Annotated in this window: 54 protein-coding genes (2 of these 54 cut by a window edge); 13 read left to right on the forward strand and 41 right to left on the reverse strand. The window is 67.1% G+C overall.

Features of this window, described 5'->3' with window-relative positions; translation table 11 throughout:
* The 4 genes from HWX87_RS17740 to HWX87_RS17755 form a co-directional block, all read right to left on the reverse strand.
* Positions 1-197, reverse strand: the beginning of a protein-coding gene (locus HWX87_RS17740) for a DUF1795 domain-containing protein (protein ID WP_176048328.1). It extends 628 nt beyond the left edge of the window; the window shows 197 of its 825 coding nt (coding positions 1-197); the start codon lies at positions 195-197; its stop codon lies beyond the left edge, outside the window.
* 47 nt (positions 198-244) lie between these two features.
* Positions 245-811, reverse strand: a complete 567-nt coding sequence (locus tag HWX87_RS17745) for a hypothetical protein (RefSeq protein WP_176048329.1) — start codon at positions 809-811, stop codon at positions 245-247.
* Entirely contained in the window at positions 786-3827 is a 3042-nt protein-coding gene (gene tssI / locus HWX87_RS17750; RefSeq protein ID WP_176048330.1) for a type VI secretion system tip protein TssI/VgrG, read from the reverse strand. Before tssI ends, HWX87_RS17745 begins: the two co-directional genes overlap by 26 nt.
* 507 nt (positions 3828-4334) lie before the next feature.
* Positions 4335-4652, reverse strand: coding sequence for a hypothetical protein (locus HWX87_RS17755; protein ID WP_176048331.1), 318 nt, complete (start codon positions 4650-4652; stop codon positions 4335-4337).
* On the opposite strand from HWX87_RS17755, the gene HWX87_RS17760 reads away from it, so the two are divergent.
* Positions 4636-5877 (forward strand): FAD-binding oxidoreductase, encoded by a 1242-nt coding sequence (locus tag HWX87_RS17760; protein WP_176048332.1) that lies wholly within the window; start codon positions 4636-4638, stop codon positions 5875-5877. The genes HWX87_RS17755 and HWX87_RS17760 overlap by 17 nt on opposite strands.
* Positions 5878-5900: 23 nt before the next feature.
* On the opposite strand, the gene HWX87_RS17765 is transcribed toward HWX87_RS17760, so the two are convergent.
* From HWX87_RS17765 to HWX87_RS17805, 9 genes are all read right to left on the reverse strand, one after another.
* Positions 5901-6668, reverse strand: a complete 768-nt coding sequence (locus HWX87_RS17765; protein ID WP_176048333.1) for a FadR/GntR family transcriptional regulator — start codon at positions 6666-6668, stop codon at positions 5901-5903.
* A gap of 68 nt (positions 6669-6736) precedes the next feature.
* Entirely contained in the window at positions 6737-7627 is an 891-nt protein-coding gene (locus tag HWX87_RS17770; protein WP_176048334.1) for an amidohydrolase family protein, read from the reverse strand.
* Between the two features lie 67 nt (positions 7628-7694).
* A complete protein-coding gene (locus tag HWX87_RS17775; protein WP_176048335.1) occupies positions 7695-8636 on the reverse strand; it encodes an ABC transporter substrate-binding protein in 942 nt (313 codons plus the stop codon).
* Positions 8637-8713: 77 nt separating this feature from the next.
* Positions 8714-9751: an ABC transporter permease gene (locus tag HWX87_RS17780; protein WP_176048336.1), complete on the reverse strand. Its 1038-nt coding sequence runs from the start codon at positions 9749-9751 to the stop codon at positions 8714-8716.
* 27 nt (positions 9752-9778) lie between these two features.
* Complete coding sequence (locus HWX87_RS17785; RefSeq protein ID WP_176048337.1) at positions 9779-11317, reverse strand: sugar ABC transporter ATP-binding protein; 1539 nt, start codon at positions 11315-11317, stop codon at positions 9779-9781.
* Between the two features lie 12 nt (positions 11318-11329).
* Positions 11330-12106, reverse strand: coding sequence for an SDR family oxidoreductase (locus HWX87_RS17790; RefSeq protein ID WP_176048338.1), 777 nt, complete (start codon positions 12104-12106; stop codon positions 11330-11332).
* Positions 12107-12149: 43 nt separating this feature from the next.
* Positions 12150-13427, reverse strand: coding sequence for an L-fuconate dehydratase (locus HWX87_RS17795; RefSeq protein WP_176048339.1), 1278 nt, complete (start codon positions 13425-13427; stop codon positions 12150-12152).
* Between the two features lie 23 nt (positions 13428-13450).
* Positions 13451-14293: an ureidoglycolate lyase gene (locus HWX87_RS17800; protein WP_176048340.1), complete on the reverse strand. Its 843-nt coding sequence runs from the start codon at positions 14291-14293 to the stop codon at positions 13451-13453.
* A 57-nt stretch (positions 14294-14350) separates the two neighbouring features.
* A complete protein-coding gene (locus HWX87_RS17805) occupies positions 14351-15115 on the reverse strand; it encodes an SDR family oxidoreductase (RefSeq protein WP_176048341.1) in 765 nt (254 codons plus the stop codon).
* A gap of 666 nt (positions 15116-15781) precedes the next feature.
* Between HWX87_RS17805 and HWX87_RS17810 the strand changes: the two genes are divergently transcribed.
* The 3 genes from HWX87_RS17810 to HWX87_RS17820 all read left to right on the forward strand — a co-directional run bounded on the left by HWX87_RS17810 (position 15782) and on the right by HWX87_RS17820 (position 17741).
* Complete coding sequence (locus tag HWX87_RS17810; protein WP_006484717.1) at positions 15782-16072, forward strand: DUF3331 domain-containing protein; 291 nt, start codon at positions 15782-15784, stop codon at positions 16070-16072.
* A gap of 167 nt (positions 16073-16239) precedes the next feature.
* A complete protein-coding gene (locus HWX87_RS17815; RefSeq protein ID WP_176048342.1) occupies positions 16240-17226 on the forward strand; it encodes an oxidoreductase in 987 nt (328 codons plus the stop codon).
* Positions 17227-17441: 215 nt separating this feature from the next.
* Positions 17442-17741, forward strand: coding sequence for a DUF4148 domain-containing protein (locus HWX87_RS17820; RefSeq protein WP_176048343.1), 300 nt, complete (start codon positions 17442-17444; stop codon positions 17739-17741).
* A gap of 193 nt (positions 17742-17934) precedes the next feature.
* On the opposite strand, the gene HWX87_RS17825 is transcribed toward HWX87_RS17820, so the two are convergent.
* From HWX87_RS17825 to HWX87_RS17850, 6 genes are all read right to left on the reverse strand, one after another.
* Positions 17935-19134, reverse strand: coding sequence for a TauD/TfdA family dioxygenase (locus HWX87_RS17825; RefSeq protein ID WP_176048344.1), 1200 nt, complete (start codon positions 19132-19134; stop codon positions 17935-17937).
* Between the two features lie 22 nt (positions 19135-19156).
* The gene (locus HWX87_RS17830) at positions 19157-20113 is read right to left on the reverse strand and encodes an alpha/beta hydrolase (RefSeq protein WP_176048345.1); all 957 of its coding nucleotides are present in this window, start codon (positions 20111-20113) and stop codon (positions 19157-19159) included.
* A gap of 52 nt (positions 20114-20165) precedes the next feature.
* Positions 20166-20654, reverse strand: a complete 489-nt coding sequence (locus HWX87_RS17835) for a thioesterase family protein (RefSeq protein WP_176048346.1) — start codon at positions 20652-20654, stop codon at positions 20166-20168.
* 10 nt (positions 20655-20664) lie between these two features.
* On the reverse strand, positions 20665-21630 hold the full coding sequence (locus HWX87_RS17840; protein WP_021161453.1) for an L-carnitine dehydrogenase: 966 nt from the start codon (positions 21628-21630) through the stop codon (positions 20665-20667).
* Between the two features lie 86 nt (positions 21631-21716).
* Positions 21717-22646, reverse strand: coding sequence for a 3-keto-5-aminohexanoate cleavage protein (locus HWX87_RS17845; protein WP_089448200.1), 930 nt, complete (start codon positions 22644-22646; stop codon positions 21717-21719).
* A gap of 61 nt (positions 22647-22707) precedes the next feature.
* Positions 22708-23661, reverse strand: a complete 954-nt coding sequence (locus HWX87_RS17850) for a choline ABC transporter substrate-binding protein (protein WP_176048347.1) — start codon at positions 23659-23661, stop codon at positions 22708-22710.
* A gap of 337 nt (positions 23662-23998) precedes the next feature.
* On the opposite strand from HWX87_RS17850, the gene HWX87_RS17855 reads away from it, so the two are divergent.
* A complete protein-coding gene (locus HWX87_RS17855; RefSeq protein ID WP_176048238.1) occupies positions 23999-24166 on the forward strand; it encodes a hypothetical protein in 168 nt (55 codons plus the stop codon).
* A 36-nt stretch (positions 24167-24202) separates the two neighbouring features.
* On the opposite strand, the gene HWX87_RS17860 is transcribed toward HWX87_RS17855, so the two are convergent.
* The gene (locus HWX87_RS17860; protein WP_176048348.1) at positions 24203-25084 is read right to left on the reverse strand and encodes a LysR substrate-binding domain-containing protein; all 882 of its coding nucleotides are present in this window, start codon (positions 25082-25084) and stop codon (positions 24203-24205) included.
* Positions 25085-25205: 121 nt separating this feature from the next.
* Here HWX87_RS17860 and HWX87_RS17865 point away from each other — a divergent pair, with 121 nt between their 5' ends.
* Positions 25206-25649, forward strand: coding sequence for a DMT family transporter (locus HWX87_RS17865; protein WP_176048349.1), 444 nt, complete (start codon positions 25206-25208; stop codon positions 25647-25649).
* Positions 25650-25713: 64 nt separating this feature from the next.
* Here the strand turns inward: HWX87_RS17865 and HWX87_RS17870 are convergent, their stop codons facing one another.
* The 7 genes from HWX87_RS17870 to HWX87_RS17900 form a co-directional block, all read right to left on the reverse strand.
* On the reverse strand, positions 25714-27219 hold the full coding sequence (locus tag HWX87_RS17870; RefSeq protein WP_176048350.1) for an aldehyde dehydrogenase family protein: 1506 nt from the start codon (positions 27217-27219) through the stop codon (positions 25714-25716).
* Between the two features lie 33 nt (positions 27220-27252).
* Positions 27253-27720: a cytochrome c gene (locus HWX87_RS17875; RefSeq protein ID WP_176048535.1), complete on the reverse strand. Its 468-nt coding sequence runs from the start codon at positions 27718-27720 to the stop codon at positions 27253-27255.
* A gap of 71 nt (positions 27721-27791) precedes the next feature.
* The gene (locus HWX87_RS17880) at positions 27792-28292 is read right to left on the reverse strand and encodes a cytochrome c (RefSeq protein WP_176048351.1); all 501 of its coding nucleotides are present in this window, start codon (positions 28290-28292) and stop codon (positions 27792-27794) included.
* Complete coding sequence (locus HWX87_RS17885; RefSeq protein WP_176048352.1) at positions 28289-28825, reverse strand: methylamine dehydrogenase light chain; 537 nt, start codon at positions 28823-28825, stop codon at positions 28289-28291. Before HWX87_RS17885 ends, HWX87_RS17880 begins: the two co-directional genes overlap by 4 nt.
* A gap of 39 nt (positions 28826-28864) precedes the next feature.
* Positions 28865-29491, reverse strand: coding sequence for a methylamine dehydrogenase accessory protein MauD (mauD, locus tag HWX87_RS17890; RefSeq protein ID WP_176048353.1), 627 nt, complete (start codon positions 29489-29491; stop codon positions 28865-28867).
* Complete coding sequence (locus HWX87_RS17895; RefSeq protein ID WP_176048354.1) at positions 29488-30042, reverse strand: MauE/DoxX family redox-associated membrane protein; 555 nt, start codon at positions 30040-30042, stop codon at positions 29488-29490. Before HWX87_RS17895 ends, mauD begins: the two co-directional genes overlap by 4 nt.
* 7 nt (positions 30043-30049) lie before the next feature.
* Complete coding sequence (locus tag HWX87_RS17900) at positions 30050-31207, reverse strand: amine dehydrogenase large subunit (protein ID WP_176048355.1); 1158 nt, start codon at positions 31205-31207, stop codon at positions 30050-30052.
* A gap of 244 nt (positions 31208-31451) precedes the next feature.
* Between HWX87_RS17900 and HWX87_RS17905 the strand changes: the two genes are divergently transcribed.
* The 5 genes from HWX87_RS17905 (at position 31452) to HWX87_RS17925 (ending at position 37546) form a co-directional block, all read left to right on the forward strand.
* Positions 31452-32414 (forward strand): helix-turn-helix domain-containing protein, encoded by a 963-nt coding sequence (locus HWX87_RS17905; protein WP_176048356.1) that lies wholly within the window; start codon positions 31452-31454, stop codon positions 32412-32414.
* A 120-nt stretch (positions 32415-32534) separates the two neighbouring features.
* On the forward strand, positions 32535-33479 hold the full coding sequence (locus HWX87_RS17910) for a GlxA family transcriptional regulator (protein WP_176048357.1): 945 nt from the start codon (positions 32535-32537) through the stop codon (positions 33477-33479).
* Between the two features lie 483 nt (positions 33480-33962).
* Positions 33963-35675, forward strand: coding sequence for a M36 family metallopeptidase (locus tag HWX87_RS17915; protein ID WP_176048358.1), 1713 nt, complete (start codon positions 33963-33965; stop codon positions 35673-35675).
* A gap of 79 nt (positions 35676-35754) precedes the next feature.
* Positions 35755-37008, forward strand: a complete 1254-nt coding sequence (locus tag HWX87_RS17920; protein WP_176048359.1) for a M20/M25/M40 family metallo-hydrolase — start codon at positions 35755-35757, stop codon at positions 37006-37008.
* A 175-nt stretch (positions 37009-37183) separates the two neighbouring features.
* The gene (locus HWX87_RS17925; protein ID WP_176048360.1) at positions 37184-37546 is read left to right on the forward strand and encodes a YbjQ family protein; all 363 of its coding nucleotides are present in this window, start codon (positions 37184-37186) and stop codon (positions 37544-37546) included.
* A 13-nt stretch (positions 37547-37559) separates the two neighbouring features.
* Here HWX87_RS17925 and HWX87_RS17930 read toward each other — a convergent pair whose 3' ends face one another.
* From HWX87_RS17930 to betC, 4 genes are all read right to left on the reverse strand, one after another.
* The gene (locus tag HWX87_RS17930) at positions 37560-38810 is read right to left on the reverse strand and encodes an MFS transporter (RefSeq protein ID WP_176048361.1); all 1251 of its coding nucleotides are present in this window, start codon (positions 38808-38810) and stop codon (positions 37560-37562) included.
* 242 nt (positions 38811-39052) lie between these two features.
* Positions 39053-40192, reverse strand: a complete 1140-nt coding sequence (locus HWX87_RS17935; protein WP_176048362.1) for a porin — start codon at positions 40190-40192, stop codon at positions 39053-39055.
* A 258-nt stretch (positions 40193-40450) separates the two neighbouring features.
* A complete protein-coding gene (gene choX, locus HWX87_RS17940) occupies positions 40451-41416 on the reverse strand; it encodes a choline ABC transporter substrate-binding protein (RefSeq protein WP_176048363.1) in 966 nt (321 codons plus the stop codon).
* Between the two features lie 45 nt (positions 41417-41461).
* Entirely contained in the window at positions 41462-43012 is a 1551-nt protein-coding gene (betC, locus tag HWX87_RS17945) for a choline-sulfatase (RefSeq protein WP_176048364.1), read from the reverse strand.
* A gap of 239 nt (positions 43013-43251) precedes the next feature.
* Here betC and HWX87_RS17950 point away from each other — a divergent pair, with 239 nt between their 5' ends.
* Both HWX87_RS17950 and purU read left to right on the forward strand, forming a co-directional pair.
* Positions 43252-44157: a LysR family transcriptional regulator gene (locus HWX87_RS17950; RefSeq protein ID WP_176048365.1), complete on the forward strand. Its 906-nt coding sequence runs from the start codon at positions 43252-43254 to the stop codon at positions 44155-44157.
* A 260-nt stretch (positions 44158-44417) separates the two neighbouring features.
* Positions 44418-45302, forward strand: coding sequence for a formyltetrahydrofolate deformylase (gene purU / locus HWX87_RS17955; protein ID WP_176048366.1), 885 nt, complete (start codon positions 44418-44420; stop codon positions 45300-45302).
* A gap of 21 nt (positions 45303-45323) precedes the next feature.
* Here the strand turns inward: purU and HWX87_RS17960 are convergent, their stop codons facing one another.
* The 10 genes from HWX87_RS17960 to HWX87_RS18005 all read right to left on the reverse strand — a co-directional run.
* Complete coding sequence (locus HWX87_RS17960; RefSeq protein ID WP_176048367.1) at positions 45324-46316, reverse strand: DMT family transporter; 993 nt, start codon at positions 46314-46316, stop codon at positions 45324-45326.
* 167 nt (positions 46317-46483) lie between these two features.
* A complete protein-coding gene (locus HWX87_RS17965) occupies positions 46484-47095 on the reverse strand; it encodes a TetR/AcrR family transcriptional regulator (protein WP_176048368.1) in 612 nt (203 codons plus the stop codon).
* 226 nt (positions 47096-47321) lie between these two features.
* Complete coding sequence (locus HWX87_RS17970) at positions 47322-48977, reverse strand: APC family permease (RefSeq protein WP_176048369.1); 1656 nt, start codon at positions 48975-48977, stop codon at positions 47322-47324.
* 227 nt (positions 48978-49204) lie between these two features.
* On the reverse strand, positions 49205-50068 hold the full coding sequence (locus HWX87_RS17975) for a glycine betaine ABC transporter substrate-binding protein (RefSeq protein WP_176048370.1): 864 nt from the start codon (positions 50066-50068) through the stop codon (positions 49205-49207).
* Positions 50069-50202: 134 nt separating this feature from the next.
* Entirely contained in the window at positions 50203-51351 is a 1149-nt protein-coding gene (locus HWX87_RS17980; protein ID WP_176048371.1) for a hybrid-cluster NAD(P)-dependent oxidoreductase, read from the reverse strand.
* Positions 51352-51380: 29 nt separating this feature from the next.
* Positions 51381-52622 carry an aromatic ring-hydroxylating dioxygenase subunit alpha gene (locus HWX87_RS17985; protein WP_176048372.1) on the reverse strand — a complete coding sequence of 414 codons (1242 nt, stop codon included), beginning with the start codon at positions 52620-52622 and terminating at the stop codon, positions 51381-51383.
* A 52-nt stretch (positions 52623-52674) separates the two neighbouring features.
* Complete coding sequence (locus HWX87_RS17990) at positions 52675-53460, reverse strand: electron transfer flavoprotein subunit beta/FixA family protein (protein WP_176048373.1); 786 nt, start codon at positions 53458-53460, stop codon at positions 52675-52677.
* A complete protein-coding gene (locus tag HWX87_RS17995) occupies positions 53457-54626 on the reverse strand; it encodes an electron transfer flavoprotein subunit alpha/FixB family protein (RefSeq protein WP_176048374.1) in 1170 nt (389 codons plus the stop codon). Before HWX87_RS17995 ends, HWX87_RS17990 begins: the two co-directional genes overlap by 4 nt.
* A gap of 4 nt (positions 54627-54630) precedes the next feature.
* Positions 54631-56556: a (Fe-S)-binding protein gene (locus HWX87_RS18000; RefSeq protein ID WP_176048375.1), complete on the reverse strand. Its 1926-nt coding sequence runs from the start codon at positions 56554-56556 to the stop codon at positions 54631-54633.
* Positions 56557-56559: 3 nt separating this feature from the next.
* A protein-coding gene (locus HWX87_RS18005; protein WP_176048376.1) for an NADH:flavin oxidoreductase crosses the window boundary here: on the reverse strand, positions 56560-57085 show its final stretch. The gene runs 1538 nt beyond the window's last position; only the last 526 of its 2064 coding nucleotides appear in the window; its start codon lies off the right edge, out of view; the stop codon is at positions 56560-56562.

Below are 57085 nucleotides of genomic sequence, written 5' to 3' on the forward strand. Positions count from 1 at the left end.
AACTGGCGCTTGAACGCGGCCTGCTGCGTATCCGCGTAGGCACCGACATCGTCGAGCGGCGTGTCGTAGTCGCGCGTCACCACGAATGCGACGTCCTTGCGGCCCGACGCGTCGGGCAAGTGAAACACGTTCATGGTCTGGTCGCGCCAGCCGTCGGGCAACGCCATGCGCCCTTCATGCAATCGGTAAACCGCCATTCCGTTCTTCCTTTCGTTGTCCCGTACGCATGCGTCCGGGTGGCGCGTTATTTCGCCTTCTCGCCGAAGCCGACGCTCGACAGGCATTCGGGGTTGCGCTCCGCGAACCCGAACACGAGCTCGCCCCGCGCGGTCTCGGTCCGGAACGTCGTCTCCTCGTTCGGCGAGCGGCCCGACGGCGCACCGGCGATCCGCATCCCGGCGAAACGCGCCTTCACGTCCTCGCGGCCCACGCAACGGCCGGACAGCGTCAACGTGAGCGCGCCGCGCGCGTCCCCTTCATTGCTCGTGCGCAGCACGACGCGCTCGATCTGCGTGCCGTCGTCGAGCGCGATCGGGCCGCTCTCGCCGTTGCTCCAGAACGTGAAGTATTCGTTGCTCGATTCGCTGCGCGCGAACTTCGTGTGCAGCAAATGCTCGACGGATTCGCGCCGGATCGGTTGATGCGCGCCGATCTGATCGATCACCTGCCAGAGACTGAGTTGAACGGTTGTGTGCATCTTCTTCGATCCTTCCGAACAGGCCGGAGTCACGCCCAGCGACAATGCGAGCAGCAGCGGCGCGACGATCGCCGCGGCGCGGCCGCGCCTAGTGGGACGGGTAGTTACGGTCATACCAGCTTCCGTAGTACGTTTGATAATTGACATACTGTCCATTGACCGGCACCGACGCGTGTTCGCCGGTGCCGTAGACATGGCCGATGGCCGCGCGCGCCGCCGTCGCGTCGCCGTTCCGCACGAACTGGTTGTACGCGGCATTGTAGGCCGGCGCGTTGGCCGGATCGCCGGCGATCTGGATGTCGGGGCCGCCGTGCGCGACGATCTCGCGCTGCACCTTGATGTTGTTCATCGTGGCCGCGCCTTCGTCCGCCAGCTCGCTGTTGACGTAATTCGCCTTGCTCGAATAATCCGGCGTGCCCTGGTACAGCGCGTGCCCGGTTTCGTGCGCGAGCCCCTGGACGACGGCCTGCGGATTCCCGCGGTCGTTGCCGTCGATCACGATCGTGGGTGGGTGGCCGCTCTTGTTCGTGGACGACCCCTGATTCGCCGGACCGTACTGGATATTCCAGCCGTCCTTCTGCAGCTTCGCGATGTCGCGTTCGAGCGTCGGCGATTTCGCGGCGAGCTGGTCGACGCCAGCGCCCAGCCCGGTCGCCACGGCCTTTTTTTTCGGCGCCCCTTTCGCGTGCTGTTTCGCGTGCGCCGGCGCAGCGGCCGCGGCACCGCCGCCCCCTCCGCCACCGCCGCCCCCGCCACCTGCTGCAGGCGCCGCGAGATCCTGCGCGGGCGCGGCCGGATCCGTCACCGGCACGAGCGGCGGCGCGGCCGGCCCGGTCGTGCCGTCGGGGTTCAGATCGACGCTTTGCGAACCCAGCACGACGACGCGCGTGCCGTCGAGCACGATCTCCCCGTTGGCCGACAGCGTGATCTTGGCCTTGCCGCACTCGAGCACGATCGACTGCGAGCCCTTCACATGCACGTGCTCCGTATCGGATTCGATCTGCACCGGGCCCTTCGCCTTGAGCGCCATGTGCTGTTCCTGCGCATGCAGGATCACCGCCGTCTTCGCCGTGTGCTGGATATGCTCGTCCTGCGACTGCACGGAAATCGCCTTGCGCACGATGCTCGCATGCTGGCCCTGCGTCACCACGTTCGTCTGGTTCGGGCCGTTCACGACCGTCACGTGATTGTTCTGGACGGTCGTGGCCATATCCTTCTGGCTGTGGATATTGACCAGTTCCTCGCCCTTCTTGTCGTGGATCACCACCTCGCAGAATCCGCCGCCGCCCGGCGTGGAGTTGCTGTGAAAACCCATCTGGTGTGCGCCGTCGGGCAGCCCATACGGCGGCGTCTGTTCCGCGTTGAACATCCGGCCGACGATGATCGGCCGGTCGGGATCGCCGTTCAGGAAGTCGACGATGACTTCCTGGTTGATGCGCGGAATCGCGACGGTTCCCCAGCCGCGCCCTGCCCACGGCTGCGACACCCGGATCCAGCAGGAACTCTCCTGGTCGTTCTTGCCGTAGCGGTCCCACGGAAACTGCACCTTGATCCGGCCCATCCCGTCGGTATGGATTTCCTGCCCCTTCGGGCCGACCACGATCGCGCTCTGCGGCCCCGGCATCACCGGTTTGTCGTGGCGGCGCACCGGACGATAGGGAATCTTGCTGCGGATCAGCGTCAGCGAGTTCCTGAAACTGCCGGGCTGCGTCGACGCATCGTCGAAATTGTTCTTCGCGTCGATTTCGAGCCCGACGACCAGGAATTCGTTGTCGTCCTGCTTGGCCGGATCGAACCAGAAATGCCCGTCGATCCTGAACTTGCGGCCGACCGTGAGCCCGCGGCAACCGGATTCGCCGCGGAACACCTTGGCCTGCCACTCGAACACTTCGAGGCGGCGCTTGGCTTCCGCCTCGCCCGCGCTGGTGTCCTTGTACGCGAACGCCGAACTGCCGTCGTACACCTCGAGCTTCGGCGCATTGCCCTGATCGGCGAGTGTCGGCAGCTCGACATACGGCCGGCTCTTCGGGTGCTTGTAGTCGAAGGTATGCAGCGCGACCACGCCTGGCTGGGTTTCGCGGCTCGCCGACAGCGCGGTCAGGCGGTCCGCCTGCTGCACGCCGCTCGCCGCGTTGTAGGTCACGACCGGATCGTGCGCCTGATCGGGACACGACGCCGAATCGTCGGCGATCACGAGCGTGTGACCGTCCTGCCTGTATTCGAAGTAATAGAACAACCCGTGCCGCTCGAGCAGCCGGCTGACGAAATTCAGGTCGCTTTCCTGAAACTGGACGACGTAATCCTCCGGCTTCAGCTCCTGCTTGACGTGCGTCTGGTAATCGACCAGCGCACCGTAGTCGGCGAAGACCTTGCGCAGCACGTCAAGTACGGTGACCTGCTGATAGATCCGGCTGTTGACCCGTTTGCCGAGATACCAGAGCCACGGCACCAGCTCGCCGCGATAGTGCGCGATGCCGCCGTCGTTGCGCTCGAAGCCGAAGCGCACCAGATAACCGTGGATCTGCCGCTCCGAGCCGTCCTGGAGCGTGATGTTCACGGTGACCGCCTGGTTCAGCACGTCCTTGAGATCGATCGACGGGTTTTGCGCAATCAGGTCGAGCGTGTAGCCGGGCATCTCCGACAGCGCTTCGCCGCCCCGGATCGCCGCGATCGACAGTGCCCGGTTGCCGGTCAGCGACGACTGGAGGCGCAGCAGGCGCGTCGTCTCGCTGAACGGCAAAGCCGGCTCCTGCGCGCCGGGCTTGGCCGCGGTCTGGCCGGGCATGAAAAATTGCGGCGCGGAGGCAAGATCGGAAAGCGGCTGTCCGACGAGCGGGTGATCGTCGGCGACCGGCGCGGCGGCGGCCGACATGGCCGGCGCGGCGGCCGCCCGCATGCCGGACAGGGCCCCGGAAGCAAGCTGCCCGGCGAGCGGGTTCAGCATGCCTGCTGCCGGTGCGGCCATCGACGCGGCGATCTGCGCGGGGTTGCCGCCAGCCGCCAGCGCCTGCATCACGGCCGACGCGGTCGGCGCGATCTTGCCGGCGACGGGGCTCGCCGCCGACGCCATCTGCATCGCGCCCGAGGTCAGCGCCCCGCCCAGCGGCGACGATCCCGCCGATTCGGCCATTCCGGCGATTCCTGGCAACTCTTTCATGGGCCCTCTCGCTTTCTTTTCTGGTGACCGCCACGCATGCGACGCGGCTTTACTACATATCGATGTCCGAAATATTAATTTCGAAACGTGTCATCGTCGGAACAGGCTTCGCCGCTTTTTTTGTGATGTCTGGAATCGCATTCGCCGACAGGCGGGCAACCGGGAGAATCGGTATTTCCCGCTGCCCTGATTTCTCATTTAGAGCGGATATTATCTGTTTGTCGCGACAGGCGGCGCCATCATAACGGCATGTTTCAGGCGAGTCCAGACCCGTCAAATAGCATGTTCATTCGAAAATCCCCGGCTGGCACTCCGTGCGGCCCGATCCCCGCCTGCCGCGATGCAATGGCGAGTAATTTGTACATTGCTGCCGCGCAATACGGGATAAATTACCGAAATCGTGAATGACGATGCATCGGGTATTTAAAAAACCGTCGGCGGCGAATTGCGCCGTCGCCGCGCTTCACGCATTTACCGTAATTACTGAATTATCGAAACCGCGCCTGCCTGACACGCACGGTGTTTCACCGGCGCCTCTCTCACACACGCGATTCGCACTCGTAGCGGAAACGCGCCGATGCGATTTTCGCGCGTGAATATGTCGTCTTCCGGTACGACGCTCATGAAACCGATGCGTATCCGGCCGGCAACGTGCGATGCGGCACGCTGCGGACATCCGTCCGGCGCACGCGCGGCCCCCGGGGTATCCTTGGGTTCCGGCAGCACATCCACCACAACGAAAACGGCCCGTCCGCCCAACCACCACATCTCGCCACTCTTCATGGATTTCGACGTCATCGTTCTCGGCGCCGGCATCGTCGGCGTCTCGGCCGCGCTGCATCTGCAGGATCGCGGGCGCAAGGTCGCCCTCGTCGATCGCGGCGCACCCGGCGAAGGCACGAGCTTCGGCAACGCGGGGCTGATCGAGCGCTCGTCGGTCGAGCCGTATCCGTTCCCTCGCAGCCCGTTCACGCTGATGCGCTATGCGCTGAACCGCTCGACCGATCTTTACTGGCACAGCGCGTCGCTGCCCGCGTTCGCGCCGTGGCTCGCGCGGTTCTGGTGGGAATCGGCGCCGCTGCGCCATGCGGCCGCGTCGCGCGACATGCTGCCGCTGATCGAGCGGTGCCTCGTCGAGCACGACGCGCTGATCGCGCGGGCCGGCGCCGGCGAGCTGATCCGTGCGAACGGCTGGCTCGAAGCGTTCCGCACGCCCGCCGCATTCGAACGCGGCGTGGCCGAGGCCGGCCTCACCGCGCGCCGCCACGGGCTCGGCATCACGCCGCTCGACGCGGCCGCCCTGCTCGCGCGCGAGCCGAGCCTCGCGCCGGGCTTCTGCGGCGCGCTGCACTGGCTCGATCCGAAAAGCGTCGTCGATCCGGCCGCGCTCGTCAAAGCGTATGCGCAGTTGTTCGTGCAAGGCGGCGGCACGCTCCTGACAGGCGACGCCGCGAGCCTCGACGCGCTGTCGCCCGGCTGGCAGGTTCACACGCAGGACGGCCCGGCCGCCGCGCCGGCCGTCGTCGTCGCGCTCGGCCCGTGGTCCGACACCGTCTTCGGCAAGTTCGGCTACAAGATCCCGCTTCGCGAGAAGCGCGGCTATCACATGCACTACGCGCCGTCCGCACACGGCGTGCCGTCGGCGCCGATCGTCGACCGGGAATACGGTTACGTGATCGCGCCGATGCGGCGCGGGCTGCGGCTGACGACGGGGGTCGAGATCGCGCGGCGCCGTGTGCCGCCAACCGGCGTACAGCTCGAACGGGCGGAACGCGTCGCACGGCCCGTGTTCGGGTTCGGCGAACGGCTCGACCCGCATCCGTGGCTCGGCTTCCGGCCGTGCACGCCGGACATGCGACCGGTGATCGGCCCCGCGCCCGCCCATCGCGGGCTGTGGTTCGCGTTCGGGCACAACCACCACGGACTCACGCTCGGCCCCGTGACCGGCCGGCTGCTGGCCGAGATGATGACGGGCGAAGCGCCGTTCACCGATCCGGCGCCGTATCGCGCGGACCGGTTCTGAGCGGATAGCGCGTCAACGCGCGCTCAGTCGAGCGCGCGGCCGAAAATCCGGATGACTTCGTCGAGATGCTCGGCCATCGCACGGCGCGCGGCTTCGGGATCGCGCGCGCGGATCGCGTCGAGGATCGCGCGGTGTTCCAGCTCCGACCGGTGCGGCATGTCGTTCGGCATGTACAGCGACTGCAGCCGCTGGAACATCAGGTCGTACTTGTGCGCAAGCAGCTGCTTGATCATCAGCGCATACGCGGCGTTGTCGCTCGCTTCCGCGATACGGATATGGAACAGCCGGTCGCCCGGGTGCGTAAGCGAGCCGCTGCGGTTGTCTTCCTGGTTGCGCAGGAACGCTTCGTGAATCCCTTCGATCTGCGCGTCCGAGCCGTGCGATGCCGCAAGCGCCGCGGCTTCCGGCTCGATCAACCGGCGCGCCTGCAACAGGGCGAACGGCGGGATTTCGGTGTCGAGGTCGAGCGCGATGCCGAGTTCGGGATCGATCTCGACGATCGAGAACGGCGCGACTGTCGCAGCGGGTTCGGGTGCAGGCTCGGGCGCAGCCGCTGCTTCGGGATGGCGCACCTTCACGCCGTCGCCGACCCGCACGCTGACGAGCCCGCTCACTTCGAGCGCGATCAGCGCTTCGCGCACCGACGTGCGCGACACACCGAACTGTTCGGCCAGTTCGCGCTCGGGCGGCAGATAGCTGCCCGGCGGAAAATCGCCGGACTCGATCATCGCACTAAGCTTGTCGGCGATCTGCTGGTAGAGGCGGCGGTTCTGAATCGGCTGGATGGACATACGTTGACGCTGGTAATCGGTTTCGTTCCGGACGGTCTGACGAATCGAACAGACCGTTCGCGCCTATTTTATATGCCGCGCTTCACATCGCCCGGCACCGCGTAGCAACGCGCGGCCGTGCCGCCCCACAACGCGCCGCGCTCGGCCGCCGACAGCCGCGATTCGGCCCAGCGTTCGACGAGCGACGTCACTTCGTCGTACGACGCCGCGAGCAGGCACACGGGCCAGTCCGACCCGAACATCAGCCGCTGCGGCCCGAATGCGTCGAGCGCCGCATCGAGGCACTGTTCGATGTGCCGGATGTCCCGCGCGCGCAGGCCACGCTGCCAGTCGGCCTCGGTCACGAGCCCCGACAGCTTGCACGCGACATGCGGCAACGCGCCCAGTTCACGCAGCGACGCGCGCCAGCGCGCGAGCGCCGTGTCGTCGCGCTCGAACTCGGCGAGCGCGGGCTTTCCGACGTGATCGAGCACGAGCCAGTGCGCGTCGTGCGTCGCGCAGAACCCGCGCACGTCCGGCAACTGCCGTTCGAACACGAGCACGTCGTACACGTAGCCGTTCGCCTGCAGCCAGGCGATGCCGCGCTTGAAACCGGGATCCGCGACGAACGCGGCCACGTCGGCTTCGTCCTGCACCTGATGACGAAAGCCGCGCAGCTTCGGGCTGCCCCACTCGGCGACCCGATCGGCAAGCGCCGGCGCACCGAGATCTTCCCAGCCGACCACCGCCGCGATACGTGCGTCGTCGCGCGCGAGATCGAGCAGGAACGCCGTCTCGTCGCGCCCGGCGCGCGCCTGCACCGCGATCGACGCGCCGAGCGCCTGCGCATGCATCTGCGGCCACAGCGTGTCGGGCAGGTAGTCGCGCGCGAGCACCCCCATCCCGGGGCCGATCCACGGATAGTCGGCCGCGCGATAACGCCAGAAGTGCTGATGGGAATCGATACGCACTGCGCCCATGGTGCCCTCGTGTTCAGTTGCCTCGGCGGCGGCGGCGCGCGTCGTCGCCGCCGCTCGTGCGCAACGTTCAGTCGTACAACACCGCCGCGATCTTCGGATCGTCGATATTGGTCTTGTCGTACCAGTAGAAACCGGTATCGATCACCTTCGGCAGCTTCTCGCCCTTGGTCGCCTTCACGGCCGCCTCGACGGTCTTGTAGCCGATTCCGATCGGGTTCTGCGTGATCGCGCCGGCCATCAGCCCGCTGCGGATCGCATCCTTCTGCTGCTTGCCCGAATCGTAGCCGACGATCACGACCTTGCGTTTCATCTCGCGCACGCCGTTGACCACGCCGATCGCCGAGCCTTCGTTGGTGCCGAACAGCCCCTTGAGCTTCGGATACGCCTGCAGGATCGACTTCGTCACCTCGGTCGACTTCAGCTGGTCGCCTTCGCCGTACTGCACGGTCACGACCTGCACCTTCGGGTGTGCCGCCTTCATCCGCTCAAGGAAGCCGTCGCGGCGGTCGATGCCGGTGCGGCTCGTCTGGTCGTGCGCGACCACGGCCACCTCGCCTTCGTCGCCGATCAGCGCGGCAAGCTTGTCGGCCGCGAGCGCCGCGGCGGCCTTGTTGTTGGTCGCGGCCGTCGTCACCGGGATGTCGCTGTCGACGCCCGAGTCGAACGCGATCACCGGGATCTTCTCGGCCTGGGCCTTCTTCAGGAGCGGCAGCGCGGCCTTGCTGTCGAGCGCCGCGAAGCCGAGCGCGGCCGGCTTCTTCGCGATCGCGGCCGACAGCATGTCGATCTGCTTGTCGACCATCGCCTCGGTTTCGGGCCCTTCGAACGTCACCTTCACCTTGTAGTCCTTCGCGGCCTGCATCGCGCCCGATTTCACGGCCTGCCAGAACTGATGCTGGAAGCCTTTCGAGATCAGCGGGATATAGGCTTCCTGCGCCTGCGCGCCGGCCGTGACGCCGACGGCGAACGTCAGCCCGACGATCGCGTTCAACACCTTGCTCCTGATCACTTCGCGTCTCCTTGGTTGGACTCTTCTGGATGCCGGCCGGGCCGGCGGTGAAGCGGATGCCTGCGCGCAGGCGCGCGTCAGCGGCGACGCCGGCGCAGGATGTCGACGTACACGGCGAGGATGATGATCACGCCCGTCACGACCGTCTGCCATTCCTGCGCGACCGACATGATGCGCAGGCCGTTGGTCAGCACGCTCATGATGAACGCGCCGATGATGGTGCCGACGATGCTGCCCGCGCCGCCCGACAGCGACGTGCCGCCGATCACGACGGCCGCGATCGCGTCGAGCTCGTAGCCCTGACCGAGCGCCGGCTGCGCGGAATTCAGCCGCGACGCGATCAGCAGGCCGGCAATCCCGCACACCGCGCCGCTGAACGTGTAGACGGCGATCTTCCACGCGTCGACGTTCACGCCGGACAGCCGCAGCGCCTCCTCATTGCTGCCGAGCGCGAACGTGTAGCGGCCGAAGATCGTGCGGTTCAGCACGATCGACGCGCCGATCGCGACGAGAAACAGGATCAGCACCGCGTTCGGAATCGGCAGCGCGGGAATCAGGTTGCCGATCAGCGAATCCTGCGCGATCGCCGTGAAGCCCGGCGTGTCGTTGAAGTAGATCGGCCGCGTGCCCGAGATCACGAGCGACAGCCCCTTGAGCAGCATCATCATGCCGAGCGTCGCGATGAACGGCGGCACCTTCATCTTCGCGATCACGAAACCCGACACGCAGCCCGACAGCGCGCCGAACAGCAGCGCGGCCAGGATCCCGAGCGGCAACGGCATGCCCCACTTGGTCAGCACGACGCCGGCCATCACCGCGCAGAACGTCATCAGCGTGCCGACCGACAGGTCGATGCCCGACGTGATGATCACGTACGTACACGCGACGGCCAGCACGCCGTTCACGGCGGTGGCCTGCAGGATCGTGACGAGGTTGTCGACCTCGAGGAAGTTCGGCGACGCGAAGCTGAAGAACACGATCAGCAGCACGAGGCTCGCGAACGCAAGCAGCTTCTGCCGTGCGGCCGGATTGAAGAAGCGCGACTTCAGGCTCGATGCGGCGGCCGGCGTATCGCCGGAAGCCAGGGGCGGAACAGGATGCGTATCGTTGGACATGATCGGGTCAGCGTCTGTATCAGGAAATCAGGACAACACGGTCGACTCGCGCTGCGTCGCGAGCTGCATGATCTTTTCCTGCGTGGCGTCGGCCACGCGCAATTCGCCGGTCACGCGGCCTTCGCACATCACGAGAATCCGGTGGCTCATGCGCAGCACCTCGGGCAGCTCCGACGAGATCATCACGATCGCCTTGCCGTCGGCGGCCAGCGCGTCGAGCAGCTTGTAGATCTCGCTCTTCGCGCCGACGTCGATGCCGCGCGTCGGTTCGTCGAAGAACAGGATGTCGCAGTCGCGCAGCAGCCACTTCGCGATCACGATCTTCTGCTGGTTGCCGCCCGACAGGAGCCGCGCGGGCTGCGCGACCGACGGCGTGCGGATCGCGAGCTGCCGCACGTACGACTGCGCGGTGTCGCGCATCTCGCGCGCGTCGAGGAACACGCCGCGGCGCACGAAACGACGCATGCTCGACAGGGCGATGTTGTTCTGCACGTCCATCCCGACCGCGAGCCCGAAGTGCTTGCGATCCTCGGACAGGTAGCCGATCCCGTGCTTCACCGCGTCGGCCGGCGTGCGGATCGCCACGGTCTTGCCGTGCACGCGGATTTCGCCGGCATCGACCGGGTCCGCGCCGAACACCGCGCGCGCAACCTCGGTGCGGCCCGCGCCCATCAGCCCCGCGAAGCCGAGGATCTCGCCGCGCCGCAGCGTGAAGCCCACCTCGCGGATCGCACGGCCGCGCGACAGCCCGCGCACTTCGAGCGCGACATCGTTCGACGACGTATCGGGCGGCGTGCGGGATTCCGTTTCGAGCTGGCGGCCGACCATCATCGAAATGATCGTATCCATCGACGTGCCTTCCATCGGCACGGTCGCGACGTACTTGCCGTCGCGCATCACGGTCACGCGATCGGCGATCTGGCGAAGTTCGTCCATCTTGTGCGAGATGTAGACGATGCCGACGCCGTTCGCGCGCAGGTCGCGGATGATGCGGAACAGCTCGGCGATCTCCGCGTTGTTGAGCGCGGCGGTCGGCTCGTCCATGATCAGCACGCGCGAGTCGAACGACAACGCCTTCGCGATCTCGACCATCTGCTGCTTCGCGACCGTCAGACGGCCGACCGGCGTGCGCGGGTCGAGATCGAGCCGCATCCGCTGGAAGATCGCGACGGCGTCGCGGTTGAGTTTCTCTTCGTCGACGAACACGCCGAAGCGGCCGCGCGGTTCGCGGCCGATGAAGATGTTCTGCGCGACGCTCAGGTGGTTCATCAGGTTCAGTTCCTGATGGATGATGCCGATCCCGAGCGCCTGCGCGGCGCGCGGATCGGCGATCTCGACCGCGCGGCCGTCCATCCGGATCTCGCCGTCGTCGCGCTGGTACACGCCCGCGAGGATCTTCATCAGCGTCGACTTGCCGGCGCCGTTCTCGCCCATCAGCGCATGCACCTCGCCGCCGCGCAGGTCGAAACGGCAATCGTCGAGCGCCTGCACACCGGGGAAGCGCTTGCCGATGCCGGTCAACGCAATCAGCGGCGGTGCGGTGTTCGGGTTCAGGTCGGGTTGCATGAATCGCGGCCCTCAGCTGATCGCACGGTCGAGATGCGTGTAGCCGCCGTCGACGAACAGCCACTGGCCCGTCGTGTGCGACGCGCGTTCCGACAGCAGGAACACGGTCGTATCGGCGATTTCGTCGGCCGTCGTGAAGCGCTGGCCGAGCGGCACCTTGCCCGCGATGCCGGCGAGCTTCGCGTCGGGATCGTCGAAGCCCGCCAACCAGTTCCTGTACAGCGGCGTCATCACCTCGGCCGGGATCACCGCGTTCACGCGCACGCCGTCGTCGCGCAATGCGACGGCCCATTCGCGTGTCAGCGCGAGCTGCGCGCCCTTCGACGCGCAATAGCCGCTCGTGTTGCCCTGCCCGGTCACGGCCGTCTTCGACGAGATGTTGACGATCGCGCCGCGCGCGGCCTTCAGGTGCGGCACGCAGTAATGCGCCATCACGTAGTAGTGGACGAGGTTGCGTTCGAGCGACGCGACGAACGCGTCGCGCCCCGCATCGAGCCCGATGCTGTCGTTGATGCCCGCGTTGTTGACGAGGCCGTCGAGACGACCGAAACGCTGGATGGTCTGCGCGACCGCATCGCGGCACTGCGTGTCGTCCTGCAATTCGACGGACACGCACGTGGCCTTCGGTTGCTTGCGCGCGAGTTCGCGCCAGAACGCGTCGTCGGGCGCGTGGCGCGCGAACACCACCGGAATCGCGCCCTCGCCGGCCAGCCGCATCGAGATCGCGGCGCCGATGCCCGACGCGCCGCCGGTCACGATCACGACCTTGTCTTGCAGATTCAAATCCACTTCGCGTCTCCGTCGTTCATGTTGTCGGCACGCCCGCCCTGCTTCAGCCGCGGAACCGGTACTGCTCCAGCGATTCGGGCTTCATCTCGATCGAGAAGCCGGGCGCCGTCGGCGGCATGTACGCCGCGCCGCGCACGACGCACGGTTCGACGAAATGCTCGTGCAGGTGATCGACGTATTCGGTCACGCGCCCTTCCTTCGTGCCGGAAATGCACACGTAGTCGATCATCGACAGGTGCTGCACGTACTCGCACAGCCCGACGCCGCCCGCATGCGGACACACGGGCAGCCCGTACTTCGCGGCCATCAGCATCACCGCGAGAATCTCGTTCACGCCGCCGAGCCGGCACGCGTCGATCTGCACGACGTCGATCGCGCCGCGTGCGATGAACTGCTTGAACAGCACGCGGTTCTGGCACATCTCGCCGGTCGCGACCTGCACGGGCGCGATCGCCTTGCGGATCTTGCGATGCCCTTCGACGTCGTCGGGGCTCGTCGGCTCCTCGATGAACCACGGCCGCGCGAACGCGAGCTCGCGCACCCAGTCGATCGCCTCGTCGACTTCCCACACCTGGTTCGCGTCGATCATCAGCTTGCGATCGGGGCCGATCACTTCGCGCGCGATCGTCACGCGGCGGATATCGTCCTCGAGGTTCGCGCCGACCTTCAGCTTCACGTAGTCGAAACCGGCGTCCACCGCCTCGCGGCACAGCCGGCGCAGCTTGTCGTCGCTGTAGCCGAGCCAGCCGGCCGACGTCGTGTAGCACGGGTAGCCGTCGCGCTCGAGCGCCGCGATCCGCGCAGCCTTGCCGGGCGCCTGCCGGCGCAGCAGCTCGAGCGCTTCGTCCGGCGTCAGGCAGTCGGTCAGGTAGCGGAAGTCGATCGCGCGTACCAGCTCCTCGGGGCTCATCTCGGCGACGAGCCGCCACAGCGGCTTGCCGACGGCCTTTGCCCACAAATCCCACACCGCGTTGACGACGGCGCCCGTCGCCAGGTGGATCGCGCCCTTGTCGGGGCCGATCCAGCGCAACTGGCTGTCCGACGTCACGTGCCGCCAGAAGCGGCCCATGTCCTCGCGGATCCAGTCGAGGTCGAGGCCGACGACAAGGTGACGCATCGCGTCGATCGCCGCGCAGCAGATTTCGTTGCCGCGCCCGATGGTGAACGTGAGCCCGTGACCCTCGAGCCCGTCGCGGTCGGTTTCGAGCACGACGTAGGCCGCCGAATAATCGGGGTCCGGATTCATTGCGTCGGAGCCATCCAGCTGGCGCGAGGTCGGGAAGCGCACGTCGAGGACGCGCATCGATCGAATGATAGGCATGACGAACCGTCCGTTAAAGGAAATCAGGCTTGCACGGTGCGCTGGCGTTGCTCGCCGAGCCCGTCGATGCCGAGCGTGATCACCTGTCCGGCGCGCAGGTAGACGGGCGGCTTCTGCCCGAGGCCGACGCCCGGCGGCGTGCCGGTCGAGATCACGTCGCCCGGCTGCAGGCTCATGAAGCGGCTCAGGTAGCTGATCAGGTGCGGCACGCGAAACACCATCGTCGCGGTCGTGCCGTTCTGGTAGCGGTGGCCGTCGACGTCGAGCCACAGCCGCAGCGCGTGCGGATCGGGGACTTCATCGGCCGTCACGAGCCACGGGCCGAGCGGGCCGAACGTGTCGTTGCCCTTGCCCTTGTCCCACGTGCCGCCGCGCTCGAGCTGGTATTCGCGTTCCGACACGTCGTTCACGACGCAGTAGCCGGCGACGTGCGACAACGCATCGGCTTCCGCGATATAACGGCCGCCCTGGCCGATCACCACGCCGAGCTCGACTTCCCAGTCGGTCTTCTCCGAACCGCGCGGAATCTCGACGTCGTCGTTCGGCCCCGAGATCGCGCTCGTCCACTTGCCGAATACGACAGGCTCCTTCGGCACCTCCATCCCCGATTCGGCCGCGTGGTCGGAATAGTTGAGCCCGATGCAGATGAACTTGCCGACGCGGCCGACGCAGGCGCCGAGCCGCGGCGCGCCTTCGACGAGCGGCAGCGACGACGGCGGAATGTCGCGCAGCCGCGCGAGCGACGCGGGCGTCAGCGCATCGCCGGCGATGTCGTCGATCACGCCGGACAGGTCGCGAAGCTGGCCCTGCGCATCGAGCAGGCCCGGTTTTTCATGGTGTTTGTCGCCAAATCTGAGCAGTTTCATAGCGTCGTCGGAACGGAAACGGAAAGTGAATGGGAAGACGCGGTCAGTTCAACACGGTCAGTTTGACCAGCCGCCGTCGATCAGGTGGATCGCGCCGGTCGTGAACGACGCTTCGTCGGAGGCCAGGTACAGCGCGAGCGCGGCCACTTCGTCCGCGCTGCCGATGCGGCCGATCGGCTGGCGCGCGACGAACGCCTGGCGCACCTCGTCGGCCGACACGTGGCGCGTGCGCGCCTGGTCCGCGATCCGCTGCTCCAGCGACGGCGATTCGATCGTGCCCGGGCAGATCGCGTTGCAGCGGATGCCGCGCTCGACGAAATCGGCGGCGACCGCCTTGGTCAGCCCGATCACGGCCGCCTTGGTCGTGCCGTAGACGAAGCGGTTCGGCACGCCCTTCACGCTCGACGCGGCCGACGCCATGTTGATGATCGACGCGCCGCCGGCTTCCAGCATGGCAGGCAGCAGCGCGCGGATCAGCCGGTACATCGACGTGACGTTCAGGTTCATCGAGAACGCCCACGCGTCGTCGTCGCAGTCGAGGATCGAGCCGTGGTGCACATAGCCCGCGCAGTTGAACAGCACGTCGAATGCGCGTTCGCCCGCGGCGAGCGCCGCGACGTCGCCTGCATCGGTGACGTCGAGCCGCCGCGTGGTCAGCCGGCCGCCCGCGCGTTCGGCGTCGGCCTCGAGCCGCACGAGCGCGGCTTCATTGATGTCGGTCGCCAGCACGTCGGCGCCCTCGCTCGCGAACCGCAGCGCGGTCGCGCGGCCAATGCCCTGCCCGGCCGCCGTCACCAGCGCGCGTTTGCCCTGCAATCTCATGAGCACGTCTCCCGAAAAAGCCGGCCACCCATCGGCCGATTGGCACAAAGGACTAAAGGTCCAACCAATCATAGGAAGGGATCGCGCGTTTGTCACGAAATCGGGATTCAGTATTTACCCGGGTGGGGAAATCGGGCCGGCGGAGAAAAATCCGCTGCTCGACGGACACTGGAAGGATGCGCCCGAGGCCGCGCAAACCCAATACCGGCGGGCCGCCCGGCCGGTCTGGCGTATTCGCGCGACGCGGCGTCCACGCCAAACTGACAAAAAAGTCATGTTCACGTCAGGGTCTCAACGGGATGGGCGCGCCATCATGGCGTTGCCGGACCGCGCTTTTCAACCATCGCCTCCCCGCCCGCTTTCGGTCCCTGCGGGCACCTCCGTCCCCCGGCGATGGACTCCGTGACTGGGCGAGCAGACACGGTGCGCGGGCCGATTTTCCGCCCCGGACTTCCCGTCCGGGGCGTTTTTGTCCGTGGTTTCCAAGAAAATAAGCTTGGATTGTTTCTAAATCGGCAAAAGGTAATTTGAGCCAGACAGGATGTTTTTTCCGGTCACAGACGCTTACATTTAGCGCACCACTCATGGAAACCGCTACGGATTCGCCATCGGGTAGTGACATCCACTGCCACGGCCGAAACCGCACGAGCTTTAGGAAACGGCAAAATGAAGGCCTCCAAATCCCTGCCTGCGCTCGATCCCGCCGACGTCCACGTCGAAATTCTCGAACGTTCCGATACGCTGCTCGTCGTCCGCTGGGTCGAGCCCGGCCGCTGTCACTACGGTGAACAGCGCTGGCGCCGCCGCTTCGCGCAACGCACCGGCACCTGCGCGCTGTCGCGCCAGGTCATCCACCGCGGCGACGAAGTATTCCGCCCGGCCGAACGCCCGGCGCCCGCGAATGCAGCCGCGATGATCTCCGCCGCCGAAGTGCTCGCGCTGGCCGGAAGCAGGTAAAACCTGCCGACCGCGCGCCGAGGCACGCCGCGCCACGCACGGCACCCGCCCTAGAAGCGCCGGTCTAATTCCCCCGCTTGTCTGTCACGTCCGCCCGCACTATCGTTACATCACTCAATGTAACGATTACGTGTCGCGGCCGCTCGGTCGTGCCGATGGAGACAGACATGCATGCATGGAGCGCGCGCCACGTCCCGGCGCAGGGCGGCAAGGTCGCGGTCGTGACCGGCGCCAACAGCGGTCTCGGCTGGCAGCTCGCGGAAACGCTGGCCGCGAAAGGCGCGACGGTCGTGATGGGCTGCCGCGACGCCGTGCGCGCCACCCAGGCGGCCGATGCGATCCGCCAACTCCACCCCGATGCTCGTGTCGAAGTCGATCCACTCGACCTCGCCGATCTCGCGTCGATCGAACGCTTTGCGGGCACCATCGCCGAACGCCACGGCCGCGTCGACATCCTCTGCAACAACGCCGGCGTGATGTTCCTGCCGCTGCGCCACACGCACGACGGCTTCGAGATGCAGTTCGGCACCAACCACCTCGGCCATTTCGCGCTGACCGGCCATCTGCTGCCCGCGTTGCGCGCCGCACGGCGCGCGCGCGTCGTGACGATGTCGAGCGGTTTCAACCGAGGCGGCCGGATTCGCGTCGACGACCTGCGCGGCGAGCACCGCTACAACCGTTATCTCGCCTATTGCGACAGCAAGCTCGCGAACCTCGTGTTCGCGATCGAGCTGCAGCGCCGTTTCGAGCGCGCGGCGTTCGCGGGAATCAGCGTGGCCGCGCACCCCGGCTACGCGGCGACCAACCTGCAGTTCGCGGGCCCCGCGATGGACAGCTCGCCCGCGCGCGCCGCGTTGATGCGCGCGGCGAACCGTTATCTTGCGCAGCCGGCCGACCAGGGTGCGCTGCCCGCGATTCATGCGGCTACGTCGCCCGATCTCGCCGGTGGTGCGTACCTCGGGCCATCCGGCTGGTTCGAGTCGCGCGGGCTGCCGGCGCCCGCGAGCGTGCCGCGCTCGGCGCGCGACGTGGCGTCGGCGGCGCTGCTGTGGGAGGCATCGGAAGCCGCGACGGGCGTGCGCTTCCTCAGCTCGGGCGCGCCGGCCGGACGCGCGCCGGGCCGGCCGTTCGACACGGCGGCCGAAGCACGCTGAACCGCGCGCCGCCGCCTGCAATATTCTTCATACTTATTGCGCGGACCGAAAAGAAAGGCCGTTGAAAGACTGATTCGCCGCGCCACTGTTACCGCGCAGGAAACAATCTATCGTCAAATTCAGCGTTTACCCTGAACCCTCCGGTGACTAAGATTTGATCAATCGCTTAAGACATGGAGTCGAAAGCGAACTCAATAAAACACCCGGAGGTCACCATGAAATCGCTCGTTTCCGCAGTCGTTGCCGCTGTCGCCCTGTCCGCTTCGTTCGGCGCATTCGCTCAAAGCACCGTGACCCGCGCCCAGGTGCGCGGCGAACTGGTCCAGCTCGAACAAGCCGGCTACAAGCCGGGCGTGTCGAGCCCGTACTACCCGAACGACATCCAGAGCGCCGAAGCGCGTGTTCATGGTGCCGACACCAGCGGCTACGGCGCACAGCCGGCTCCGCTCGTCCACTCGGGCGCCCCGGCAGCCGCATCGTCGAACGCACGCGACTCGATCTTCTTCGGCCAGTAAGCCGAAGCGCCCCCGGCGGGCGCCGCGCGTCGCGCGATGAAGCAAGGCAGTCAGGACGAGCCCCTTCGCGGGGCTCGTCTTTTTTTATGAAACGCATACCTCCGCCGCCCGGTAGCGGGTGGCTTCGCCCGGGCGCTGTGCGTCCGGGTGCTTTTTCCTGGTCGGGTATGCGTGATGAAGCCGGGTGCGCCGATCAGCGCGCCGCGGCCGTGGCAGGCGCCGATCGCGACAGCACGCGCCAGCGCGACAGCAACTCGTCGCGGTCGACGTAACAGCCCTGCAGGTGCCGGCGGCCGGTCGACGGATCGAACTCGGTACGCGCATGCAGCACGCGCCGGTTGTCGAACGCCCACATGTCGCCCGCCCGCAGCCGGCGGTGGACACGGAAGCGCGGCTCGCGCGCGAGCGCGAGGAACCGCCGGTACGCGCGATAGACGGCCGCGACCGAGCCGGCCGGCGCATCGAGCGGCCCGCGCAGGAAGTTCGCGACGCGCACTTCCGTGACGTTGCCGCGCGCATCGAGCCCGATCACCGGCGCCGAACAGCGGTAGTCGCTGTTCGCGCTCTTGTTCCAGAACTCGAACGGCGTCGACGCCAGTTGTTCGAAATCGGCCGGATGCTCGCGCCGCAGCGCATCGGCGAGCGCAAAACCATCGAGAAAGATGCTGTCGCCGCCCGTCGCTTCGTTGGCCAGGCAATGCAGGAACTGCACGCCCGGCTGCAACTCGCGTGTCGGCAGGTCGGTATGCGGCGGCAGGTTCAGCGACGTATACGCATTGCTGTCCGGGCGCGGTTTCGATTCGACGTCGAACAGCACTCCGAAATTGCTTTCGCGGATCAGGCCGATGCGGCGCGCAATCTCGTCGACGCGGCCGCGTTCGGCCGGCACGCCTTCGACGAGCGTGAGCCCCGTGCGCTGCAGCGCGGCGAGCCAGGCGAGCAGCGCACCGTCGTCCTCCATCACGTCGCGCCACGCGAATACGCCGATCGCCGTTGCATCGTCGCCGGCCCACACGTGCCGCCCGTGCGCGGCCAGACGCTCCGCACGCGACGCATCGTCGTACGCATGCGCCCGCAACCAGCCCGGCGACCACGCGCTGCGATGTCCATCGTTCCACTCGACATGCAGCGCACCGTCGGCGTCGACCTGCACGGTAAGCGCCGACAGATCCTCGCGCGCATCGGCAATCTCGAACACTTGCTCGCGCGTGAGCGCATGCACGCACGCGGAACACGGGCAGTTGTCGCGCAGCCAGTCGAAATGGAACGGCGATCGTCGCGCGTCGCTCCACTCGACGTTCACCGCGCCATTGCCGATCGTCGCCGCCGCGATGGCCGCGTCGGCCGAAAACGTCCGCCAGTCCTCGATACGGTGTTGCACTGCTGCCTGCATCGTTGCCTCCCGGAAACGCCCGCTACGCGTGTGGTGCGAGCAAAAAACCGCCGACCATCCGATGCATGCGTGCGGCCTGCGGGCTCGTCCCGAGCGCGCGCCAGCAGCCGTGCACCAGTCCTTCTCCCATCCAGTCATGCGCGACCCCGCCGGCCGCGCGAATTCGTTCGACGTATACGCGTGCGTCGTCGCGCAGCGGGTCGTGTTCCGCGCCGATCGCGAGCACCGGCGGCAAGCCGTCGAAACGCACCGCTTCGAGCGGCGCCGACGCGCGCAACAGCGGGTCGGCGTTCAGCAGCACGTCCGACAAGTCACCATCCCAGTACAGTTCGCGATAGCGATGCACGTCGTCGAGCGTCAGCATCGGCGCGTGCGCTTCCGTTTCGCGGGCGGGCGATTGCGGTTCGAAGCCGAGCATCGGATAGACGAGCGCGATGCCGTCGACGTTGCGTTCGCCCGCATCGCGCAGCGCGGTGGCCACGGCCGCCGCGAGCATCCCGCCCGCACTGTCGCCCGCGAGCGTCAACGGGTGCACGCACGGCCCGAACGGCCAGCGTGCGTCGCGCGCGGCACGCGTGACTTCCAGGCAATCTTCGAGCGCGGCCGGCGCGCGATGTTCGGGCGCCAGACGATAGTCGACGGCGATCACGTCGAGCCCCGTGTCGGCCGCCAGTTGCGCCGTGATCAGCGCATGACTGTCGAGCGAGCCGACGACGAAGCCGCCGCCATGAAAAAACAGCACCGTCCCGCGCGATGCGCGGTGTGCGGACGTGTAGCGTCGCAGCGCGATCGCGCGCCCGTCCGGCGCGTGCCATACGGCGTCCTGCTGCACGATGCCGGCCGGCAACGCGGCCGGCGTCCATTCGGCCGCGAAGCGGTCGTAGAAGCGGCGCTGCTCGTCGGGCGAGCGCGCCGCCGCATCGGCCGGATACCACGCGTCGACGGCTGCGACGAACGCCGCGATTTCCGGTTCGAGCATCGTGCGCGCTCCGCAGTCAAAAGTTGCAAGGCAAAAAGTGCATCGATCGCCGCTAGCGGCGCGGCGGCAAACCGATCACGCGGCCCGCATACGCAGGCGCCGCGCAATCGGGCTGCAACGCATGCAGCTCCGCCACGCGCGCGGCCACGTCTTCGTCGAACGGCGCCGATTTCGCACCGTCGCGCGTATCGACGTGCAGCAGCATCTGCTCGCTCGCCGATACCGCGTCGTCATGCCCTTGCGCGAACAGTTCGAGATACAGGTGCAGCCGCTTTGCGTCGTGCGCGAGCACGCGCGCATCGACGCGCACCTGCGTGCCTTCCTTGATCTCGTGCAGGTAGTTCACGTGCGCTTCGAGCGTGTAGACCGAGCGCCCCCGCTCGCGACGCGCGGCGTCGTCGAGCCCGATGCGATCGAGCAACGCATCGGTCGCGAAGCTGAAGATCAGCAGGTAGAACGCATCGCGCAGGTGGCCGTTGTAGTCGACCCATTCGGGCCGCACCACGTCGCGGTAAATCGTCAGCGGGGTATCGCCGGTCATCGCCTGTCCTTTAATCCTCGAATCGCATCCCGTGCCGCGCCTTCACCGCGGCGATCGATTTCAGCACCTCGGTGATGCACTCGTCGCGATAGCGTTCGAGCTCCTTGATGCTGCGCGTACCCTGCTGTTCGGTCGTGCCTTCGACGACGCTGTCGATCAGCGCGTCGGTCAGCGTCGGCGCGACCAGCTTTGTCCACGGCAGTTCGAGCGCAGGGCCGAACTGCTGCATGAAGTGTCGCATGCCCGCGTCGCCACCGGCCAGCGTGTAGGTCAGGAACGTGCCCATGAACGACCAGCGGATGCCCGCGCCGAAACGGATCGCATCGTCGATCTCGCCGGTCGTCGCGACGCCTTCGTTGACCAGGTGCAGCGCCTCGCGCCACAACGCTTCGAGCAGGCGATCGGCAATGAAGCCCGGCACCTCCTTGCGCACGTGCAGCGGCCGCATGCCGAGCTTGCGATAGATCTCCATCGCGCCCTCCACGGCTTCCGGCGACGTGCGCGCGCCGCCGAGCACCTCGACGAGCGGCAGCAAGTAGACGGGATTGAACGGGTGGCCGACCACGCAGCGCTCCGGATGCGTCGCCCGCGCATAGAAATCCGTCGGCAGCAGCCCCGACGTCGACGACGCGATGATCGCATCGGGTTTCGCCGCGCGGCTGATCTGTTCGTGCAGTTCGAGCTTCAGCGCCTCACGCTCGGGCGCGCTTTCCTGGATGAAATCGGCATCGGCGACGCACGCCTCGATCGTCTCGACGAAGCGCAGCCGTGCGGGGTCGGCGCCCGGCGCGAGGCCGACGCGTTCGAGCGCGGGCCACGCGTTCGCGACGTTCGCGCGCAGCCGCTCTTCCGCGCCCGGCGCGGGGTCCCATACGACCACGTCGAGACCGTGCGCCAGCGCACGGGAAATCCACCCGCTGCCGATCACGCCGGTGCCGATGGCGGCGAACGTCTTGATGTCGGTCTTCACAGCCATGTCAACGCATCCTTCAAATCAGGGGAAATCGGTGGGCGGCCGCGCCCGTGCGCCTGCCGCCGTGTCGTATCAGTCAGCGAAAGAACTCACGCGAATTCGGCGATCGCACGACGTTCGAGCGGACGCTCGCCACGCGCCGGCAGGCCGAGCTTGCGGCGGCCTTCGGCCGGCGTCAGCACGCGGCCGCCGAGCCGTTCGATGACCTCGCGGGCGCGTTCGACGAGCGTGCCGTTGGTCGCATGCACACCGCGATCGAGCCAGATGTTGTCTTCGAGGCCCACGCGCACGTGGCCGCCGAGCAGCATCGCCTGCGCGACCATCGGCATCTGCATGCGGCCGATCCCGAAACCGGCCCAGTGCGCGCCCGGCGGCAGGTTGTCGACCATCGCCTTCATCGTGCCCGTATCGGCCGGCGCGCCCCACGGAATGCCGAGGCAAAGCTGGAACAGCGGCGGATCGTCGAGCAGCCCTTCCTTCAGCAGCTGCTTCGCGAACCACAGATGGCCCGTATCGAAGATCTCCAGTTCCGGCTTCACGCCGAGTTCCTGGATGCGCTTCGCGCCGGCGCGCAGTTGCGCGGGCGTCGACACGTAGATGTAATCGCCGTCGCCGAAATTCAGCGTGCCGCAGTCGAGCGTGCAGATCTCGGGCAGCAGCTCCTCGACGTGCGCGAGGCGCGTGAGGCCGCCGACCAGGTCGGTGCCCTTGCCGAAGCGCATCGGGTCTTCGCCCGGGCCGATCTCGAGATCGCCGCCCATGCCGGCCGTCAGGTTGATGATCACGTCGACGTCGGCCGAGCGGATGCGGTCGACCACTTCGCGGTACAGGTTCGGGTCGCGGCTGCCGCGGCCCGTCTGCGGATCGCGCACGTGGCAGTGCGCGACGGTGGCGCCAGCCTTCGCGGCTTCGATCGCGGCTGCCGCGATTTCCTTCGGCGTGACCGGAATCGCCGGATGCTTGCCGACCGTATCGCCCGCGCCGGTGACGGCGCAGGTGATGATGACTTCGTGGTTCATGCTGGGTGCCTCGCTTGATTCGGGTTGTGTCGCATTGCAGGGGTGGCGCGGGCGCCGGCCGTCACAGGCCGAGATACGCCTTCACGGCAGGCAGGCCGTCCTTGCCGTCGAACGTCTTGACGCCCGCGAGCCACGGATCGAGCACCTGCGGATTCTTCTTCAGGTAGGCCTTCGCGGCCTCGGCCGGCTTCGTCTTGTTCATCACCGACTGCATCAGCTGGTTCTCGAGCTGCGTCGAGAAGCGCAGGTTCGTGACGAGCTTGCCCGCGTTCGGGCAGCGCGAAATGAAGTCGGGCGCCGTCAGCGTGTACACGCGCGCTTCACCGTAGTTCGGCCCGAACGACGCGTCGCCGCCGGACAGGTAGTTCATGCTGAGCTGGATGTTCATCGGGTGCGGCTCCCAGCCGAGAAAAACGACCCACTTCTTCTCGCGGATCGCGCGCTCGACCGTCACCAGCATCCCGGCCTCGCTCGACTCGACGAGCTTGAAGCCGCCGAGCCCGTACTGGTTCGTGTCGATCATCTTCTGGATCGTCGCGTTCGCGCTGCTGCCCGGCTCGATCCCGTAGATCTTGCCGTCGAGTTCCGCGCGGTGTTTCGCGATGTCCTCGAAGGTCTTCAGGCCGGCCTGGTATTCGTAGCTCGGCACCGCGAGCGTCGCCTTCGCACCGGACAGGTTCGGCGGTTCGACGACGTTGATCGACTTGCTGTCGAGGAACGGCTGCAGCTGCTTCTGCTGCACCGGCCACCAGTAACCGAGCGACACGTCGAGCTGCTTGCTCTTGAGACCGGCGAACGAGATCGGCACCGACGCGATCGTCGTGGTCGGCTTGTAGCCGAGCGCCTCGAACACGGTCGACGCGAGCGCCGTGGTCGACGTGATGTCGGTCCAGCCGATATCCGCGAAACGCACGGTGCGGCAGGTCGCGGCATCGGTCTCGGCCAGCGCCGCGCTCGTGAACGCGCCGGTCGCCAGCACGGCCGCGGCAAGCGCGGCGATCTTCGTCGACTTCATGGTTCGTTTCTCCCGGTTGGTCTCGCGGCAGCCGGTGCGCGGAGTGTGCGCCGGCCTGCATCGTGGGAGTAAAAGTAACGAGCCATATTCGCCGCGAGAAGACCGCCGGCGACCTGTTCTTGACTATTTGCGACTATGAGTGGAAACCACTATGTTTTGCTTGAGGCTTGTTGCGCGGGGGTTGTAGGCGCGTTTCGGTGGAAATCGGGTTGCCCCGATGCGGCGTGCGGCTTTCGATTGGGCCCCGGCGACACTGACAGATTTCCGACATATCCTCGGGTGCCGCGAATCGGCCCTATGCTGGCGTCCTCTGCACGTCCGGCCAGCCAGGAACCCCATGATCCTCACCGCTCTCTTTGTCGTGGCCGCTTTCGCAACCGTCGCGGTCATGCACCGCGGCGTGATCGGCAAGGCCGACACGCGGCTGCGCGCACGACTCGACGTGGAAGGCCCGCGCAGCGATATATCGCGCCGGTTGATGCGCGAATCGGGATACCGCGTCTGAGGTCGCGCGGATCGTGACGGTGGCAATGCGCCCGCCTCAGCCGGCCGTCGCCACCCGCACGAACGCCTCCGCCAGCACCGTCGGCTCGACCGGCAGCACCAGCGCACACACCGACTTCGCGTCTTCATCCGAAAGCGGCACGAACACGGCGCCGTCGATACCGAGACTGGCCATCCGCTCCGGCACGATCGCCACGCCGCGCCCGGCCGCGACGAGATTCAGCATCGACGTCTTCGGCGACACGATCCGGGCCGCCGCCGGCACGAAGCCCCGTTTCAGGCATAGATCGATCACGACGCGCGCCAGCCCGCCCCGCTCGCGATACACGGCCGACACGAACGGCTCCCGCCGCAATCGCGCGATCGCGACGCGCTTGCGGCCCGCGAGCGGATGATCGGCAGGCACCGCCACGCACAGGCGTTCGGCCGCCAGTTCGACGAAGCGCACGCGCGCATCGCGCCGCAGCACCGGCAAGCGGACGACGCCGACATCGGCATGCCCGTTCGCGATTTCAGTCACCTGATCCTCGGATGACGCACGATCGAGATCGATGCGCGCGCCCGGGCAATCGCTCATGAAGCGGTCGAGATCGGGCATCAGGCTGCTGACAGGAACGGTACTGGAATGCAGCAGCCGCAACACGCCGGCTTCCCCGCGCGACAACTGCGAGCCTTCTTCGGCAGCCGCCGTCAGCGTGGCCGGGATCGACGCGACGCGTTCACGATAGATCGCGCCGGCTGGCGTCAGCCGGACGCCCCTCGGCTCCCGCTCGAACAGCAGGAAACCGAGTTCGTCCTCGAGCTGGCCGATCTGCCGGCTGAGCGCCGACTGCGCGACATGGAGCGCGCCCGCGGCCGGCGTGAAGCCGCCGAGATCCGCCACGGTCAGGAAATACTGGATTTGCCGAAGTGATGGCATGCCGAAACGAGATGGATACGCGCCGAATTCGATATTGGCGTTATACCGTCGCGCTCCGCAGAATGAAAGCCTCCCGTGCCGGAGTCCGCGTTCCGGCCACTTGTACGGAGCGTTCATCGACGTGACTACTCTCCTGTCCTATCTGCTGGTCGTGGCCGCCGGCATCAGCGTCGCATTGCAGCAGGTGCTCAACGCGAACCTCCGCGCGCAGATCGGTTCACCGTGGTGGGCCGGGTCGGTCAGCTACCTCGTCGGCCTGGCCGCGATGCTGGCGATCGCGCTGCTGTCGCCGCATCCGCGCCTGAGCGGCACCGTCTCCGGCGCAGGGTCGTGGTTCAGCTGGACCGGCGGATTCTTCGGCGCGGTATTCGTCGGCGTCGCGATATTGATGGTGCCGCGCCTGGGCGCGGCCACGACGCTTGCGCTGATCGTCGTCGGGCAGATGACCGGCGCGCTCGTGTTCGACCACTTCGGCGTGCTCGGCATCGCGCAACATCCGGCCAGCCCGGTCCGCCTTGCCGGCGCGGCGTGCCTGATCCTCGGGGTCGTGCTGATCCGCGCGTGAAGGCGCGGCTGTCGGCACGCGTGCGTTGCCGGTACGCCGGCCACGCACGCGCTCGCTACTACGCTCACGCGTAGTTCATCATCACCGACTTGCTTTCCGTGTACTGGTCGATCACCGCGCGGCCGAGTTCACGGCCGAAGCCCGACTGCTTCATCCCGCCGAACGGCAACGCGTTGTCGAGCAGCGAATGGCAGTTGACCCACACCGTGCCGGCCGCGATCCGCGGAATCAGCTTGTGGATCGCCGACAGGTCGTTCGACCAGATGCTCGCGCCGAGACCGTACGGCGTGTCGTTCGCGAGCTGCACGGCTGTATCGAGATCGTCGAACGGCATCGCGACGAGCACCGGCCCGAAAATCTCCTCGCGCACGACGCGCATCGCCTGCGTCGTATCGACCAGCACGGTCGGCTCGACGAAGAAGCCGGGGCCGTCGATCGCGCGGCCGCCCGCGGCGGCGCGCGCCCCTTCGCCGAACCCCGAGTCGATGTAACCGCACACGCGCTCGCGCTGCTTCGCCGAGACGAGCGGGCCGATCTGCGTCGACGGGTCCATCCCGGGGCCGATCTTCAGGCTCGCGGCGATCTTCGCGACGCGCTCGATCACGCCGTCGAACACCTTCGAGTGGATATACGCACGCGAACCGGCCGTGCACACCTGCCCCTGGTTGAAGAAGATCGCGTTCGCGACGCCCAGCGCGGCCTTGTCCAGATCGACATCGGGCAGCACGATCACCGGCGACTTGCCGCCGAGTTCGAGCGACATCCGCGTCATGTTGTCGAGCGCCGCATGGCCGATCGTCTTGCCCGTCTGCGTCGAACCCGTGAATGCGATCTTGTCGATGCGCGGATCGCGCGACAACGCCGCGCCGGCCGTGTGACCGTAGCCGGTGACGATATTGACGACGCCGTCCGGGAAACCGGCCGCCTGAATCAGTTCGCACAGGCGCAGTGCGCTCAGCGGCGTATCTTCGGCAGGCTTCAGTACGACCGTGCAACCGGTCGCGAGCGCCGGCGCAATCTTCCACGCCGCCATCAGCAGCGGGAAATTCCACGGGATGATCGCGCCGACCACGCCGACGGGTTCCTTGCGCGTATAGGTGAAAATCTCGCTGTCGGGCATGTACGGCATGCCGGCGTCGATCACGCTGCCTTCGATCTTCGTCGCCCAGCCGGCCATGTAGCGGAAGCACTGCGCGGCCATCGCGACGTCGAGCCCCTGCGCGACCATCACCGGCTTGCCGTTGTCGAGCGATTCGATTTCGGCCAGCTCGCGCGCGTTCGCTTCGATCAGGTCGGCGAGCACGAGCAGCAGCCGCTCGCGGTCGGTGGTCTTCGCGGCGCGCCACGGGCCCGCATCGAATGCGCGCCGCGCGGCGGCGACCGCCTGCTGCACGTCGCGTTCGTCCGCTTCGGGCACGCGTGCGATCACGGTGCCGTCGGCCGGGTTGACGACGTCGATCTGGCGGCCCGACGCGGCGTCGCTCCACTCGGCGCCGATCAGCATCTTCTTTGGCTTCGCGAGGAACGCGCGCGTTGCGTCGAGCAACGGAAAGGTTTCGTTCGTCTCCATGTCCACGTTTCCTTGATTCGTTGAATGAGTCGGTCAGTAGCGATCCGTGACGCCGTCGATCCCGCGCGCCTGCAACGCGCGGACGAGCCCGGCGCGCACGGTCGCAACGTCGGCAAAAGCGGGACGGCGGTGCGCGGCGACTTCGGCGGCCGTATAGGGTTTGAAGTCGCGCGGCAGCGCATCGCGGTTCATCGTCGTGAGCACCCAGTTGAGCACGTCGGCCAGATCCTGGTCCGACAGCGCCGAGTTCGACGCGCCGGGCACGCGCATCACGTACTCGCGCCCGGCCGGCAGATGCGTGAAATAGCCGAGCGAATTCGCGAGCGGCGGCACCTTGCCGGGAATGCCGCCGCCCGTCGCCGTATGGCAGCCCATGCAGTTGAGCACCCAATGCTGCCGCGCGAGCGTCGCGTCGGCCACGCCGTCCGCATGCGCGTGCGATGCGACCGCACATGCGGCAGCGCCCGCCAGCAGCAGCCACGACGACAGGCGACGCGACATGCCGCCGAGCCACGACGACGCACCCCGCGTGCCCTGCGCGGAGGCGTCCGCACGAGACGCGCGGGCGCCGTTCACAGGCCGAGCCCCTTGATCACTACCGCGCGTTGCGCGTGCACGGCCGTGCCGTCCATCTCCTTCGCACGCGCCGCGCGGATATCGGCCGCCGTGAACGGCTTCGCGTCGCCGTGCTGCGCGTTGAGGTCGAACACGACGTAGTTGAGCACGTGCGCGATGTCGTCGTCGCTCGCGCTCGCGAATGACGGCATCTTGAAGTTGTAGCTCTTGTCGCGCACCTTGATCTCGCCGAACATCCCGTGCAGCAGCGTCGCGACCAGTTGCGCACGCCCCGGCTCGGCCGCCGCATACTTGCCCGGATACTCGGTCAGCGGCGGCGCGAGGCCGTCCTGCCCTTTCCCGCCCGCCTGGTGGCACACCGCGCACTGCGCGTCGAACAGGCTTTTCCCGGCCGGGTAATGCACGGTTTCCTGTGCGCTAGCCGCACCCGGCAGCGCGAAGGCCGCCACCGCCGTCATGCATGCAAAGACGATCCTTCCTGCCTGCTTCACTTTCATTGCTTTGCCGCTCCCAGCAGAACCGAAACCGAACAGTGGTAATTCGAATTACCGTTCGCCATGCACCAGTTGATGTCGTTGTTCAGCGACAGCTTGTACAGCGGCTTCTCGCGCTCGTTGCGGTTGCAGAAGCACTTGCCGCACGACGTCTTGCCGCAGCAGTCGTTGTACGACACGATGTAGTCCGAACCGTCGTGCGGATTGCGGCAGGTGCCGATCCACGTGATCGGCGAAGGCGTCGTGCCCGGCGGGCAGCTGCTCGACGTGCCGCCGCAGCAGCTGCAGAGCCAGCCGTCGATCGCGCAGTACTTCCAGTAGTCGCAGCTCATCGGGTCGTCGCTCGCCCCCGATGCGGCGGCGCCTGACGCGCCCGATGCCGCATCGGCCGCGTAGGCGGTGCGGTCGACCGGCAGCAGCGGCAGCAGCGCCGATCCCACCAGCACCTTGCCGAGCTTCGCCATCGCGCTGCGCCGCGAACTGTGCTGCGCGACGCCGCGCGCCGACCGCTCGAACCATGAATCAAACAGGCCCATGTCGTTGTTCTCCCATGACGTTGTAAGTGGGTCGGCCGGTCATGCGTGCTGCGCGTGCGCGTCGTGGCTGTGATCGCCGTGCACGAACTGCTGCAGCGATGCGACACCGCGCTCCTTCGCCTCGAACAGGCTCTCGAGATGCTCGCGCGTGTTGACGAGCCCCTTTGCGCGCACCGTGCCGGTTTCGTCGAGCAGCACTGCGTACGGCAGCTTGCCGATCTGGTATGCGAGGCCGAGCTCCTGCGACAGCAGGTACGGGAAGCGCCCGAGGTCGTGCTTCTGCGCGAAGCGCGCGTGTTCGTCGAAATCGCCGTCGCTCGCGAGCACGATGTTGACCGGCGTCGATTCGCTTGCCTGCAGCGACGGCAGCAGCGGCAGCAGCTTCTTGCAGACCGGGCACGTCGGCGACAGGAAGAACAGCAGCGTCGCCTTGCCCGACGCATCGATACCGCCGACCTTGACCTGTGAGCCGCGAATGTCGGTCAGCTCGAACGTCGGCGCGATCGCGCCGACCGCCGGCCCCTTGTCGATCATCAGCGCGCCGGCCGGCATGATGCGTTCGTACAGGATGCCGATCTGGCGCACCAGCGCGAGGCAGATCGCGCCGAGCGCGAGGACGGCCACCCACAGCAGGGCGGTGGAAACGGTGAGAGCGGTTTGCATCATGAATTCCTCAGGTGGGAAAGGCGCGGTACGTTGGCGAGCAGCACGTCGACGGTGAGCAGCGCGCAGACGATCAGCAGCACGGAGAAGAACAGCGTCAGGTAGTCGAACCACACGACGGCGCGCGTGCCCGGTTCGACGAACGCGGTGGCGGTCAGCGCGACGAGCAGCAGCACGCGGCCGACGTGCAGCCAGCCGATGCCGCGCGGTGCGTCCGTGCGCACGGCCGTGAAGCCGGAACAGCCGCATTCGATGTCGGTGTGGCCGCGCAGCAGGTTGATCGCGAGCCCGGCCGCGAAGGCCAGCAGCAGCGCGATCAGGCCGATCGCACCGGCCGTGCGCGTATCGGGAAACAGCAGCGCGGCGGCGCCGAGCGCTTCCGCGAGCGGAATCGCGAACGCGACGGGTGCGGTCAGCGCATCGGGCAGCAGCCGGTAGCCGGCGAGCGCCTGCCGGAATGCGGCGGGCCGGCGCATCTTCGCGAAGGCGCCGAGCAGCACGACGGCGGCCGCGCCGGCCTGTGCGCTGGTGGCGAGTACGGGATCGAGGGTCATCGCGGCCTCACGGGTTGACGAGCAGCGACGACGTGTTGCCGATCTGCTTCTCGACGTTCTGCAGCTTGCCGGTGCGCGCATCCATCACGACGAGGTCGGACGTCGCCGTCAACCCGTAGAACAGCGGCTTGTCGTCCTCGCTGACCTGGATCGACACGAGCGGATCGATCTTCTGTTGCGCGAGATCCCAGCGCGCGACGCGCTGCTTCGACTTCAGGTCGAACACCCACACCTGGGTACCCGGATCCTTGTGCGAGCCGTCGGTCCCCTTGTGCATCAGCACGTAGTAGCGGTTCTGCTTCGCCTGCACGGCAGTCTGCTGCATGCCGCCCGGGCGCCAGCCCTCGGCGCGTTCGGCGTCCGTCAGCAGCGGCCACGGCTTGCCGAACGCCGCCTTGTCGCCGCTGAAATCGGCGCTGCGCACGTTCCCGCCGTAGGTGGTGAACAGATAGTCGCCCTTGTACCGCGACGCGTTCACGAACGCCGGATCCTTGTCGACGTCGATGAACGCGTCCGACATCGTGCGCTTCGCTTCCTTGCCGTTCGCGTCGAGCGTGACGGTCAGCGCCTTGCCGCTTTCGCACAGCGCGGTGAAGCGGTCGTTGCCCGACGGATACGCCAGCACGCAGGCCGCCGTGTCGATCTCCGACAGCACCTTCTTCGACACCGCGTCGATCACCGTCATCGATGCGGCCGGCGTGATGTTCGCGACGTACAGCCGCTTGCCGTCGGCGCTGAACGCGGTGTTGTACGGCGACGGCACGTGCTGCCCGTGCTTCGGCGGAATCACGATCTCGCCCGCGTGATCGAGCGTGGTGTTGTCGGTCATTTCGACGACGTCGGTGCGCGTGCCGTGCGAGCCGCGCGCGAAGTAGGTCGTCGCGACGAAGCTGGTTTTATGGTCCGGCGAGATCGCGAAGCCGGGGCCGAAGCCGCCGTCGATCTGGCCGAGCAGCTTCTTCGCATCGGCGTCGTACACATAGATGCGCCCGTCGGTCATCGACGGCATCGAGATGTCGACGATATAGACCTCGTGCGGATGCCACGGCGGCATCTTCTGCACGACCAGCTCTTCGGGCTTTTCCGTCGCGTTCGCACCGCCGGCCCACGCCGCCGCGAACGCCAGCGTCGCCGCGAGCGCCGCGGTTCGTCGCCTTGTCCTCATGTCGCCTCCAGTTGGGGATTCACGTAATGTGGGGCGACTGTAGTTCGACAATAAATCCGGTCAGCACCAGGACCGGCAACGCGTGCGTGCCGATTCGGGATATTGGAAATGCGCGTGAAAGCCTCATGGCCACACGCCTTCCGACCCTCTGAAGAATGCGCGCGGAATAGCGCTCCCCCTTATTGCGCCGACCGCGCGGTCGGTTTAATCTTTCGCGGTCCTGCTCGATACCCCCGGAGGCGCTGTGTTCGTGTTTCACGAGATGTTCGACGACGCGGACCGGCATGCCGAGGCGCTGCGCGGCTGGAACCAGCGCTACGACCAGATCGGTCCGGGCTCGTACCGCAGCGCGGTCAAGCACGCGGTGCTCGACGGCCTGCAGCTGTTCCAGGAAGCCGCGAACGTGCGCATCATCCAGCGCGGCCGGCTGCCGCCCGGCCATACGGTGTTCGGCATGCCGCTCACCGGCTCGGGCGCGTTCGCGTTCGGCGGTGCGCGTATCGAACGCGGCACGATGGTGATGGCGCGCGGCGGCGCACCGTTCGAACTACATTCGCCCGACGACATGTCGCTGATCGGCGTCGTCGTCGATGCCGAGCTGCTGCAGCAGGTCGAGGATGCGGCCGATGTGCGGCTCGACGATACGACGCTGCGGCGCGGCGTCGTCGACATGCCGACCGCCGTGCTGATGCGCGCGAGCGTGCAGATCGCGACGCAGCTCGAACGCGTGCTGTCCTCGCCCGATACGTACGCCGACGCACGCGTGCAGCGCGAGTTGCGCGGCGAAGTCGGCAACGTGCTCGTCGATCTCCTCACGTACCGGATGCCCGCGCCGTCGAACCGGCTCACGCACGCATGCCGCGCCGACATCGTGCGCCGCGTGCACGACTACGTGATCGAGCACCCGGAAGCGCCCATCGACGTGCTGAGCCTGTGCGCGCAGTTGCGCGTGAGCCGGCGCACGATGCAGAACAGCTTCCAGTCGGTCGTGCAGACGAGCCCGTTGCACTACGTGCGCTCGCTGCGCCTGTCGCAGGTGCGGCGGATGCTGCTCGACACGCGGCAGGCCGATCTGCCGATCAGCGACGCAGCCGCGCGCTGGGGCTTCATCCATCTCGGTCATTTCGCGAACGCGTACAAGGCGCAATTCGGCGAACTGCCGTCGACCACCGCGCGCCGTTCCGTGCGCGGCGCAAAAACGCGCTGACGCGCGCAAAACCCGCGATAATCTTCCGCTGACCGTTCGGCGCGTGCGAACCGGCGCGTGCCGGCCCGATCGCCGCCCCGGGCGATACGTGACGACCACCGGATTCGATCCCCTGCCCCGATGCCCGAGGATTTCCACTTCCTGTTGCTGCCCGGCTTCTCCGCGCTCGGCTTCATGTCGGCGGTCGAGCCGCTGCGCGTCGCGAACCGCTTTCGCACCGAACTCTATCGCTGGCACGTGATCAGCGCCGACGGCGCGCCCGTCGCCGCGAGCAACGGCATTCCGGTTGCCGCCGAAGCCGCGTGCGCGGACGTCGAGCAGGTCGATACGGTGTTCGTGGTCGCGGGCTTCGATCCGCTCGTGTGCTACACGCGCCCGCTCGCCGACTGGCTGCGCCGCCAGCACCGGCATGGTGCAACGCTCGGCGGCATCGACACGGGCAGCTTCGTGCTCGCGGAAGCCGGGCTGTTCGACACGTCGCAACCGCTCACGCTGCACTGGGAGGCGCTGGCCGCGTTCCGCGAGCGCTATCCGGGCCTGAACGCGACGCAGGAGCTGTTCGAGATCGACGACCGGCGCATCACGTGCGCGGGCGGCACCGCATCGATCGACATGATGCTCGACCTGATCGGCCGCCGGCATGGCGCCGACCTCGCGGCCGCCATCTCCGAGCAGTTCGTCGTCAGCCGCATCCGGCAGCGTTCGGACAGCCAGCGGCTCGAGATCGCCGCGCGCTACGGCGTGCACAACCGCAAGCTGATCCAGGTGATCGGCACGATGCAGCAGCACATGGAAAACCCGCTCGGCTCCGACGCGCTCGCGCAGGATGTGTCGATCACGCGGCGTCAGCTCGAACGGCTGTTCAGCGCGACGCTGAACGACACGCCGACGCACTTCTACCTGAACCTGCGCCTCGATCGCGCGCGCGAACTGCTGCAGCAGACCGACATGAGCATCACGTCGGTGTGCGTCGCATGCGGGTTCGAATCGCCGTCGCATTTCTCGCGCACGTATCGCACGCGATTCGGCGTGAGCCCGCGCAGCGACCGGCGTGCGACGCGCTGATCGTCGCGCGTTTTAATCACAATCCGGCGCGGTATTACGCGTTCCGGCAGCGTTTCCCGCCGCTCGCTGAACAATGCCGGCGATTGATCTGCCAACCGAAGCGACCGTCGAAAATAAATTGGAATGTCGTTGAAAATATTCTGTAACATATCAAAAAAAGTTAGATAGGCAGCCTAACGACATGCATGCCGCATTCCGGCGGGCTGCCAACCGATATCGATTCGATCCGAGGGGTATGACATGACGATGCTTGCTTCGCCGTCGCCGCACCTGCCTGCCGTTCGCATCCCTTCACGCGCGTCCCCCGCGTCCCCCTCTTCGCCCGCCTGTTTCTTTTCGACCTGACATTTAGGGCTCCTTAGTCAGTCGACACTCCCAACACCGCTTCGCCGCACCGGTTCCATCGAACCGGCGCGCGGGCCGTGTCGTGCCTGCGCGCCACGAGCGCGCGGGCGTGTTCAACCGTTGAGATGAGGATCACGTATGCAGACATCACGCAAAGCATTGCCGCTCGCCCTGGGTCTCGCGCTCGGTTTCGGCATCGTCGGCGGCACCCTGGCCGATACGAAAGTCTCGAACCCGCAGGCCGCGAGCCTGCGCGAAAGCCTGACGCGCGGCGTCGCGCCGCCGGCCGCGAAGGCCGATACGGCCGCCGGGCAGTACCGCGCGGACGGCGTCGCCGTCACGCTGTACAACCCGGCCTATCGCGTCAAGAAGACCGCCTCGACACCCGCCGCGACCGCACGCGACTTCGTCGCGTCGCAGGCGACACAACTCGGGCTCGACCCGGCCGCGCTCGCGAGTCTCGTCGTCGCGTCGGAACGCAACGATGCCGACTTCACCGTCGTGCGCCTGCAGCAGCAGGCCGCCGGACTGCCCGTGTACGGCAGCGACATCGCGGTGACGGTCGCGAAGGACGGCCGCATCCTGTACGTCGCGAGCAACACGATCAACGGCGTGGTCGCGACGACGCGCAAGTCGCAGGCCGTCGACCAGCAGCAGGCGCTCGACCGCGCCCGTGCGTATCTCGGCGTGAGCGGCTTCACGAATCTCGATGCGCAGCTCGTCGCGTTCGTCGACAAGGCCGGCACGCACACCGCGTGGAAGGTGCGCGGCCGCCCGCAGGACGGCCCGAAGGGCGACTGGGAACTGCTGATCGATTCGGGCAGCGGCGAAGTGCTGCGCGCCGAGGACAAGGCGTTCTATGCGACCGACGGCACCGGCTTCGTGTTCCGGCCCGATCCGCTTTCGCCGACCAAGAGCAGCTACGGCAGCACCGGCTACAAGGACAACAACGACGGCGATTCGACGCAGCTCACGGCCGCGCGCGTGCGCGTGACGCTGAAGGATGTCGCGCAGTCCGGCTCGCGCTACACGCTGACGGGCCCGTACGCGGCGTGCATCGATTTCGATGCGCCGCTCGACAACGCATGCCCGTCGCAATCGACGCCCGCGTTCGAGTTCACGCGCGGCAACCTGTATTTCGAGGCCGTGAACGCGTACTACCACATCGACACGTTCCTGCGTTACGTGAACCAGACGCTCGGCATCAAGGCGCTGCCGTATCAGTACACGGGCGGCGTGCAGTACGACCCGCACGGCGAATCGGGCGACGACAACTCGTCGTACTCGTCGAGCAGCGGCCGGCTGACCTTCGGCCAGGGCGGCGTCGACGACGCGGAAGACGCGGACGTCGTGATCCACGAGCTCGGCCACGGCATCCACGACTGGGTGACGAACGGCGGCCTGTCGCAACAGGAAGGCTTGTCGGAAGGCACCGGCGACTATCTCGCCGCCGCGTACAGCCGCGACTTCAACCAGTGGAGCCCGTCGGATGCGCAGTACCACTGGGTCTACAACTGGGACGGCCACAACGAATACTGGGGCGGCCGCGTGACCAACTGGAACGTCGGGCGCACGTATGCGCAGGCGCGCGGCGCGGAGATCCATACGGCCGGCCAGTACTGGGCGTCGTGCAACCTCGTCGCGCGCGATGCGATCGGCGCGCAGGCGATGGACAAGGCGTTCCTGAAGGGGCTGTCGATGACCAACAGCTCGACCAACCAGAAGGCCGCCGCGCAGGCCGTGCTGACGGCCGCCTCCGCGCTCGGCTACAGCAACGCGCAGCTCACCGCGATCGGCAACGCGTACAACAAGAGCTGCACGTACGGCGTGACCGTCCCGCAGAAGTCGTAATTCCGCAGCAGGCGGGAGCGCGGCGCACGACCTGCGGCGCGCTCCCTTCATCGACATCGCCATCCTCACGAGATCGAACATGCCTACTCTGAAACTCACCCGCCTGAGCGCCGCGCTGGGCGGCATGCTGCTGACCGCCGCCGCTCACGCGGCACCCGTCTGGATCACGCTCGGCGACACCGCGTTCCGCCAGCTTCAGCGCATCGATGCAAGCGCCACCGCGCAATACAGCACGACCGTCGACGCCGGCAAGACGGCCGACGGCGCCGCGCGTCGCGAAACCGTCCACGTCGTCGAGATCGACGATTCACGGCTCGGCGAGCTGGCTCATGCCGTCCACCATACGCGCGGCCACGGGCCCGGCTACGTCGTGCACGACTCGTTCGACGAAGCGCGACAGGCGCTGCAGCCGTTGCCGGCGACACTCGCGAAACAGGCCGCGGCGCCTGCGTACAAGGTATCGAACGCACCGCAGATCGGTACCTGGATCCAGCAGCTGCAGGCCAGCAACATCGTCGGCACGATCACGTCGCTGTCCGGCTTCACGAACCGCTACTACACGACGTCGCACGGCGTCGCTGCGTCGGACTGGCTTGCGCTGCAGTGGAAACAGCTGGCCGGCTCGCGCGCCGACATCACTGTCGAGCAGTTCACGCATACCGGTTTTCCGCAGAAATCCGTGATCCTGACGATCCGCGGCAGCGATCCTGCCGCCGGCACGATCGTGCTCGGCGGCCACCTCGATTCGACGGTCGGCCGCACGACGGAGAACACGCGCTCGCCCGGCGCGGACGACGACGCGTCGGGCATCGCGAGTCTCACCGAAGCGCTGCGCGTGCTGCTCGCGAACGACTACCGGCCGAAACGGACGATCAAGTTCGTCGGGTATGCGGCCGAGGAAGCCGGCCTGCTCGGCTCGAAGGCGATCGCGAAGCAGTTCCGCACGCAGAACGCGAACGTGGTCGGCGTGCTGCAGCTCGACATGACGAACTACAAGGGCGATCCGAAGGATATCTACCTGATCACCGACTACACGAACGCGGCGCAGAACACGTACTTGACGAATCTGGCGAAGACCTACCTTCCGGAACTCGCGATCGGCACGTCGCAGTGCGGGTATGCGTGCTCGGATCACGCGTCGTGGAATGCGCAGGGCTATCCGGCATCGTTCCCGTTCGAGGCCGACCAGAACGACAGCCCGTACATCCATACGGTGAACGACACGCTGGAGAACTCGGACCGGCAGGCGAACCACGCGCTGAAGTTCGGCAAGCTGGCGCTGGCCTATGCAGTCGATCTCGGCGGGAACGGCGGAGCGACCGTGAAGCGCTGACGGCGCGCGGCCGGACCGATCGGCCGGAAATGGCGCAAGCGTGTGCTCGCGGTTTGCACACGCTTTCGTCACGAGGCGTTCTCCGCAGTCGCGGCGTTTGCCCCTCGTCGAACCGGGGGCGCGGGCTCGTCCGGATAGAATCCCCGTTCGACCACTTCGCTACCCGCTTCCCGCCATGACCGACTTCTCCCATTCCATCGACGATCTGTCGCCCGCGCGTGTCACGACCGCGTTCGACCTGCCCGGCCATACGACCGTTCGCTCGCTCGGCGTCGCGCAGGGCATCGTCGTACGCTCGCGCTCGATCGTCGGCTCGTTCGGCGCATCGCTGCAGACGATCTTCGGCGGCAACATCACCCTCTATACGTCGCTGTGCGAGAAGGCGCGCCAGCAGGCCTTCGACAAGATGCTGACCGATGCGCGCAAGCTCGGCGCGAACGCGATCGTCGCGATGCGCTACGACTCGACCGAAATCGGTTCGGGAGTCACGGAAGTCATCTGCTACGGCACGGCCGTACGCGTGACGCAGGACGCGTGACGCATGACACAAGTCACGCGTCGCGCTCGAGCGACTTCATGTTCGTGAGCTGAGGAAACAGCCGCATCCACGTGAGCGCCACCGCGACCGTCGCCGCGCCGCCGACGACGATCGCCGTGGGCGCGCCCCACCATGCGGCCGTCACGCCCGATTCGAATTCGCCGAGCTGGTTCGACGTGCCGATGAACAACGCATTGACCGCGCTCACGCGCCCGAGCATCTCGTCGGGCGTGCGCAGCTGCACGAGCGACAGGCGCACGACGACGCTGATCACGTCCGATGCGCCGAGCGCGGCCAGCGCCACGAGCGACAGCGCGAAGTGGCGCGACAACCCGAACACGATCGTCGCGATGCCGAACGCGATCACGCCGCCGAACATCGCGCGGCCCGGCCGCCCCTTCAGCGGAAAACGCGTGAGCCACAGCGTGCCCGCGAGCGCGCCGACGGCCGGCGCCGCGCGCAATGCACCGAGCCCCCACGGGCCGACCTGCAGGATGTCGCGCGCGTAGATCGGCAGCAGCGCGGTCGCGCCGCCGAACAGCACCGCGAACAGGTCGAGCGACAGCGCGCCGAGAATCGCCGGCTCGCGCCGGATGAACGCGATCCCCGAAAACACCGAGCGCAGCGTGACCGGCTCGCGGGCCGGCGGCGCGCTGCGCAGCGGAATCGTGCTGCTCAGCACCGCCGCGATCACGAATGCGGCGACGCTCGTGCCGAACGCGACGGGTGCGCCGACACCATAGAGCAACCCGCCGAACGCGGGCCCGAGGATCTGCGCGGCCTGGTTCGCGGAGGTCGACAGCGCGGTCGCGCGCGGCAGGTCGGCGCGCGGCACGACGGCCGGCAGCAACGACGACACCGACGGCGACTCGAACGCGCGGGCCGTGCCGACGATTGCCGCGAGCGCATACACGGCCGGCGCGGCCAGCCACCCTTGCACGGCGCCGAGCAGGAACACGCCGGCGGCCAGCGCTTCGACGCCCTGGCAAATCGTCGCGATGCGCCGGCGGTCGTAGCGGTCGGCCACCTGCCCGACGACGAGCGTCAGCGCGAACATCGGCACGAACTGCGCGAGGCCGACGAGACCGAGCGCGAATGCGCTGTGCGTGAGCGCGTAGACATACCAGCCGATTGCGACCGACAGGATCTGGAAAGCCAGGGAAGACATCACGCGCGTGCCCCAGAAACGCTGGAACGACGCGCGGCGGAACAGGTTCGCGGGTAACGGGGATAAAGGACTGGAGTCGGGCACGGGGTCGGTCATCGGAGTCTGGGCGGGCGGCGCTGCGCCCTGCAACCGTTCGGACAACGATGACGCACGCCGGTGCGTGCGCGCGACGACGGTGCGGACGCGGCCAAACCGCGATGATATGCCAACCCCAAAAAACGGGCCGTGTACCTGCCGTGGACCGGACCCGCCCGACGCACGGCAAAAAAAAAGCGCGAACCTCGGTTCGCGCCAAAGAGAGACCTCGCTGAGGACGTCGCCGCCCCACACCACCCCGCTCAGAACGAATGCCGCATCCCGATCCGCACGTCGGCCTGCGTCTGCGTCGTCGACGGCGTGAAGCTGTAGCCGATCACCGCATCGACACCCTGCGACGCGCGCAGGTAGTCGCCGGAGATATACACGTCGGTGCGCTTCGACAGCATGTAGTGCAGGCCCGCCGTGCCCTGGTTCCAGTGATGGCCTTCGAAGCGCGTGTGCTGGTAGCCCGCGATCAGGCTCAGCGCCGGCGTGAACTGGTACAGACCGCCGCCTTCATATACCTGCATGTGCGACGACTGGCCGAAACCCTTGATCGTCGTGTACGAGAAGTTGGCGTCGAGCGTCAGCTTGCCGATCGTGTAGCTCGAACCGATGCCGAACGTACCCTGGCTGTCGACGTCCATCGCCGTGTTCGCGAACAGGTCGGTGCGCGCGCCGGTCGCCGGATCGACGGTCACCGTCTGCTGGCCGAGGAACGTGTGCGTGCCGATCATCGCGTACGGGTCGAACCCGTAGATGCCGTTCGGGTTGTTCAGGCGCGTGTACGCGGCGCCGACCGAGAAGTCGCCCTTCGTGTAGCTCGCGCCCGCGCTCCATGCGCTGTTGCGATGGAAGTTGCCCGCGACGTTGCCGAACGAGTACATCGCGCCGAACTTGAAGCCGCTGAGGTCGTTCGACAGGAACTTCACCGAGTTCGGCAGGCGGTCGCCGTTGAAGCGGTCGAAGTCGCCCTGGTGGATCGCATAGCCGCTGCCCCACGCCGAGATGTTGTAGATCGACACGAGTTCGTTCGTGATGTCGAGCTGATTGCCGAACGACAGCGTGCCCCAGTCGTTCTGCAGGCCGACGTACGCCTGGCGGCCGAACTCGGAACCGCCGAAGCCGAGTTGCCCGGTGCCGAGGCGGAAGCCGCTCTCGAGCGTGAACACGGCCTTCAGGCCGCCGCCCAGGTCTTCGGTGCCCTTGAGGCCGAAGCGGTTTCCGTACGCGACGCCGTCGTCGAACTTGACGACGTGCGAGCCGCCCGTGTTGTTCACGTACGTGATGCCCGCGTCGAGAATCCCGTACAGCGTCACGCTGCTCTGCGCGTGCCCGATGGCGGGAATGCAGGCCGCGCATGCAAGCGCGGCGGCTACGGCAACTTTCGTGTGCTTCATTGTCGACCACCCTCCCTGAACCGTTCGATGGATAGAATCTCGTCCCGGCGCGTGCCGCGATGCGCCGGTGGATTCGAATTCAATACGCCCGCTGGCTTCGGCATTTCGTTTTTCGCAATAACGCAGCCATTGGCGAAAAATACAAACCCATATTTCGCATCACCCGTCTGAAGGCGACACTAAATGGTCACGATGCGACCGGTCGGGAAAACACGTAGACAGGCGGCGCGGTAAAACCGGCCGCCAGGAGGGAGGGAATCAACGACCGTCGAGGGCTGCGCGCACGGCCGGCAGGCCCGGTGCGCCGGCCGCCGTCGTCACGCCGTCCAGCCAGCCGGCGACCAGCGCCGGGTCGGCCTTCAGCGCATGCTGCGCCGCGAGCGCGGGCGACGTCTTGTTGTCGAGCATGTCGGCGATCATCCGGTTTTCGACGTCGACGGAGAACGTCATCTGCCGGAACAGCCGCGCAAGGTTCGCGCACTGGCCCGCGAACCCGGCGCGCGTGACGGTGTTGACCGTCGCGCCGCCGTAGTTCGGGCCGAAGTACGCATCGCCGCCCGACAGGTAGGTCAGATGGAACTTCGTGTTCATCAGATGCGGCTCCCAGGCCAGAAACACGATCCAGCGCTTGTCGCGCACCGCGCGCTCGACCTGCGTGAGCATGCCCGTCTCGCTCGATTCGACCAGCGACCAGTTCGCCGCGCCGAGCGCGCGGTCGGTGAGCATCCGCTTGATGTTCTGGTTCGCGGGCGCACCGGGCTCGATCCCGTAGATCTTGCCGCCGAAGCGGTCGGCGTAGCGCGCGAGGTCGGCGAACGTATGCACGCCGGCGGCCGCCACGTAGTCGGGCACCGCGAGCGTGAACTTCGCGCCGCTCAGGTTCGCGTGCAGCACGTCGATCGATTTGTCGTCGACGAACGGCTTCACGAGCGGCGCCTGCGCGGGCATCCAGTTGCCGAGGAACACGTCGACCTGCCCTTTCTTCAAGCCCTGGTACGTGATCGGCACCGACAGGTTCGCCACGTCCTGCCGGTAGCCGAGCGCCTTCAGCACGACGCCCGCCATCGCGTTCGTCGCGTCGATGTCGGTCCAGCCGGGCGCCGCCATCTTCACGTCGCTGCACGTCTGCGGGTCGGCCGCCCGCGCGCCGGGCGCCGTCGCCAGGCACGCGGCCGCGGCGAGCGCCGCGCCGATCCGGATTGCTGCATTGCATTGCCGTTTCATCGTCCGCTTCCTCCGTCGTTCGTTTGGGTTCGCGATGCGGGGCGCTCAGCGCCCGACGCGCGGAAAACGCGCCATCGCCTCGAGCGTGTCGAGTTCGATGTGATTGCGCATGTAGCGCTGGCTCGCGTCGGTGAACGGCTGCCAGTCCCACGCCTGGATGCGGCCCTGCGTCGTCGCCTTGTAATGAAAGCGCCGGCGCCGCTGGCTCGCACGCACCTGCCGGTCGAGCTCGGGCAGGTCCCAGCGCCGCGCGGCTTCCGCGCGGAACGCGGCAAGCACGTCGGCGGCTTCCGGCACGCCGGCCAGGTTCGTCAGCTCGCGCGGATCGTCCGACAGGTTGTAGAGCTGGTCGGGATCGAGCGGGCAATGCACGTACTTCCAGTCGCCGCGACGGATCATCACGACCGGCGCGACCGCGCCTTCCGCGAGGTATTCGCCGAGCGCGACATCGTGTGCGGGCGTGCCGCGCAGGTGCGGCACGAGGCTCGCGCCGTCGACGGGGTCCGGCCAGCCGGGGTCGGGCCAGCCGCCGGCCGGCGCGGCGCCGGCCAGGTCGACGAGCGTCGGCAGCAGGTCGAGGTGCGACACGGGCCCGCGCACGCGCGCGGCGCCAAAGCGGCCCGGCGCATGGACGATCAGCGGCACGCGGCAGCCGCCTTCGAAGAACGTCATCTTGTACCAGAGCCCGCGCTCGCCGAGCATGTCGCCGTGGTCGGACGTGACGATCACGATCGTGTCGTCGGCGAACCCGCACTGTTCGAGCGCGGCCAGCACGCTGCCGAACTGCGCGTCGACGTAGGACGTCGCGCCGTAGTACGCGCGGCGCGCGGCGCGGATCTGCGCGTCGGAAGGCGGCGTGCGGTCGTTCTCGCAGACGAAGCGCAGCCGCTGCGAATGCGGGTCGCTTTCAGCCGCATCGAGCCGCACGGCCGGCATGTCGATCTCGTCGTCGCGGTAGAGATCCCAGTATTCGCGCGTGATCGCATACGGGTCGTGCGGATGGGTCAGCGACACGACCATGCAGAACGGCCGCGCATCGTGCCCGGCCGCACGCTCGCGCGCGACGTCGTACAGCTTCTGCTTCGCGGCGAACGTGACTTCGTCGTCGAAATCGAGCTGGTTCGTGCGCACGCACGGGCCGGCCTCCAGCACCGAACTCATGTTGTGATACCAGCTCGGCCGCTCGGTCGGCCGATCCCAGTCGGGCACCCAGCCGAAATCGGCCGGATAGATGTCGGTCGTGAGCCGTTCCTCGAAGCCGTGCAACTGGTCGGGCCCGCAGAAATGCATCTTGCCGGACAGCATCGTCCGGTAGCCGCCCGCGCGCAGGTAGTGCGCGAAGGTCAGCGTTTGCGCCGGCAATTCGGCGGCGTTATCGTAGGCGCCGATCCCCGACGGCAGCTTGCCGGTCAGCAGCGAGAAACGCGACGGCGCGCACAGCGGGCTCGCGCAGTACGCGGCGTCGAACACCACGCCTTGCTCGGCGAGCCGGTCGAGCGTCGGCGTGCGCGCGACGCGGTTGCCGTAGGCCGGCAGCGCGAACGGCGTGAGCTGGTCGGCCATCAGGATCAGGATGTTGGGTGTCGGGTTCGTCATCGGCGTTCGTGGGGAAAGCGGTGTTCGAATGGAACGGCGCGCCGCTCGGGCAGCGAGACGTCCGGCATGACGGAAGCGGCCCGCAGAAAGTGCCACGCGTGCGCGCCGCGCTGGCTAGAATCGCGGAATGCGTTGCGTGGCGGCCGGGAAGCGCGTGTGCCATGCCGTCCGATGCACTATCGCCCGCCCGAATTCGCGCGGGTAGGCGTCCGGCCCTTATGGGGCCATTAGAGAGACTTATGTCGAAATCCGAACCGTTACCGTCGATGCAGGCGCTGCGCGCGTTCGAATCGGCCGCCCGGCTCGCGAGCTTCACGGCCGCCGCGCGCGAGCTCGGCTCGACGCAGCCGGCCGTGAGCCAGCAGGTGTACCAGCTCGAAGCCGAACTGGGCGTGCCGCTGTTCGACCGCAGCCCGCGCGGCGTCACGCTGACGGCCGACGGCCAGTGCCTGTACGAAGCGGTGCGGCTGAGCCTCGACACGCTGCGCGGCGCGACCGCGACGCTGCGCGCGCGCCGCGAACACGGCGCACTCACGATCGTCACCGACTTCGGTTTCGCGACCTACTGGCTGATGCCGCGGCTGGCCGGGCTGAAGCGCGTGATGCCGGACGTCGACGTGCGGGTGGTCACGTCACAGGATTACGACGCGCAGCGTGACCACGGCGACATCGCGATCCTGTTCGGCGACGGTCACTGGCCGTCGTGCACGGCCGCGCGGCTCTTTCCGGAATCCGTCACACCCGTGTGCTCGCCCGCGTTCCGCGATGCGCACCCGCATGTCGCGCGGGCCGACCACCTGCTCGCGCTGCCGCTGCTGCACGTGCAGCCGACACGCCCCGAACGCTGGCTGTCGTGGTCCGGCTGGTTCGACGCGCACGGCCTCGAACCAGCGGCGGCCGCGCGCGGCGTGACCTTCAACAGCTACGCGCTCGTGATCCATGCGGCGCTGCTCGGCGAAGGCGTCGCGCTCGGCTGGTCGCCGCTGGTCGACGAACTCGTCGCGTCCGGGCAGCTGGTGAAGCTCGTCGATGCGCCCGTCGTCACGTCGCGCGGCTACTTCCTGGTGCGCCCGCCGCAGCGGCCCGAGCCGGACGCGACCCACGTGTTCCGGCGCTGGCTGCTCGACGCGTGCGCGCCGGCCTGAACGGCCTCCGCCCGGCCGGCCGGTACCCGCCTGACGCCCGCTGGACCGGCCGCGCCCGCCCCGCCTGACGCCGCCCCCAGCGCCCGTTTGAAGCCCCGCCGCCGCCCGGCCGCGCTGGCGCGCCGATACCAGCCACACGGCGGGTTGGTTCTATCCGCGCCCAAATCGTCCTGATTAACTTGAGCCTCCCGCTACCCGCGTAGCGTGGCGCCCCGTCGCGCCGCCACGCGGGTTGCGTCCAATGACATCCGAGGAATCTCATGACCGCCGACTCACGCCCCGATCAATTCGTCCTGACGCTGTCGTGCCCGAGCGCGGCCGGCCAGGTCGCCGCCGTCGTCGGCTTTCTCGAGCGCCATCGCTGTTATGTCGATGCGCTGAACGTGTTCGACGACGATCTCAGCAACCACTTCTTCGTGCGCTGCGTGTTTCATCCGACCGATGAAACGCTGCAGATCGAAGCGCTGCGCCAGGAATTCGGGCCGATCGCGGCCGCGCTCGGCGGCGGCGAAGGCGACACGCAATGGGCGATCCACGACGTGAACGCACGGCCGAAGGTGCTGATCATGGTGTCGAAGCTCGAGCACTGCCTCGCGGACCTGCTGTTCCGCTGGCGGATGGGCGAGCTGAAGATGGACATCGTCGGCATCGTGTCGAACCATGCCGATTTCGAGCCGCTCGCCGTGCAGCACGGGCTGCCGTTCCGGCATTTCCCGATCACGGCCGATACCAAGGCGCAACAGGAAGCGCAGTGGCTCGACTTCTTCGAATCGAGCGGCGCCGAGCTCGTGATCCTCGCGCGCTACATGCAGGTGCTGTCGCAGGAAACGAGCGCGAAGCTCGCGAACCGCGCGATCAACATCCATCATTCGTTCCTGCCCGGCTTCAAGGGCGCGAAGCCGTACCACCAGGCGCATGCGCGCGGCGTGAAGCTGATCGGCGCGACCGCACACTTCGTCACCGACGATCTCGACGAAGGCCCGATCATCGAGCAGGTCGTCGAGCGCGTCGATCATGCGCTGCGGCCCGAGCAACTGCTCGCGGTCGGGCGTGATGTCGAATCCATCACGCTTGCGCGCGCGGTGAAGGCGTTCATCGAGCGGCGCGTGTTTTTGAACGGCGACCGGACGGTGGTGTTTTCGTAAGCGGGCGGCCACGACCGTCCGTCATGCGGACGCCGACGGTACGCGCACCGGCGCCGTGGCGACGCGCCGCGCCCGGCGCCGCAAGTACAGGTTGTTGAGAATCAGCGCGATGCCGGTCAGCGCGGCGCCCGCGATCTGCGCGTGATTGGGCACCACGCCCGTCGCCGCGGACACAATGAACGCGGTGATCGGCAGAACGTCCATGAACAGCACGCCGTTCATCGGCCCCAAAATCCGGTTGCCCGTCATCCACAGCAGGATCGCGCCGAAGCCGGCCACCGGCCCCATGTACGCAAGATGCGGCAGCACCGCGTGTACGGCGGCGAACGACGGCACCGCGATCCGGTGCGTGGCGATCAGCACCAGATTGACCGCGATGATCGTGGTCAGGCCGAGGCATGTCGTGAAGGTCGTGTATTTCAATGCCGACCAGCCGGTGAAGCGCGCCGCGCCAAACGTGTAGACCACCCAGCACAACGCGCCGACGACGATCAGCGCATTGGCCGCGTAATGCTGCGGTTCGTGCAGCGCGGCGATCACGTCGCCGCGCGTGATGACGAGCGCCACGCCGGTAAAGGACAGCACGACGAACAGCACCGATACCGGCGCGGGCGCGACGCGCCGCACCAGTGCGTTGAGCAGCAGCCCCATCATCGGCTGCGTCGCCATCATGATCGATGCGCTCAGCGCCCCTTCGTCGCCGGCCAGTTGCTGGCCCAGGAACACGAACGATCCGAACCCGCAAAAGCCGATCGAGCCGAGCAGCCACGCAAGCGGCACGGATTCGCCGGCCGCGCGGAATGCGCCGGGCCCTTCGACGATCCGCAGCAACACGACGAACGCCGTGCCGGCGACCAGATAGCGCAGCGACGTGAACGTGAACGGATCGATGTACCGCAACGCATCGGTCATCACCGGAAACATCACACCCATCAGGATCGTCGCGCAGACACATGCCGCGATGCCTTTCCCGTACGCGCTGGCGGCGGGTACTGCTAAATTTACGCCATTCATGACCGATCGTTCCCAAATTAATTGAACAACGACGCCGGTACGGCTGCGCGCAGCGGCGGGATCTCCTCAACTTCCTTGCCGAATCTGCCGGCCCTTCACGGGCTCGACGGTCGTGCGCCGAATACGCACAATTTGAAACCGATCATTCTCGAAACAATCAAAAAAAATCAGGTCAGCGCCCGCATCGCGATATCGACGATCGAGGCCAGTTCCGCCTCCGACGCGCTCGACTTGCCCAGCACGCGCATGCCCTGGACCAGGCACAGCAGGAACCGGCCGACCTCTTCCGGATCGAGATTCCGGTCGAAATCGCCCGACTGCTGGCCGCGCGCGATGGCGAGGCTGAATTGCGTACCGATGCGCAGCAGCGTCGATTCGATATACGGCCGCAACGCGTCGTCGCCGGGCAGCAGTTCGACGGCCGAATTCGTGATGAAGCAGCCGCGGCGCTCCGACAACCGTACGCCGATTTCCGTGTAGTACAGCAGCGCCTCCCTGAGCGCCTGCCGCGGCGGGAGATCCGCCGCGAGACGCTCCTTGAGCCGGGCGATCGCGCCTTCCGCGTAACGGTCGAACGCAGCGACCAGCAACCCGTGCTTGTCGCCGAACGTCCGGTACAGGCTGCCGCGAAACACGCCGGTCGCCTCGCACAGCGTGTCGATCGACGTGGCGTGATACCCCTGCTCCCAGAACACGCGTGCGGCGGCATCGATCACCTCGTCGGTGTCGAATTCGCGTGGACGCCCCCTGTCACGGGAGCCGGGAGAGGTCGGGCTCATGAGTCCGGATATTAGAACCGATCATTCCCAAAATCAAGCGGCCTCGCTCACGTACTTGCGCCGCCAACGCCGGCAAGGGTGCCGGCCCCGAACGACAAAAGCCCGGCCGGTTGCAAGCCGGTCGGGCTTCGTTGCTTCGTTGCTTCGTTGCCTGCCGAGAACTCGATCGCGCCGCCCGCCCGTGTACGGTTTCCGGGCGGCGCGCACCGTTACACGGCCTGACGCGTCACTTCACCCACGCGAAGTAATACGACAGCCAGATCGTCAGCCCCGCGCCGATCAGCGCGGCATACGGCATCAGGTTCAGCCACATCGCGCGCTTCGGCACTTCGAGTTCCATGTCGCGCTGCATCTGCGCGGGGAAACGGCCACGATCCTGCCAGTAGTGGCGGTAGAGAAACACCGGCACGATCAGCAGCATCGCGATCAGCCCGTTGCGCAGCGTGCCGTCGCCCTGCAGGTTCGCGCCGGCGCCGACATAGACGAGGTTCGCGTAGCCGCAGATCGCACCGCCGACGAGCAGCCACGTCGGGCAGCGGAACGGCCGATCCCAGTTGCCGCGATCCATCCGGTGAATCCAGCCCGACTGAAGATTCAGGAATACGAACAGCATGTAGCAGACGTTCGAGATCGACAGCACCGTCATGTAGTCCGACATCATCAGCAACACGAGGTTGAAGCCGAGATCGGTCCACATTGCACGCGTGGGCGAGCCGTGCTCGTTCACGTGCGACAGGTACTTCGGCAGCCAGCCGTCGACCGAGGCCTGATAGAGCGTGCGCGACGAGCCCATCATCGACGTCATCACGATCAGCAGGATCGACAGCATCAGCATCACGACGACCGCATTCGCGACCCACGCGCCGCCGCCGACGATCTTCGCCATCGCGGCCGCCACACCGGTGCCGTCGCCGATCGACGGATCGAGCATCGCCTGCGTGCCGAGCGCGCCCTGGAACGCCATCGGCACGAGCGTCATCACGACGAGGCACAGCGCGCCCGACCAGAAGATTGCCTTCGCGGTGTCGCGGCGCGGATCGCGGAATTCACGCGTGTAGCAGACGGCCGTTTCGAAGCCGTACGACGCCCAGCCGGCCATGAACATCGCGCCGAGCGCCATCGTGACGCCCTGCCCGTTCCACGAGCCGAAGGTCGCGGTCGTGAGATTGCCGTGCGCGTCGTGGCCCAGCGGCAGCAGCGGGAGCAAGTTCGACATCGGCACGTCGCCGGTGACGAACGGCACGATGCCGACGATCAGCAGCGGCGTGAGCGACGCGATGCCGAGGATGCGCTGTGTACGCGCCGCCTTCGATGCGCCGCTGTGCTGAAGCTTGAACGTGATGAGAAGCAGGATCGTCGCGATGATGAACGTCGCATTGATCCGCAGGGACAGACCCGGCTTGATGAACCCGAGATCCGCGATCTTGAGCTGCCACTGCAGCACCGCCGCGTTGGCGGGAAAGAGACTGGTGAGCGCATAGCTCGCCGCGAGGCCGCAGCCGAGCGCGAGCATCGGCGACCACGCGAGCCAGTTGCACCACACGGACACCGGGGCAATCAGCTTGCTGTAACGGACCCAGCCGATCGCGCCATACACGGACGCGCCGCCCGATTTATGGGGAAATAGCCCCGATATTTCCGCATAAGTCGCGCTTTGAATCAGCCCCATCGTGATCGCGGCGATCCAGATCGCCCACGCGGGCTGGCCGATCGTCGCGCATACGCCGCCGATCGTGAACAGCACGCCAGCCGGCACGCCGCTCGTTACCCAAAAAGCGTCTTTCCAGGTCAGGCCACGATGCAGCGTGTGGCCCGTCGAATCATGTGAGATGGTTGCCTCAACGTCACTGGTGCGGTTCGCACGCAGTCCTGCCTGACTCATCCAATTCCTCCTCTCGATCAGAGTAAGCGCTTCAGCGCTTACTCTGGTCCGATGCAAAGCTGTGATGACTCTGCACAAGGGCCGTAGTGTAACAATTTACGGGCTTTTTTGCAGAATCAAAAAAATAATTCCGGGATATGACCGCATCGCAGTGCGATTATTTCGTTATCCTTCCGATCAATCCCGGACTGTCTCTTCGTTATTTTATTGCGGCGAATCGTCGCGATTTACTGCGCGCCTTCCGTCCACGAATTCACGCGGTCCGCATGCGCCGCAATCCATGCGTCGGCGGCCGCTTCCGGCTTCGAGCCGTTCTGGATCGCCAGCATCACGCTGTCGATTTCACCCGGCTTCCACTGGAATTTTTTCAGGAACGCGACAACCGGCTTGGCCTTGGTTTCAAGCCCCGGATTCACGACGCTGTCGACATGCTCGGCGCCGCCGAACACCTTCTTCGGATCCTCGAGGAAACGCAGCTTCCACTTCGCGAACATCCAGTGCGGCGCCCAGCCCGTCACGATCACCGGCTTGTTCGCGTTGACCGAACGCGACAGCTCGGCCGTCATCGCGCTGCCCGAACTCGGCATCAGCGTGTAGCTCAGGCCGTAGCTCTTGATCGCGTCGTCGGTCTTGCGCATCACGCCCGCCCCTGCGTCGATACCGACGATCCGGCCGCCGAAGCTGCCCTTCTCCGCATTCAGGTCGTCGATGCTCTTCGCCTTCACGTACGCGGGCACGATCAGGCCGATCTTGGCATCGGGGAAATTCGCGCCGAGGTCGACGACCTTGGCCTTGTATTCATCCCAGTACGAGCCGTGCGTGACCGGCAGCCACGCGGACAGCGTCGCATCGAGATCGCCGCGCGCGACGCCCTGCCACATGATCCCGGCGGCGACCGGCACGAGCTGGACCTGGTAGCCGAGCTTCTTCTCGATCACGCGGGCCGCGACGTTCGACGTCGCGACGCTGTCGTCCCAGCCTTCGACGTAGCCGATCTTCAACGTCGGCTTCGTATCGGCGAGCGCCGACGCGCTCAGTGCCACCATCGCCGACAGTGCGCCGGTCCACATCAGTTTTCCGAACAGCTTCATGGTCGATCTCCTTGATATGCGCACCGTGCGCGTTGTCTCTCTAGGTTCTTCAACCACAAATCCGCGGTATCGTTGTTTTCCGACGGATGCTTGTCCGGGTGCGACGCACCCGGACAGCCGATGGCGGGTTTCGACTACTTGTCGATCACGAGATCCGACAGCGGCTTGCTGCAGCACAGCAGCACCATCCCCTGGTCGATCTCGCGCTGTCGGATGCCGCCGTTGTGCTTCATTTCAACCTGCCCCGACACGAGCTTCACCTTGCAGGTGCCGCACATGCCCTGCGTGCACGAAGCCGGCAGCCGCACGCCGGACTGGCGCGCCGCATCGAGCACGTGCTGCTCCGAGCCGCATGAAATCTCGCGATTGCTCTTTGCGAAGCTGACCGTGTACTGCTTCGTATCGGTGTCGGCGCCGTCAGCGGGCGGTGCGAGATCGGCGAGCAGTTCGTCGCTCGCGGTCTGCGCGAGCGTCTCGAACGAGAAGCTTTCCTCGTGATACTGCTTGCGATCGAAGCCGGCTTCGTCGAGCAGGTCGCGCACGGCCTTCATGTACGGCGCGGGGCCGCACGTGAAAATCTCGCGCTCCATGAAATCCGGTGCGATCAGCTTCAGCAGCGGCAGCGTCAGGAAGCCCGTGACGCCCGGCCAGTTCGTGCGCGCGCCGAGGCGCTCGACGACGAACGACGTGCGAAAGTTCGTATGATTCGACGCGATCAGGTCGAGCTCGCGCGCGAAGATGATGTCGTCCGGCGTGCGCGCGCTGTGCACGAACAGGATGTCGCGATCCTCCGCGAGATCATGGTGCGCGCGGCTCATCGACATCAGCGGCGTGACGCCCGAGCCGGCCGACAGGAACAGGTACTTGCGCGCCGGATGCCGTGCGCACGTGAACTCGCCGGCCGGGCCGAGCACGCGCACCGGTGCGCCCGGCTGCAGGTTGTCGTGCAGCCAGTTCGACACCTTGCCGCCCGGCACGCGCTTCACCGTGATCGACACCGTGTGCGGCCGCGCCGGCGACGACGAGATCGTGTAGCAGCGGTTGATCGTTTCGCCGTCGATGTCGAGCTCGAGCGTGAGGAACTGCCCGGGCTCGAACGAGAACGAGCGGCCCTGCGGCGAACGGAAGAAGAAACTCTTCACGTCGTGCGTTTCCTGCCGCACTTGGCAGCACACCAGCGTTTCCTCGACGTCGCTGGTCCAGCGCTCGGGAAGGGCGTTCCAGAACGCCGGGCGTGTGACCCGGCTGTCCGTCGGCTCGAAGTTGGCCGCATCTCGCATCATGTCTGACTCCGCTTGTACACTGCTAAGTACTATTCGCCGGTTTTTTCGGCGAGCCGGCCGATGTACCAGGCCGAGAATTTTTCGACGAGACCTTCCGTGAACGGCGAGTACGGACCCGGCTCATACGCGCTGCTGGTCGCGCCGCGCTGCGAGAATTCGACGAGCGCGCGATCCTGGTCGTTGGTCGCATTCCACACGGCCGTGAGGTTCTTCACGTCGTAGTCGATGCCTTCCTTCGCATCCTTGTGCACGAGCCACTTCGTGCGCACGAGCGTCTTGCCGGCCGACAGCGGGATCACCGAGAACGTCACGATGTGATCGCTCATGAAGTGATGCCACGAGTTCGGCTGCGTCCAGAACGACAGCCCGCCGAGGTCCGCCTTGTCGAAGCCGCCGAGCAGCTTCTTCGACGCGACCTTCGCATCGAGCGTCTGCGATTCGCCGTGACGATCGAGAGGCAGGCGCTGCGTGCGGAAGCCCGTCACGTCGAGCAGCTTTTCGATCTCCGCGGACGGCAGGCCCATCTCGGCCCACTCCTTCCCGCGGCGCACGCACGTTTCTGCAAATGCGTCCATGCCTTCGGCGTTCGCGTCGGAACGCTGGTAGCCGAAGCCGTATTCGTACAGCGAGATCGTCAGCTCCGGATGGTTCGCCACGCAGTGATAGCACTCGCGGTTGTTCTCCATCGTGAGCTTCCAGTTGCCTTCCTCGATGATGTCGATCTGCGCGGCGATCTTCGTGCTCGGCAGGTCGTGCGGCAGCAGGTACGGCTCCATCTCGGCGCGCATCTGCGCGAAGTCGACCGGCGGCTCGTCGGCGAGGCAGATGAAGATCAGGCCCGCGAGGTTCTCGACGTGCACCGACTTCAGGCTGTGCTTGCAGCGGTCGAACTTCTCGCCCATGTGCTCGGCGAACATCAGCTGGCCCGTCAGGTTGTAGGTCCAGCTGTGGTACGGACACACGATGTTGCCGACCGAGCCCTTGTCCTCGTTGCACAGGCGCGCGCCGCGGTGACGGCACACGTTGTGGAACGCGCGGATCGCCATGTCGTCGTCGCGCACGATCAGGATCGAATCGCTCCCCAGTTCCACGGTCACGTAGTCGCCCGGTTCCGGAATGTCCGGTTCGATCGCCACCTGGATCCAGTGCTGGCGGAAAATCGCCTCCATGTCGAGCGCGAAGATGTCCTCGCTCGTGTAGAACGGTGCGTCGAGGCTGTGCCCTTCCTTGCGCCGCTCGATCAATGCACGAATGTCTGCCGATACTTTCATCGTTTGCTCCGGATTCCTTGCATCCCTGGGTTCTTGCCGACAGGCATCAAAATCAGTAGTCGATGAGCTGATGCTCGCGCAAATACGCGAGGATCACTTGTGCTTTTTCGACCGAACTCCCTTCATTTACGACGTTGCCGCCGCGACTTTCCGTCGTCGTCGCGGACAGCATCCGGGCATGCCCGGAGCGCTTCTCGGCGGCGACCAGTTTTACGGGTTTACGCTCGACCGGACCGACCGTCCAGGCGGCCGCGTCGGCGTTCGCGCCGGGCGCCGCGAGCGCCGGCCGGATCGCGCCTGCGCGCAGCCGCGCATACGCGTAGCGCGGCTCGGCATTGGCGAGCGGATGGACGGCAATCACGGCCGGCAGCGCGGCATCGACGCGCCGCCGCAACCCTTTCGGCAAAAATTGCCGGACGGCCGCGCGACCGCCTTCGACCGTCACGTCGACGGCCGAGCCGACCAGCGGATAGCCGAGCGCCGCGGCGATGCGGTACGGCAGCATGCCGGTGTCGTACGCACCCTCGGCGCGCGTGCCGGTCAGCACGAGGTCGTAGTCTTCGATGCGCGCGGCGAGCGCGTGCACGGCATCGTCGCCGTCGCGGCAGGCCAGCACCTCGACCTCCCGCGCGCCGAGCGCGAGATATTCGGCAAGCGCCCCGTTCGCGGGGTCGCCTGCATGGATCACGTCGAGCTTCGCGCGATGCTGCTCGGCGAGCTGGCGGCCGGTTTCAAGTGCGGCCGCATCGTTGCGGCTGTATCGCGCGACGCCGCTGACCGGATGCCGGCCGATGGACACGAGCACCGCAATGCGTTGCAAGGGACGGGGGGCGTTCATGCGGCAACTCCTTCCGGTTCACGGGTGCCGACCGCGGCCGGCGATTCGCCGCGCGCGGCACGCGCGGCCTGCACCTGTTCGATCAACGCGGCGATCGTCGCCTGCGCGTCGCCCACCACCGTCAGGTTCGCGCGCTTCGCGATCGGCGCGCTGCCGTCGAGGTTCACCGCGATCACGTGGCGGCAGTCCTTGATCCCCTGCAAGTGCTGCACCGCGCCCGAGATGCCGAACGCGATGTACACGCTTGCCTCGACCGTCTTGCCGGTCGCGCCGACCTGCTTGTCGCGCGTGAAGTGACCGTTGTCGACCGCGACGCGGCTCGCGCCGATCGCGGCGCCGAATGCACCGGCCAGCTGCTCGAACGCGCCGATGTCGGACACGCCGTTGCCGGCCGACACGATGAAATCGGCTTCCTCGAGCGCGACCTGGGCCGCATCGATTTCGTCGAGGCCGAGATCGCGGTACGGCTGCGTGGCGTCATGGGCCGGGCGGATGAAATCGGCGGCGAGACGCTCACCCGCGCCGACGAACGGCAGCTTCGCGTCGACCGCGTTCTGCGCGAGCAGGATCACGTCGGGCAGCGCGCGCGTGGCAAACGCGCGCCCGGCCTGCGCATACGCGCCGACGTGCTTCGCGTCGATCTCGACGACGTGGGTCGCGACGCTCGCGCCGGCGGCTGCCGCGTAACGCCGGCCAAGATCGCCGTCGCCCGTCGCGTTGTCGGGCACGAACACGTGTTTCGGTGCGAGCGCGGCCACACAGGCCTGCAATGCTTGCAGTTCGCTTTCCGGATCGAACGTGCGGCGATCGAAGCCGGTCAACTCGAGCAGCTTGTCGACGCCGAGCTCGGCCACGTCATCCTTCAGCTCGCCGAACGCGAGCAGTGCGACTTCGGTCTGCGCATCGGCGAGCACGGCGGCGGCGGCGATCGCCTGCCGCGAATGGTCGTCGAGCGCGCCGCGTTCGCCGTGCGCGACCACCAGCATCACGTGCTTCGGATCCTGCAGCGCGCGGCGCGGCTTCGCGGCCGCTGCGCCATGGCCGTGCGCGGCCCCGTACGCGGCGTTCGCATCGGCGCTGCCTTCCTCGCCGAGCGTGATGCGCTTCAGGCCGGCGGCCGTGATGATGAACGGCCGGCGCGGATCGATTCGTTTGATCGTGTTCATCGATTCACTCCAGCGAGGCGGCGACGAGTTCGGCGACGTCGAGCACGTCGGGGCGCGGGCCCACGACGCCTTCGAGCATGGCCGTGCAGTTCGGGCAGGCAACCGCGACCACGTCCGCGCCGATCGTGCGTGCGTCGGCGATGCGGATGTCGGGAATGCGCTGCTTGCCGGGGATGTCGGTCAACGGCGCACCGCCGCCACCGCCACAGCAGCGGCCGCGCATGCCGTTGCGCTCCATCTCGACGACCTGGATGCCGATCGTCTTCAGCAGCTTGCGCGGCGCTTCCGTCTCGCCGTTGTAGCGGCCGAGGTAGCACGGGTCGTGGTACGTCGTGCGCTTGTCCTGCAGCGCCTCGACGGCCTTCGGCGCGATCTTGCCGCTGTCGGCCAGTTCCGCGAGGTAGGTCGTGTGGTGCTTGACCGTCACGCGCAGCCCGAGCGCGCGGTATTCGTTGCGCAGGCTGTGCATCACGTGCGGGTCGGCCGTCACGATCTGCTTGTACGACAGCGTGCCGAGCGTGCCGATCAGGCGCTTCGCCATCTGCTGGAACGTCGCTTCGTCGCCGAGCCGGCGGGCGACGTCGCCCGTGTCGGTCTCGGTCGAGCCGAGCACCGCGTAGTCGACGCCTGCCTTGTTCAGCACCTTCACGAACGCGCGCAGCGTGCGCTGGTAGCGCATGTCGAACGCACCTTCACCCGCGACGAACAACACGTCGACCGGCTTGCCCGGCTGCGCGACGGGCGCGCTCAGGTCGACCGACCAGTCGTAGCGCGCGGCCGTGTCGTAGCCGCCCATCGTGCCCGTCTCGCGCAGGTTCGCGAGCACTTCCTGGCCCTTGCCGGGCACCGTGCCGTGCACGAGCGTGCGGTTGCGGCGCATGTCGACGATCGCGTCGACGTGTTCGATCAGCATCGGGCATTCCTGCACGCAGGCGCGGCAGGTCGTGCACGACCACAGCGTCTGCTCCTCGATCAGGCCCGACACGATCGGGCCGTTCGGCTCGCCGCGATGCTGGCCGATCGCGAGGCCCGGCGACGGGCTGCCCGCGTACGCCGCATCGGTGCCGCCGGCCATGCCGACGACGAGATCCTGAATCAGCTTCTTCGGGTTCAGCGGCTGGCCCGACGCGAACGCGGGGCATGCGGCTTCGCACTTGCCGCACTGCACGCAGGCGTCGAAGCTCAGCAGCTGGTTCCAGCGGAATTCGACCGGCTTCGCGACCCCGTATTCCTGATGCTCGATGTCCGGCAGCTTCAGTGCGGTCGGCGGCGTGGCCGTACCGTTGCCGGTGAACGATTCACGGGTGGCCGCGAAACGCTCCTGGCGCGGGTGGAACGCGAGGTGCAGCAGGCCGGCGATCGCATGCTTCATCGGGCCGCCCTTCGCGGCGCCGACGGTCATCGTGAATGCACCGACGCCGATCAGCAGCGCGCAGAGCACCGCGAACGCACCCGACATCGCGCCGGTCGGCACCAGCATGAACAGCACGAGGCCGAGCGCGAACGAGCCGAGCAGCCACGGAAGCGTATTCCACGGGCCCTTCGACAACCGTGCGGGCACGTCCTTCGCCGCGCGCCGCCGCCACACGAACACCGCGCCGACCAGCATCGCGAGCGCCGCGAGGAAGATCAGCTTGTCGAGCCACGGCGAGTAGATCGCGAGGCCGTAGTTGATGAATACCAGCGCAAGCGCGCCGATTGCGCCGCCGGCCGTCGCCACGTGTGTCTTCGCGATGTACGGATCGCGGGCGACCACGTGGTGCAGGTCGACGAAATAACGCTTCGGGATCGCGAACAGGTTCGCGACGCCGAACGAGCCGGGCGCCGTGGCGCGGCCGAGCCGCCAGTAGGACGAGCGCTTCGCGACCGCGAACGCGAGCCCCGCCACCGACAGCCACAACAGGGCGGTAATGAGGAAGGACGGGTTCATCGTTTAGAAATCCTTCACGAGACGCAGCGAGTCGTAGATCGCACCGTGGACGTTGTGCATCGAGATGCAGTCGCCGACACGGAACAGCAGGAAACGGCCGTTGCCGAGTTCTTCCGACAGGCACGGTTGCGGCTCGGCCGCGAACAGCGTGTGCGGATCGATCTGGCCGCGGTTCACCGATTCCGGCTTGAGCTTCCAGTACAGCTCGTCGTTCGGCGACGAACCGTTCTCGATCACCACCTGGTCGACCGCGCGCTCTTCCAGTTCTTCCGTGTACTCGTTGCGCAGCACGGCGATCAGCTTGCCGTCCTCTTCATAAACGCGATCGAGCATCGTATTCGGCGTCGGGATCACGCCGAACGCATACAGGCGGCGATAGAAGATCGGGAACGTCGTGCCGCCGCAATCGTCGGCGACCTTCACGTCCGGCGTGACGACCTCGACCTTCGAGCCGCGGCTCGCCATGAAGTCGGCCACGCCCGCGCCGGCATGCGTGCTCACGCCGTCGAACAGCAACACGTTCTGCTTG

The sequence above is a fragment of the Burkholderia sp. BCC1644 genome, assembly GCF_902833225.1.
In the GTDB taxonomy this organism is placed as follows: domain Bacteria; phylum Pseudomonadota; class Gammaproteobacteria; order Burkholderiales; family Burkholderiaceae; genus Burkholderia.

Bases quoted from the DNA above. Each gene is read 5' to 3' on its own strand.
- HWX87_RS17745 (WP_176048329.1), bottom strand. From the start codon at position 811: ATGACCGTAACTACCCGTCCCACTAGGCGCGGCCGCGCCGCGGCGATC.
- tssI (WP_176048330.1), bottom strand. From the start codon at position 3,827: ATGGCCGAATCGGCGGGATCGTCGCCGCTGGGCGGGGCGCTGACCTCG.
- HWX87_RS17760 (WP_176048332.1), top strand. From the start codon at position 4,636: ATGGATTTCGACGTCATCGTTCTCGGCGCCGGCATCGTCGGCGTCTCG.
- HWX87_RS17755 (WP_176048331.1), bottom strand. From the start codon at position 4,652: ATGACGTCGAAATCCATGAAGAGTGGCGAGATGTGGTGGTTGGGCGGA.
- HWX87_RS17765 (WP_176048333.1), bottom strand. From the start codon at position 6,668: ATGTCCATCCAGCCGATTCAGAACCGCCGCCTCTACCAGCAGATCGCC.
- HWX87_RS17770 (WP_176048334.1), bottom strand. From the start codon at position 7,627: ATGGGCGCAGTGCGTATCGATTCCCATCAGCACTTCTGGCGTTATCGC.
- HWX87_RS17780 (WP_176048336.1), bottom strand. From the start codon at position 9,751: ATGTCCAACGATACGCATCCTGTTCCGCCCCTGGCTTCCGGCGATACG.
- HWX87_RS17785 (WP_176048337.1), bottom strand. From the start codon at position 11,317: ATGCAACCCGACCTGAACCCGAACACCGCACCGCCGCTGATTGCGTTG.
- HWX87_RS17795 (WP_176048339.1), bottom strand. From the start codon at position 13,427: ATGCCTATCATTCGATCGATGCGCGTCCTCGACGTGCGCTTCCCGACC.
- HWX87_RS17800 (WP_176048340.1), bottom strand. From the start codon at position 14,293: ATGAAACTGCTCAGATTTGGCGACAAACACCATGAAAAACCGGGCCTG.
- HWX87_RS17805 (WP_176048341.1), bottom strand. From the start codon at position 15,115: ATGAGATTGCAGGGCAAACGCGCGCTGGTGACGGCGGCCGGGCAGGGC.
- HWX87_RS17810 (WP_006484717.1), top strand. From the start codon at position 15,782: ATGAAGGCCTCCAAATCCCTGCCTGCGCTCGATCCCGCCGACGTCCAC.
- HWX87_RS17815 (WP_176048342.1), top strand. From the start codon at position 16,240: ATGCATGCATGGAGCGCGCGCCACGTCCCGGCGCAGGGCGGCAAGGTC.
- HWX87_RS17820 (WP_176048343.1), top strand. From the start codon at position 17,442: ATGAAATCGCTCGTTTCCGCAGTCGTTGCCGCTGTCGCCCTGTCCGCT.
- HWX87_RS17825 (WP_176048344.1), bottom strand. From the start codon at position 19,134: ATGCAGGCAGCAGTGCAACACCGTATCGAGGACTGGCGGACGTTTTCG.
- HWX87_RS17830 (WP_176048345.1), bottom strand. From the start codon at position 20,113: ATGCTCGAACCGGAAATCGCGGCGTTCGTCGCAGCCGTCGACGCGTGG.
- HWX87_RS17835 (WP_176048346.1), bottom strand. From the start codon at position 20,654: ATGACCGGCGATACCCCGCTGACGATTTACCGCGACGTGGTGCGGCCC.
- HWX87_RS17840 (WP_021161453.1), bottom strand. From the start codon at position 21,630: ATGGCTGTGAAGACCGACATCAAGACGTTCGCCGCCATCGGCACCGGC.
- HWX87_RS17845 (WP_089448200.1), bottom strand. From the start codon at position 22,646: ATGAACCACGAAGTCATCATCACCTGCGCCGTCACCGGCGCGGGCGAT.
- HWX87_RS17850 (WP_176048347.1), bottom strand. From the start codon at position 23,661: ATGAAGTCGACGAAGATCGCCGCGCTTGCCGCGGCCGTGCTGGCGACC.
- HWX87_RS17855 (WP_176048238.1), top strand. From the start codon at position 23,999: ATGATCCTCACCGCTCTCTTTGTCGTGGCCGCTTTCGCAACCGTCGCG.
- HWX87_RS17860 (WP_176048348.1), bottom strand. From the start codon at position 25,084: ATGCCATCACTTCGGCAAATCCAGTATTTCCTGACCGTGGCGGATCTC.
- HWX87_RS17870 (WP_176048350.1), bottom strand. From the start codon at position 27,219: ATGGAGACGAACGAAACCTTTCCGTTGCTCGACGCAACGCGCGCGTTC.
- HWX87_RS17875 (WP_176048535.1), bottom strand. From the start codon at position 27,720: ATGTCGCGTCGCCTGTCGTCGTGGCTGCTGCTGGCGGGCGCTGCCGCA.
- HWX87_RS17880 (WP_176048351.1), bottom strand. From the start codon at position 28,292: ATGAAAGTGAAGCAGGCAGGAAGGATCGTCTTTGCATGCATGACGGCG.
- HWX87_RS17885 (WP_176048352.1), bottom strand. From the start codon at position 28,825: ATGGGCCTGTTTGATTCATGGTTCGAGCGGTCGGCGCGCGGCGTCGCG.
- mauD (WP_176048353.1), bottom strand. From the start codon at position 29,491: ATGATGCAAACCGCTCTCACCGTTTCCACCGCCCTGCTGTGGGTGGCC.
- HWX87_RS17895 (WP_176048354.1), bottom strand. From the start codon at position 30,042: ATGACCCTCGATCCCGTACTCGCCACCAGCGCACAGGCCGGCGCGGCC.
- HWX87_RS17900 (WP_176048355.1), bottom strand. From the start codon at position 31,207: ATGAGGACAAGGCGACGAACCGCGGCGCTCGCGGCGACGCTGGCGTTC.
- HWX87_RS17910 (WP_176048357.1), top strand. From the start codon at position 32,535: ATGCCCGAGGATTTCCACTTCCTGTTGCTGCCCGGCTTCTCCGCGCTC.
- HWX87_RS17915 (WP_176048358.1), top strand. From the start codon at position 33,963: ATGCAGACATCACGCAAAGCATTGCCGCTCGCCCTGGGTCTCGCGCTC.
- HWX87_RS17920 (WP_176048359.1), top strand. From the start codon at position 35,755: ATGCCTACTCTGAAACTCACCCGCCTGAGCGCCGCGCTGGGCGGCATG.
- HWX87_RS17925 (WP_176048360.1), top strand. From the start codon at position 37,184: ATGACCGACTTCTCCCATTCCATCGACGATCTGTCGCCCGCGCGTGTC.
- HWX87_RS17930 (WP_176048361.1), bottom strand. From the start codon at position 38,810: ATGACCGACCCCGTGCCCGACTCCAGTCCTTTATCCCCGTTACCCGCG.
- HWX87_RS17935 (WP_176048362.1), bottom strand. From the start codon at position 40,192: ATGAAGCACACGAAAGTTGCCGTAGCCGCCGCGCTTGCATGCGCGGCC.
- choX (WP_176048363.1), bottom strand. From the start codon at position 41,416: ATGAAACGGCAATGCAATGCAGCAATCCGGATCGGCGCGGCGCTCGCC.
- betC (WP_176048364.1), bottom strand. From the start codon at position 43,012: ATGACGAACCCGACACCCAACATCCTGATCCTGATGGCCGACCAGCTC.
- HWX87_RS17950 (WP_176048365.1), top strand. From the start codon at position 43,252: ATGTCGAAATCCGAACCGTTACCGTCGATGCAGGCGCTGCGCGCGTTC.
- purU (WP_176048366.1), top strand. From the start codon at position 44,418: ATGACCGCCGACTCACGCCCCGATCAATTCGTCCTGACGCTGTCGTGC.
- HWX87_RS17960 (WP_176048367.1), bottom strand. From the start codon at position 46,316: ATGAATGGCGTAAATTTAGCAGTACCCGCCGCCAGCGCGTACGGGAAA.
- HWX87_RS17965 (WP_176048368.1), bottom strand. From the start codon at position 47,095: ATGAGCCCGACCTCTCCCGGCTCCCGTGACAGGGGGCGTCCACGCGAA.
- HWX87_RS17970 (WP_176048369.1), bottom strand. From the start codon at position 48,977: ATGAGTCAGGCAGGACTGCGTGCGAACCGCACCAGTGACGTTGAGGCA.
- HWX87_RS17975 (WP_176048370.1), bottom strand. From the start codon at position 50,068: ATGAAGCTGTTCGGAAAACTGATGTGGACCGGCGCACTGTCGGCGATG.
- HWX87_RS17980 (WP_176048371.1), bottom strand. From the start codon at position 51,351: ATGATGCGAGATGCGGCCAACTTCGAGCCGACGGACAGCCGGGTCACA.
- HWX87_RS17985 (WP_176048372.1), bottom strand. From the start codon at position 52,622: ATGAAAGTATCGGCAGACATTCGTGCATTGATCGAGCGGCGCAAGGAA.
- HWX87_RS17990 (WP_176048373.1), bottom strand. From the start codon at position 53,460: ATGAACGCCCCCCGTCCCTTGCAACGCATTGCGGTGCTCGTGTCCATC.
- HWX87_RS17995 (WP_176048374.1), bottom strand. From the start codon at position 54,626: ATGAACACGATCAAACGAATCGATCCGCGCCGGCCGTTCATCATCACG.
- HWX87_RS18000 (WP_176048375.1), bottom strand. From the start codon at position 56,556: ATGAACCCGTCCTTCCTCATTACCGCCCTGTTGTGGCTGTCGGTGGCG.